Annotated in this window: 58 protein-coding genes and 1 other RNA gene (2 of these 59 running past the window's edge); 15 read left to right on the top strand and 44 right to left on the bottom strand. The window is 66.5% G+C overall.

The annotated features are described in order from the left end of the window. The 17 genes from nuoN to G6N57_RS27100 all read right to left on the bottom strand — a co-directional run. Positions 1-1,109: the 5' portion of an NADH-quinone oxidoreductase subunit NuoN gene (gene nuoN, locus G6N57_RS27180; protein WP_077743638.1), read on the bottom strand. It extends 457 nt beyond the left edge of the window; only the first 1,109 of its 1,566 coding nucleotides appear in the window; it begins with the start codon at positions 1,107-1,109; its stop codon lies off the left edge, out of view. Positions 1,110-1,111: 2 nt separating this feature from the next. After that, the gene (locus G6N57_RS27175) at positions 1,112-2,710 is read right to left on the bottom strand and encodes an NADH-quinone oxidoreductase subunit M (protein WP_077743639.1); all 1,599 of its coding nucleotides are present in this window, start codon (positions 2,708-2,710) and stop codon (positions 1,112-1,114) included. Continuing rightward, complete coding sequence (nuoL, locus tag G6N57_RS27170; protein ID WP_077743640.1) at positions 2,704-4,617, bottom strand: NADH-quinone oxidoreductase subunit L; 1,914 nt, start codon at positions 4,615-4,617, stop codon at positions 2,704-2,706. The genes G6N57_RS27175 and nuoL overlap by 7 nt, the downstream gene beginning before the upstream one ends. 7 nt (positions 4,618-4,624) lie before the next feature. Further along, a complete protein-coding gene (nuoK, locus tag G6N57_RS27165) occupies positions 4,625-4,924 on the bottom strand; it encodes an NADH-quinone oxidoreductase subunit NuoK (protein WP_003881446.1) in 300 nt (99 codons plus the stop codon). Between the two features lie 4 nt (positions 4,925-4,928). Next, a complete protein-coding gene (locus tag G6N57_RS27160; RefSeq protein ID WP_077743641.1) occupies positions 4,929-5,708 on the bottom strand; it encodes an NADH-quinone oxidoreductase subunit J in 780 nt (259 codons plus the stop codon). Continuing rightward, positions 5,705-6,229 (bottom strand): NADH-quinone oxidoreductase subunit NuoI, encoded by a 525-nt coding sequence (gene nuoI / locus G6N57_RS27155; protein WP_077743642.1) that lies wholly within the window; start codon positions 6,227-6,229, stop codon positions 5,705-5,707. Before nuoI ends, G6N57_RS27160 begins: the two co-directional genes overlap by 4 nt. 1 nt (position 6,230) lies before the next feature. Next, a complete protein-coding gene (nuoH, locus tag G6N57_RS27150; RefSeq protein WP_077743643.1) occupies positions 6,231-7,454 on the bottom strand; it encodes an NADH-quinone oxidoreductase subunit NuoH in 1,224 nt (407 codons plus the stop codon). Then, on the bottom strand, positions 7,451-9,838 hold the full coding sequence (locus tag G6N57_RS27145) for an NADH-quinone oxidoreductase subunit G (RefSeq protein ID WP_097925990.1): 2,388 nt from the start codon (positions 9,836-9,838) through the stop codon (positions 7,451-7,453). The genes nuoH and G6N57_RS27145 overlap by 4 nt, the downstream gene beginning before the upstream one ends. A gap of 32 nt (positions 9,839-9,870) precedes the next feature. After that, positions 9,871-11,187, bottom strand: a complete 1,317-nt coding sequence (nuoF, locus tag G6N57_RS27140; protein WP_077743644.1) for an NADH-quinone oxidoreductase subunit NuoF — start codon at positions 11,185-11,187, stop codon at positions 9,871-9,873. Further along, positions 11,184-11,912 carry an NADH-quinone oxidoreductase subunit NuoE gene (gene nuoE / locus G6N57_RS27135; protein WP_077743645.1) on the bottom strand — a complete coding sequence of 243 codons (729 nt, stop codon included), beginning with the start codon at positions 11,910-11,912 and terminating at the stop codon, positions 11,184-11,186. The genes nuoF and nuoE overlap by 4 nt, the downstream gene beginning before the upstream one ends. Beyond that, a complete protein-coding gene (gene nuoD, locus G6N57_RS27130; protein ID WP_077743646.1) occupies positions 11,909-13,213 on the bottom strand; it encodes an NADH dehydrogenase (quinone) subunit D in 1,305 nt (434 codons plus the stop codon). The genes nuoE and nuoD overlap by 4 nt, the downstream gene beginning before the upstream one ends. Beyond that, the gene (locus tag G6N57_RS27125) at positions 13,213-13,908 is read right to left on the bottom strand and encodes an NADH-quinone oxidoreductase subunit C (RefSeq protein ID WP_077743647.1); all 696 of its coding nucleotides are present in this window, start codon (positions 13,906-13,908) and stop codon (positions 13,213-13,215) included. The genes nuoD and G6N57_RS27125 overlap by 1 nt, the downstream gene beginning before the upstream one ends. Then, positions 13,905-14,459, bottom strand: coding sequence for a NuoB/complex I 20 kDa subunit family protein (locus G6N57_RS27120; protein WP_077743648.1), 555 nt, complete (start codon positions 14,457-14,459; stop codon positions 13,905-13,907). Before G6N57_RS27120 ends, G6N57_RS27125 begins: the two co-directional genes overlap by 4 nt. Then, a complete protein-coding gene (locus G6N57_RS27115; protein ID WP_003881436.1) occupies positions 14,450-14,818 on the bottom strand; it encodes an NADH-quinone oxidoreductase subunit A in 369 nt (122 codons plus the stop codon). Before G6N57_RS27115 ends, G6N57_RS27120 begins: the two co-directional genes overlap by 10 nt. 170 nt (positions 14,819-14,988) lie before the next feature. After that, entirely contained in the window at positions 14,989-15,387 is a 399-nt protein-coding gene (locus tag G6N57_RS27110) for an Rv3143 family two-component system response regulator (protein ID WP_077743649.1), read from the bottom strand. Positions 15,388-15,451: 64 nt separating this feature from the next. After that, a complete protein-coding gene (locus G6N57_RS27105; protein ID WP_077743650.1) occupies positions 15,452-15,967 on the bottom strand; it encodes a YceI family protein in 516 nt (171 codons plus the stop codon). 39 nt (positions 15,968-16,006) lie between these two features. Continuing rightward, complete coding sequence (locus G6N57_RS27100; RefSeq protein ID WP_077743887.1) at positions 16,007-16,396, bottom strand: nuclear transport factor 2 family protein; 390 nt, start codon at positions 16,394-16,396, stop codon at positions 16,007-16,009. Positions 16,397-16,453: 57 nt separating this feature from the next. Between G6N57_RS27100 and G6N57_RS27095 the strand changes: the two genes are divergently transcribed. After that, complete coding sequence (locus tag G6N57_RS27095; protein WP_077743651.1) at positions 16,454-17,089, top strand: class I SAM-dependent methyltransferase; 636 nt, start codon at positions 16,454-16,456, stop codon at positions 17,087-17,089. Positions 17,090-17,187: 98 nt separating this feature from the next. Here G6N57_RS27095 and G6N57_RS27090 read toward each other — a convergent pair whose 3' ends face one another. Genes G6N57_RS27090 through G6N57_RS27055 form a run of 8 tightly spaced genes read right to left on the bottom strand, consistent with a single transcriptional unit; the run spans position 17,188 to position 24,832 of the window. Next, positions 17,188-17,535, bottom strand: coding sequence for a DUF6285 domain-containing protein (locus G6N57_RS27090; RefSeq protein ID WP_077743652.1), 348 nt, complete (start codon positions 17,533-17,535; stop codon positions 17,188-17,190). Then, positions 17,532-18,494 carry a phosphotransferase family protein gene (locus G6N57_RS27085; RefSeq protein ID WP_162564031.1) on the bottom strand — a complete coding sequence of 321 codons (963 nt, stop codon included), beginning with the start codon at positions 18,492-18,494 and terminating at the stop codon, positions 17,532-17,534. The genes G6N57_RS27090 and G6N57_RS27085 overlap by 4 nt, the downstream gene beginning before the upstream one ends. Positions 18,495-18,508: 14 nt before the next feature. Continuing rightward, on the bottom strand, positions 18,509-19,753 hold the full coding sequence (locus G6N57_RS27080; RefSeq protein WP_077743654.1) for an acyl-CoA dehydrogenase family protein: 1,245 nt from the start codon (positions 19,751-19,753) through the stop codon (positions 18,509-18,511). 33 nt (positions 19,754-19,786) lie between these two features. After that, the gene (locus G6N57_RS27075) at positions 19,787-20,398 is read right to left on the bottom strand and encodes a TetR/AcrR family transcriptional regulator (RefSeq protein ID WP_077743888.1); all 612 of its coding nucleotides are present in this window, start codon (positions 20,396-20,398) and stop codon (positions 19,787-19,789) included. Between the two features lie 7 nt (positions 20,399-20,405). Further along, a complete protein-coding gene (locus G6N57_RS27070; protein WP_077743655.1) occupies positions 20,406-21,308 on the bottom strand; it encodes a hydroxymethylglutaryl-CoA lyase in 903 nt (300 codons plus the stop codon). A 1-nt stretch (position 21,309) separates the two neighbouring features. Next, positions 21,310-22,515 carry a CaiB/BaiF CoA transferase family protein gene (locus G6N57_RS27065; RefSeq protein WP_077743656.1) on the bottom strand — a complete coding sequence of 402 codons (1,206 nt, stop codon included), beginning with the start codon at positions 22,513-22,515 and terminating at the stop codon, positions 21,310-21,312. After that, positions 22,512-23,738 carry an alpha/beta hydrolase family protein gene (locus G6N57_RS27060; protein ID WP_077743657.1) on the bottom strand — a complete coding sequence of 409 codons (1,227 nt, stop codon included), beginning with the start codon at positions 23,736-23,738 and terminating at the stop codon, positions 22,512-22,514. The genes G6N57_RS27065 and G6N57_RS27060 overlap by 4 nt, the downstream gene beginning before the upstream one ends. Positions 23,739-23,740: 2 nt before the next feature. Continuing rightward, entirely contained in the window at positions 23,741-24,832 is a 1,092-nt protein-coding gene (locus G6N57_RS27055; protein ID WP_077743658.1) for a homogentisate 1,2-dioxygenase, read from the bottom strand. A gap of 176 nt (positions 24,833-25,008) precedes the next feature. Here G6N57_RS27055 and G6N57_RS27050 point away from each other — a divergent pair, with 176 nt between their 5' ends. Further along, a complete protein-coding gene (locus G6N57_RS27050) occupies positions 25,009-25,566 on the top strand; it encodes a type 1 glutamine amidotransferase domain-containing protein (RefSeq protein ID WP_077743659.1) in 558 nt (185 codons plus the stop codon). 16 nt (positions 25,567-25,582) lie between these two features. On the opposite strand, the gene G6N57_RS27045 is transcribed toward G6N57_RS27050, so the two are convergent. From G6N57_RS27045 to G6N57_RS27000, 10 genes are all read right to left on the bottom strand, one after another. Next, positions 25,583-26,602 carry a methyltransferase gene (locus G6N57_RS27045; RefSeq protein WP_077743660.1) on the bottom strand — a complete coding sequence of 340 codons (1,020 nt, stop codon included), beginning with the start codon at positions 26,600-26,602 and terminating at the stop codon, positions 25,583-25,585. Positions 26,603-26,649: 47 nt separating this feature from the next. Then, entirely contained in the window at positions 26,650-27,177 is a 528-nt protein-coding gene (locus tag G6N57_RS27040; protein WP_077743661.1) for a cupin domain-containing protein, read from the bottom strand. 24 nt (positions 27,178-27,201) lie between these two features. Continuing rightward, positions 27,202-28,149 (bottom strand): alpha/beta hydrolase, encoded by a 948-nt coding sequence (locus G6N57_RS27035; protein ID WP_077743662.1) that lies wholly within the window; start codon positions 28,147-28,149, stop codon positions 27,202-27,204. A gap of 4 nt (positions 28,150-28,153) precedes the next feature. Further along, positions 28,154-28,798, bottom strand: a complete 645-nt coding sequence (locus tag G6N57_RS27030) for a sigma-70 family RNA polymerase sigma factor (protein WP_077743663.1) — start codon at positions 28,796-28,798, stop codon at positions 28,154-28,156. Next, the gene (locus G6N57_RS27025; RefSeq protein WP_077743664.1) at positions 28,798-30,255 is read right to left on the bottom strand and encodes a catalase; all 1,458 of its coding nucleotides are present in this window, start codon (positions 30,253-30,255) and stop codon (positions 28,798-28,800) included. The genes G6N57_RS27030 and G6N57_RS27025 overlap by 1 nt, the downstream gene beginning before the upstream one ends. A 42-nt stretch (positions 30,256-30,297) precedes the next feature. Next, positions 30,298-30,951: an HD domain-containing protein gene (locus G6N57_RS27020; protein WP_077743665.1), complete on the bottom strand. Its 654-nt coding sequence runs from the start codon at positions 30,949-30,951 to the stop codon at positions 30,298-30,300. A gap of 125 nt (positions 30,952-31,076) precedes the next feature. Beyond that, positions 31,077-33,809, bottom strand: coding sequence for a helix-turn-helix transcriptional regulator (locus G6N57_RS27015; RefSeq protein WP_077743889.1), 2,733 nt, complete (start codon positions 33,807-33,809; stop codon positions 31,077-31,079). A gap of 128 nt (positions 33,810-33,937) precedes the next feature. Next, a complete protein-coding gene (locus tag G6N57_RS27010) occupies positions 33,938-34,867 on the bottom strand; it encodes an LLM class F420-dependent oxidoreductase (protein WP_077743666.1) in 930 nt (309 codons plus the stop codon). Between the two features lie 54 nt (positions 34,868-34,921). Beyond that, positions 34,922-36,511, bottom strand: coding sequence for a UbiD family decarboxylase (locus tag G6N57_RS27005; protein ID WP_077743667.1), 1,590 nt, complete (start codon positions 36,509-36,511; stop codon positions 34,922-34,924). Further along, the gene (locus G6N57_RS27000; RefSeq protein ID WP_077743668.1) at positions 36,508-37,170 is read right to left on the bottom strand and encodes a UbiX family flavin prenyltransferase; all 663 of its coding nucleotides are present in this window, start codon (positions 37,168-37,170) and stop codon (positions 36,508-36,510) included. Before G6N57_RS27000 ends, G6N57_RS27005 begins: the two co-directional genes overlap by 4 nt. 271 nt (positions 37,171-37,441) lie before the next feature. Here G6N57_RS27000 and G6N57_RS26995 point away from each other — a divergent pair, with 271 nt between their 5' ends. Both G6N57_RS26995 and G6N57_RS26990 read left to right on the top strand, forming a co-directional pair. Beyond that, complete coding sequence (locus G6N57_RS26995) at positions 37,442-38,311, top strand: VOC family protein (protein ID WP_197908761.1); 870 nt, start codon at positions 37,442-37,444, stop codon at positions 38,309-38,311. 58 nt (positions 38,312-38,369) lie between these two features. Further along, positions 38,370-39,026 (top strand): hydrolase, encoded by a 657-nt coding sequence (locus tag G6N57_RS26990; RefSeq protein WP_077743669.1) that lies wholly within the window; start codon positions 38,370-38,372, stop codon positions 39,024-39,026. A 13-nt stretch (positions 39,027-39,039) separates the two neighbouring features. Here the strand turns inward: G6N57_RS26990 and G6N57_RS26985 are convergent, their stop codons facing one another. Together G6N57_RS26985 and G6N57_RS26980 are read right to left on the bottom strand one after the other, a co-directional pair. Then, positions 39,040-39,648 (bottom strand): NAD(P)H-dependent oxidoreductase, encoded by a 609-nt coding sequence (locus G6N57_RS26985; protein ID WP_077743670.1) that lies wholly within the window; start codon positions 39,646-39,648, stop codon positions 39,040-39,042. Positions 39,649-39,661: 13 nt separating this feature from the next. Next, positions 39,662-40,828 carry an acyl-CoA dehydrogenase family protein gene (locus tag G6N57_RS26980; RefSeq protein ID WP_077743671.1) on the bottom strand — a complete coding sequence of 389 codons (1,167 nt, stop codon included), beginning with the start codon at positions 40,826-40,828 and terminating at the stop codon, positions 39,662-39,664. A 466-nt stretch (positions 40,829-41,294) separates the two neighbouring features. Between G6N57_RS26980 and G6N57_RS26975 the strand changes: the two genes are divergently transcribed. Further along, positions 41,295-42,272 carry an esterase family protein gene (locus G6N57_RS26975; RefSeq protein WP_036439827.1) on the top strand — a complete coding sequence of 326 codons (978 nt, stop codon included), beginning with the start codon at positions 41,295-41,297 and terminating at the stop codon, positions 42,270-42,272. An 80-nt stretch (positions 42,273-42,352) separates the two neighbouring features. On the opposite strand, the gene G6N57_RS26970 is transcribed toward G6N57_RS26975, so the two are convergent. The 4 genes from G6N57_RS26970 to G6N57_RS26955 form a co-directional block, all read right to left on the bottom strand. Further along, positions 42,353-43,351, bottom strand: coding sequence for an oxidoreductase (locus tag G6N57_RS26970; protein WP_077743672.1), 999 nt, complete (start codon positions 43,349-43,351; stop codon positions 42,353-42,355). 89 nt (positions 43,352-43,440) lie between these two features. After that, entirely contained in the window at positions 43,441-44,661 is a 1,221-nt protein-coding gene (locus tag G6N57_RS26965; RefSeq protein ID WP_077743673.1) for an acyl-CoA dehydrogenase family protein, read from the bottom strand. 37 nt (positions 44,662-44,698) lie between these two features. Next, complete coding sequence (locus G6N57_RS26960; RefSeq protein ID WP_077743674.1) at positions 44,699-46,096, bottom strand: acyl-CoA dehydrogenase family protein; 1,398 nt, start codon at positions 46,094-46,096, stop codon at positions 44,699-44,701. A gap of 94 nt (positions 46,097-46,190) precedes the next feature. Further along, positions 46,191-46,640 (bottom strand): winged helix-turn-helix transcriptional regulator, encoded by a 450-nt coding sequence (locus tag G6N57_RS26955; protein WP_077743675.1) that lies wholly within the window; start codon positions 46,638-46,640, stop codon positions 46,191-46,193. Between the two features lie 124 nt (positions 46,641-46,764). On the opposite strand from G6N57_RS26955, the gene G6N57_RS26950 reads away from it, so the two are divergent. Next, positions 46,765-47,682, top strand: coding sequence for an NADP-dependent oxidoreductase (locus G6N57_RS26950; RefSeq protein ID WP_077743676.1), 918 nt, complete (start codon positions 46,765-46,767; stop codon positions 47,680-47,682). A 2-nt stretch (positions 47,683-47,684) separates the two neighbouring features. Here the strand turns inward: G6N57_RS26950 and hisN are convergent, their stop codons facing one another. After that, positions 47,685-48,467: a histidinol-phosphatase gene (hisN, locus tag G6N57_RS26945; protein WP_077743677.1), complete on the bottom strand. Its 783-nt coding sequence runs from the start codon at positions 48,465-48,467 to the stop codon at positions 47,685-47,687. A gap of 23 nt (positions 48,468-48,490) precedes the next feature. On the opposite strand from hisN, the gene G6N57_RS26940 reads away from it, so the two are divergent. Then, positions 48,491-48,823, top strand: coding sequence for a hypothetical protein (locus G6N57_RS26940; protein WP_077743678.1), 333 nt, complete (start codon positions 48,491-48,493; stop codon positions 48,821-48,823). On the opposite strand, the gene G6N57_RS26935 is transcribed toward G6N57_RS26940, so the two are convergent. Then, entirely contained in the window at positions 48,824-50,194 is a 1,371-nt protein-coding gene (locus tag G6N57_RS26935; RefSeq protein ID WP_077743679.1) for an FAD-dependent oxidoreductase, read from the bottom strand. A gap of 150 nt (positions 50,195-50,344) precedes the next feature. Here G6N57_RS26935 and prfB point away from each other — a divergent pair, with 150 nt between their 5' ends. The 7 genes from prfB (at position 50,345) to ssrA (ending at position 55,620) form a co-directional block, all read left to right on the top strand. After that, positions 50,345-51,454 (top strand): peptide chain release factor 2, encoded by a 1,110-nt coding sequence (gene prfB, locus G6N57_RS26930; RefSeq protein ID WP_036439811.1) that lies wholly within the window; start codon positions 50,345-50,347, stop codon positions 51,452-51,454. Then, entirely contained in the window at positions 51,441-52,424 is a 984-nt protein-coding gene (locus G6N57_RS26925) for a mechanosensitive ion channel family protein (RefSeq protein ID WP_036439808.1), read from the top strand. The genes prfB and G6N57_RS26925 overlap by 14 nt, the downstream gene beginning before the upstream one ends. Then, positions 52,421-52,948: an Rv3103c family proline-rich protein gene (locus G6N57_RS26920; protein WP_077743680.1), complete on the top strand. Its 528-nt coding sequence runs from the start codon at positions 52,421-52,423 to the stop codon at positions 52,946-52,948. The genes G6N57_RS26925 and G6N57_RS26920 overlap by 4 nt, the downstream gene beginning before the upstream one ends. Positions 52,949-52,993: 45 nt before the next feature. Continuing rightward, positions 52,994-53,683: a cell division ATP-binding protein FtsE gene (gene ftsE, locus G6N57_RS26915; RefSeq protein WP_064896558.1), complete on the top strand. Its 690-nt coding sequence runs from the start codon at positions 52,994-52,996 to the stop codon at positions 53,681-53,683. Then, complete coding sequence (gene ftsX / locus G6N57_RS26910) at positions 53,684-54,580, top strand: permease-like cell division protein FtsX (protein ID WP_036439804.1); 897 nt, start codon at positions 53,684-53,686, stop codon at positions 54,578-54,580. A 10-nt stretch (positions 54,581-54,590) separates the two neighbouring features. Continuing rightward, on the top strand, positions 54,591-55,082 hold the full coding sequence (smpB, locus tag G6N57_RS26905; protein ID WP_036439802.1) for an SsrA-binding protein SmpB: 492 nt from the start codon (positions 54,591-54,593) through the stop codon (positions 55,080-55,082). A 169-nt stretch (positions 55,083-55,251) separates the two neighbouring features. Beyond that, positions 55,252-55,620, top strand: a transfer-messenger RNA (tmRNA) gene (gene ssrA, locus G6N57_RS26900). A 53-nt stretch (positions 55,621-55,673) separates the two neighbouring features. On the opposite strand, the gene G6N57_RS26895 is transcribed toward ssrA, so the two are convergent. Continuing rightward, on the bottom strand, positions 55,674-56,021 hold the full coding sequence (locus tag G6N57_RS26895; protein ID WP_077743681.1) for a hypothetical protein: 348 nt from the start codon (positions 56,019-56,021) through the stop codon (positions 55,674-55,676). A 92-nt stretch (positions 56,022-56,113) separates the two neighbouring features. On the opposite strand from G6N57_RS26895, the gene G6N57_RS26890 reads away from it, so the two are divergent. Continuing rightward, on the top strand, positions 56,114-56,572 hold the start of the coding sequence (locus G6N57_RS26890) for a cutinase family protein (RefSeq protein ID WP_077743682.1). The gene runs 504 nt beyond the window's last position; 459 of the gene's 963 nt are visible here — the first part of the coding sequence; its start codon is at positions 56,114-56,116; its stop codon lies off the right edge, out of view.

Here is a 56,572-nt window from a genome sequence, read left to right as displayed (position 1 = left end):
GCGAACAGGTAGAACAATGTCGAGGACACCCCGGCGGGGTTGGCTGCGATCACACCGGTGAGGATGAACCCCGAATGCGCCACCGCCGAGTAGGCCAGCATGCGTTTGACGTCGGTCTGGGTCACGGCCGTGATGGTGCCGACGACCATGGTCAGGATCGCGATCGCCCACAGGACCGGCCGCCAGTCATCGCGCAACTGCGGCAGCGCGACGTAGAAGATGCGCAGCGTGGCGCCGAACGCGGCGATCTTGGTGCCCGCCGCCATGAACGCGGTGATCGCGGTGGGGGCACCCTGGTACACGTCGGGGATCCACGAATGGAAGGGCACGGCACCGACTTTGAACAACAGCCCGACCAGCAGTAGCCCGATTCCGATCAGTGCCAACGGGGTGTTGGGCTCCTTCGTGACCACAGCGTTGGCGATCCCGTTGAGGTCGAGGGTGCCGGCGTAGCCATACAGCATGGCCGCGCCGTACAGGAAGAACGCCGACGAGAATGCCCCCAGCAGAAAGTATTTCAGCGACGCTTCCTGCGACAGCAAGCGCCGGCGGCGGGCCAGCCCGCACAGCAGGTACAGCGGAAGCGAGAGCACCTCCAGCGCGATGAACATGGTCAGCAGATCATCGGCGGCTCCGAACAGCAGCATGCCACCGATCGCGAACATGGTCAGGGGGAAGACCTCGGTCTGCATCACCCCGGTCTTCGTGGCCAGTTGCTCGGCCACGCTGCCCGGTACCGCCGACGCCTGGGGGGTGAAGCCGTCCAGTCCCCGTGCGCCACCGGAAGTCTCGGCGGCGGACTGGCGTTCGGCGATGAGCAGGATGCCGAGAATCCCGACGAGGGCGATCGTCCCCTGCAGGAACAGTGCCGGGGCGTCGAGGACCACCGAGCCGAGCACCGCGGGTTTCCCTGGGGTGCCCTGCAGGTCCCGGGCCAGCAGCACCACGGCCACCACGGCGGCCACCAACCCACCCAGTGCGAGGGCGAGCTGTACCCCGTACCGCGCCGGCCGGGGCAGGAAGGCCTCGACCAGGACACCGGCCACACCCACGCCGAAAACGATCAGCATGGGGGAGAGCAGGCCGTACTCGATGCTCGGCGTCACCATGATCAGCGGCCCCCCTCGGCGATGGTCGGTGGTGCGCTCGGCACCGGATCGCTCTGTCCGATGGTGGTCAACGTGTGCTGCACTGCCGGATTGATGACGTCCAGGGCGGGTTTGGGATAGATGCCCAACACCAGCAGCAATGCGATCAACGGCGTCACCACGACCAGTTCGCGCGGGACCAAATCAGGTAGACCGCGCACACCGTCGTCGCCCTCGAGCAGCCCGTCGCGGACCGGGCCGGTCATCATCCGCTGGTACATCCACAGGATGTACACCGCGGACAACACCAGCGCGGTGGCGGCGAACACCGCGACCACCGGATAGCGCGTGAATGTGCCGATGAGAACCAGGAATTCACTGATGAAGGGTGCCAGCCCGGGCAGCGACAGTGTCGCCAGGCCGGCCACCAGGAACGTTCCGGCGAGCACCGGGGCGACCTTCTGCACACCTCCGTAGGCATCGATCAACCGGGAACCGCGTCGCGACACCAGGAATCCGGCGATCAGGAACAGCGCGGCCGTGGAGATCCCGTGGTTGATCATGTACAGCGTCGAGCCGGTCTGGCCCTGACTGGTCATCGCGAAGATGCCGAGAATGATGAAACCGAAGTGCGATATCGAGGTGTAGGCGATCAGGCGCATGACGTCGGTCTGCCCGATCGCCAGGACGGCCCCGTAGACGATGCCGATCACCGCGAGGGTGATGACCAGCGGACGGAAATACGTTGAGGCGTCGGGGAACAGCGGCAGGCAATAACGCAACATGCCGAAGGTGCCGACCTTGTCCATGATCGCCATCATCAGCACCGCACTGGCCGGCGTGGCCTGGACTGCGGCGCCAGGTAGCCAGCGGTGGAACGGCCACAGCGGTGCTTTGACGGCGAACGCGAACATGAATCCCAGGAACAGCAGGTTCGCCACCGCGGGGTTGATCACGAACTCGCCCGACGAGACCGCGGCGACGATCGCGCGGAAGTCGAAGGTGCCTGACGTGAATGCATCGCTACCGTTGGTCACCACGTACAGGCCGATCACCGCGGCCAGCATGACCAGGCCGCCGAACAGGTTGTACAGCAGGAACTTCACCGCCGCACGCGACCGATGCTCTCCGCCGAACCCGCCGATCAGGAAGTACATCGGGATCAGCATGGCCTCGAAGAACACGTAGAACAGCAGGATGTCCAGCGCCACCAGGGACATGAACACCATGCCCTCGACGGCCAGCGTCAACGCCAGGTAAGCCTGCACGCCCCGGCCGCCGAGGCCGGTCTGGTGGGTGGCGTCGTTCCACCCCGCGACGATGAGCAGCGGCAGCAGCACCGCGGTGAGAACCACCAGGGCCAGTGCGATCCCGTCCACCCCGAGGATGTAGCCGGTCCCGAATGACGGGATCCACCGGTGTGATTCGACGAACTGGTACTGCTCGCCGCCCGGATCGAAGCCGACGGCGATCACGCCTGCCAGGCCCAGAGCGGCCAGCGAGACCACCAGGGCCAGCCATTTCGCGAGTGCCCGTTGCGCGGCCGGGAGCAGCATCACCACAGCAGCCCCCACCGTCGGGGTCGCCCAGAGCGCCGTCAGCCACGGAAATGTGCTCACCACAGTCGCACCGCCAGGATCGTCGCCACCACCAGAGCCGCCCCGCCGAGCATGGACAGCGCGTAGGACCGGGCGAAGCCGGTCTGCAATCCGCGCAACCCATCCGACGTTCGGCGCACCAGCGCGGCCAGACCGCCGGCGGTGCCGTCGACCACCTTGTCGTCGACGGCGACCAGGGCCGCGGTCAAGGTCTGGCCGCCTCGCATGAACACCGCCTCGTTGAACGCGTCGCCGTACAGATCCCGCCGTGCCGCCACCGTCAGCGCCGACCCGTCGGGTACCTCGGCCGGGACCTGCTGCCGCGCGTACATCCGGTAGGCCACCGCGATGCCGACTGCGACGACCGCGAGCACCACCACCGTGACCACCCATGCCGGGATCGCGTGGTGTGCCTCGTGCGCACCGACCACCGGCTCGAGCCAGTGCGACAGTGTGCCGCCGATGGCCAGCGCACCGCCGGAGACCACCGAGCCGACCGCGAGCAGGATCATCGGCCAGGTCATCACGGCCGGCGCCTCGTGCGGATGCGCGTCAGGTGCCCAACGCTTTTCGCCGAAGAACGTCATCAGCATCACCCGGGTCATGTAGAACGCGGTGATCCCGGCGCCCAGAATGGCTGCGCCACCGAGGATCATGCCGCGGACGCCTCCGGCACCCAGCGCCGCCTCGATGATGCTGTCTTTCGAGAAGAAGCCGGCCAGCGGCGGCACCCCGATGATGGCCAGGTAGCCGAGTCCGAAGGTGGCGAACGTGATCGGCAGGACCTTGCGAAGCCCGCCGTATCGACGCATGTTCACCTCGTCGTTCATGGCGTGCATCACCGACCCGGCGCCGAGGAACAGGCCGGCCTTGAAGAACCCGTGGGTGAGCAGGTGCATGATCGCGAACGCGTACCCGGCCGGACCGAGGCCGGCGGCCAGCACCATGTAGCCGATCTGGCTCATCGTCGACGCGGCAAGGGCTTTCTTGATGTCATCTTTGGCGCAGCCGATGATCGCCCCGAACAGCAGCGTGACGGCGCCGACGATGACCACACCGGTCTGCGCACCCGGGGCGAGATCGAAGATCGGCCCGGACCGCACGATCAGGTAGACGCCCGCGGTGACCATGGTGGCGGCGTGGATCAGTGCCGACACCGGCGTCGGGCCCTCCATCGCGTCCCCGAGCCAGGACTGCAGCGGCACCTGGGCCGATTTGCCACAGGCACCCAACAGCAGCAGCAGCCCGATCGCGGTGAGGGTACCTTCGCCCAAAGCCGGTGCGGCGCTGAACACTCCGGCGAACGAGATCGACCCGATGGTGGCGAACATGATCATCAAGGCGATGGCGAGGCCCATGTCGCCGACCCGGTTGACGACGAATGCCTTCTTGGCGGCCGCGGCGGCAGACGGCTTGTGCGACCAGAACCCGATCAGCAGATACGAGGCCAGGCCCACGCCTTCCCACCCGGCGTACAGGCCGAGGTAATTGTCCGCGAGCACGAGCAGCAGCATCGCCGCGAGAAACAGGTTCAGGTACGCGAAGAAAAGGCGACGACTCGGGCCTGTGTCCTCGGGTCGCTCCGCAAGCTGCGCTCCCGGAGCCATGTAGCCGATCGAGTAGATGTGTATCAACGACCCAACACCGGTGATCAGCAGAACGAAGCACACCGACAGCTGATCGAGCTGCAGCCCGAAGTCCACCTGCAGACCGGCCACCGGTACCCAGGAGAACAGGGATTCCGACACCGTGCGGTGCTCACCGGCGCGGCCCAGCATCTGGGCGAACAGCACCGCCCCGAGCACGAACGCGGCCAGCGCGGTGGCACAGCCGAGCAGATGTCCCCAGCGGTCGGTGCGCCGGCCGCCCAGCAGCAGCACCGCAGCTCCTGCGGCGGGGAGGGCGATCACGAGCCATACAGGAATCGTCATGGTGCCCTTAGTGCTTCAGCAGACTGGCGTCGTCGACCGAGGCCGATCGGCGGGTACGGAAGATGGTCATGATGATCGCGAGGCCGACCACCACCTCGCAGGCGGCGACCACCATGGTGAAGAACGCCACCACCTGGCCGTCTAAGTGGCCGTGCATGCGGGAGAACGCGACGAACGCCAGGTTGGCGGCGTTGAGCATCAGCTCGACACACATGAACATCACGATGGCGTTGCGCCGCAACAGCACTCCCGACGCGCCGATAGTGAACAACAGTGCCGACAGGTACAGATAGTTGTCGGGATTCACCGCATCACCCCTCCCCGTTCGCCGAGTTACTGGCCGAGCCGCTGATCGTGCGCTGCGGCAGGATGGCACTGACCGACAACGTCGCGTCGGATCCGTCGGGCAGGCGGGCCGGGACGTCGACGGCGTTGTGCCGCGCGTAGACACCGGGATTGGGCAGCGGCGTCGGATGCCCGCCGGCCTGGAACCGTTCGACCGCCAGCTCCCGCTGGGTCTTGCGGCGCTCGAAGCGTTCCCGGTGGGCGAGCACCATCGCGCCCAGTGCCGCGGTGATCAGGAGGGTGCTGGTCAGTTCGAACGCCCACAGATAGCGGGTGAAGATCAGCGCGGCGAGCCCTTCGACGTTGCCGCCGCTGTTGGCCTGGGCCAGCCCGGTGAAACCCGCGACCGAGACATTGCCGATCCCGGCGATCAACAGGATGCCGAAGCCCGTGCCGGCCGCCAGAGCCGCAAGGCGTTGTCCGCGCAGTGTTTCGGTGAACGATTCGGACAGGTCGACACCGATCAGCATCAGCACGAACAGGAACAGCATCATCACCGCGCCGGTGTAGACCACCACCTGCACCACGCCGAGGAACAGTGCGTCCTGAGCGATGTAGAGCACTGCCAGCGAGATCATCGTGCAGGCCAGAAACACCGCGGAGTACACCGCCTTGGGTGCGGCCACCACGCCGACGGCGCCGAGGACGGCGACCGTCCCGAGGACCCAGAACAGCACTGCTTCGGTTGTCGAGGTGTGGTGCACGCTTCCGGCGGCCCCAGCCAGCAGCACGACGTCCGGGCTCACGGGATGTCCTGGGAGAGCGGCTTGATCCGGCCGAGGTAGTAGTCGTCGTCGGTGCTGCCCGGCGCCATGTCATGTGGTGGCACCTGCATACCGGGTTGCAGCGGGGCCAGCAGTTTGTCCTTGCCCCAGATCAGATCTGCCCGGTTGTCGTCGGCCATCTCGTACTGGTTGGTCATGGTCAGCGCGCGCGTCGGGCAGGCCTCGATGCACAGTCCGCACCCGATGCAGCGCAGGTAGTTGATCTGATACACCCGGCCGTACCGCTCGCCCGGTGAGAAGCGTTCGTCCTCGGTGTTGTCGGCGCCTTCGACGAAGATCGCGTCGGCCGGGCAAGCCCAGGCACACAGCTCGCAGCCGATGCACTTCTCCAGGCCGTCGGGATAGCGGTTGAGTTGATGGCGGCCGTGATAGCGCGGTGCGACGGGGCCGGGTTTCTCCGGATAGCCTTCGGTGACGGGCTTTTTGAACATCGAGCCGAAGGTGACCGCGAATCCGGCCAGCGCGTCGAGGAACTTGGGCATCTTAGGCATCGGCAACCTCCTTTACGGCATTCGGCAGCGGAGGCACCGGATATGCGCCGGCGCTCTGCTCCGGTATCGGCCGAACAGTTCTGCCCCGCAAGGCTTTCCACAATGCCGCGGCCAGCACCGCCACGATCACGACGGCGGTGGTCACCAGGCCCGTCGCCCAGTTGTGGTAACCGTGCTCGCGCAGGCTGTGGGTGACCGCGACGACCATGATCCAGACCAGCGACACCGGGATGAGCACCTTCCAGCCCAACGCCATGAACTGGTCGTAGCGCAACCGGGGCAGGGTGGCCCGGAGCCAGAAGTACAGGAACATGAACGTCCACACCTTGGCGACGAACCACAGCAGCGGCCACCAACCGCTGTTGGCGCCGTCGATCAGGTTGAACGGGAACGGCGCATGCCAGCCGCCGAGGAACATCGTGGTGGCCAGCGCCGAGACGGTGGTCATGTTGACGTACTCGGCGAGCATGAACATCGCGAACTTCAGCGACGAGTACTCGGTGTGGAATCCGCCGACCAGTTCGCCCTCGGCTTCGGGCAGATCGAAAGGCGCCCGGTTGGTTTCGCCCACCATCGAGGTCACGTACACCACGAACGAGGGCAGCAGCAGGAACACATACCAGGTGCGGTCCTGCGCGGCGACGATGCCGGAGGTGGACATGGTGCCGGCGTAGAGGAACACCGCCGCGAACGACAAGGCCATCGCGATCTCGTAGGAGATCACCTGGGCGCTGGATCGCAGGCCCCCCAGTAGCGGGTAGGTGGATCCCGAGGCCCAGCCGGCCAGGACGATGCCGTACACCCCGATCGAGGTGACGGCCAGGATGTAGAGCACTGCCACCGGCAGATCGGTCAGTTGCAGCGCGGTGCGGTGGCCGAACACCGATACCTCACCGCCCATCGGGATCACCGCGAACGCCATGAACGCCGGAATCACCGAGATGATCGGCGCCAGCAGGTAGATGGGTTTGTCGATGCCGGCCGGGGTGAGGCCTTCCTTGAGGGCCAGTTTGACGCCGTCGGCCAACGACTGCAGCAGGCCCCAGGGGCCGACGCGGTTGGGGCCCGGCCGCATCTGCATGCGGCCCAGCACCTTCCGTTCGATGAGAATCGCCGCGAGCACGGTGAGCAGCAGGAAGACGAACACCCCGAGCGCCTTGGCCAGGATCAGCCACCACGGATCGTGGCCGAACAGTGTGGGATCGGGATACGTCATGAGTCGGCCCGCCCGATCGACACCACTGCCCCGGCGGTCACTCCGAGCTGGCGATGGATCGCCGTTCCCGGGGAATTGGTCGGCAGCCACACCACCCGATCGGGCATCTCGGTCACCGTCAGCGGCAACGTGATGGCGCCTCGGTCCGTGCTGACGGTCACCGGATCATCTGATGTCACACCGAGTTCGGCGGCGGTGGCCGGGGACAGCCGCGCTACGGGGCTGACGGCGGTACCGGCCAGGTACGGTTCCCCGTCCTGTAGCCGTCCGGCGTCGAGCAGCAGGCGCCAGCTGGCCAGCACGGCCTGCCCGGGGCCGGGGGCAGGCGCAGGACCGGGCACTGCCGACGGTGCGGCGGCCCGGGAACCGCTCCAGGTGCCGAGCCGGGCCAGCTCGGTGTCGGCGGCTTCGGGTCCGGTCAATCCGAGATCGACGCCGATCTCGTCGGCCAGGTAGTGCAGGACGCGCAGATCGGGGATGGCGTTGGTCCGCAACGCCGGTTCGAACGGGCGAATCCGGCCCTCCCAGTTGAGGTATGCGCCACCCTTCTCCACTGCCGGAGCCACCGGGAAGACCACGTCGGCCAGCTCGGTGACCTCGCTCTCACGCAGTTCGAAGCTCACCACGAAGGGGGTGGCCCGGAGCGCCGCCACGGCCGCGGCCGGGTCGGGCAGGTCGGTGATCTCGACGCCGCCGACGATGAGCGCAGAGAGCGTTCCGTCGCCGGCCGCCGCCAGGATGGCGCCGGTGTCGCGGCCCGCGGTGGCAGGCAGGTCGGAGGCGTTCCAGGCGGCTGCGGTCTGGGCGCGGGCATCGGCGTCGTCGACGGGCCGTCCACCGGGCAGCAGGTTGGGCAGGGCGCCGGCCTCCAGCGCGCCGCGTTCACCGGCCCGGCGTGGAATCCAGCCGATCCGGGCGCCGGTGGCCGCGGAGAGTCGCAGCGCGGCCGACAGGGCACCGGGTGAGGTGGCCAGGCGTTCACCGACCAGGATCACCGCGCCGGGGCGTTGTAGCCGCTCGTCGGACGCCAGCGCGTCCAGCGCGGCGGATTCGGTCCCGGGGACGGTAGGGATCAGCGTGCCCGCCATCTTGGTCAGTCCACGGCTGGCCAGCGGTGCCACGGCGAGTACCTGCAGGCCGTTCTTGCGGGCTGCCTTGCGCAGCCGCAGGAACACGATCGGGGATTCCTCTTCGGGCTCCAGCCCGACGAGCAGGACGGTCGGCGCCTTTTCCAGTTCGGCGTAGCGCAATGTCATGGGTTGCCCCGCGATGCGCGCCGCGAGGAATTCCGCCTCCTCGCCAGAGTGGGGCCGGGCGCGGAAGTCGATGTCGTTGGTGCCCAGCACCATGCGGGCGAACTTCGAGTACGCGTAGGCGTCCTGCACCGTGCAGCGCCCACCCACCAGCACACCGGTGTTCGCACCTGCGGCCAGCAGGCTCGCTCCGGCGACCGTCAGCGCCTCCGACCACGACGCCGGCCGCAGCGCACCGTCTTCACGGATCAGCGGTGTGGTGATGCGGTCACCGGCCGTCGCATAGGTGAACGCCCAGCGGCCCTTGTCGCAGTTCCACTCCTCGTTGACCTCGGGGTCGTCGCCGGCCAAGCGGCGCAGCACCTTTCCGCGTCGATGGTCGGTGCGCTGGGCGCAGCCCGACGCGCAGTGTTCACAGACGCTGGGACTGGAGACGAGGTCGAACGGCCGGGCCCGGAACCGGTAGGCCGTGCCGGTCAGCGCACCCACCGGGCAGATCTGCACGGTGTTGCCGGAGAAATACGACTGGAACGGTTCACCGGGGGCGATCCCGACCTGTTGCAGCGCACCGCGTTCCAGCAATTCGATGAAGGGGTCACCGGCGATCTGTGCGGAGAACCGGGTGCAGCGTGCGCACAACACGCACCGTTCGCGGTCGAGTAGGACCTGTGCGGAGATGTTGATGGGTTTCGGGTAGGTCCGCTTGACGTCCTCGAACCGGGTCTCGGGGCGCCCGTTGGACATGGCCTGGTTCTGCAGCGGGCATTCGCCGCCCTTGTCGCAGATCGGGCAGTCCAACGGATGGTTGATCAGCAGCAGCTCCATCACGCCGCGCTGTGCCTTGTCGGCCGCTTCGGAGCTGTACTGGGTGTGCACCACCATGTCCGGCATGACTGTGGTGGTGCACGAGGCCATGGGTTTGCGTTGGCCCTCGACCTCGACGAGGCACTGCCGGCACGCCCCGACCGGATCGAGCAGCGGGTGATCGCAGAACCGGGGGATCTGGACACCCATCAGCTCGGCGGCGCGGATCACCAGCGTGCCCTTGGGAACGCTGATCTCGTGCCCATCGATGGTGAGTGACACCATCTCCACCGGCGGGGTGTCCTTCGTCGGCTCGGCCAATGTCACCTACGGCCCCCTCTGCTCGCGGTGAGTAGCATCTACGCACCTGCCCCTTCGGTCGCCATCAATGTCGAGGCGTGCGGATCGAACGGGCAGCCCCCGTCCAGGTGCGCCACGTACTCGTCACGGAAGTACTTGATCGAGGACATGACCGGGCTGGCCGCACCGTCTCCCAACGCACAGAACGACTTTCCGAAGATGCCGTCGGCGATGTCGAGCAGCTTGTCGATGTCGGCCCGGGTTCCGGCACCTTCTTCCAGCCGGGCATAGATCTGGGCCAGCCAATACGTGCCCTCGCGACACGGTGTGCATTTCCCGCAGGACTCATGGGCGTAGAACTGGGTCCAGCGGCGCACGGCCCGCACGACGCAGGTGGTCTCGTCGAAGATCTGCAGCGCCTTGGTGCCGAGCATGGACCCGACCGACGCCATGCCCTCGTAATCCAGGGGTACGTCGATATGTTCGGCGGTGAGCAGCGGTGTCGACGAACCACCCGGGGTCCAGAACTTCAGGGTGTGACCGTCGCGGACACCGCCGGCATAGTCGAGCAGTTCGCGCAGGGTGATCCCCAGCGGCGCCTCGTACTGACCGGGCCGGTTCACGTGACCGGACAACGAATACAACGTGAAACCAGGGGATTTCTCGGAGCCCATCGACCGGAACCAGTCCACCCCGTTGACCATGATCGGCGGCACGCTGGCGATCGACTCGACGTTGTTGACCACGGTCGGGCATGCGTACAGGCCCGCCACCGCGGGAAACGGTGGGCGCAGCCGCGGTTGGCCGCGACGGCCCTCCAGGGAATCGAGCAGCGCGGTCTCCTCACCGCAGATGTAGGCGCCGGCGCCGGCGTGCACGGTCAGCTCCAGGTCGAAACCCGAACCCAGGATGTCGGTGCCCAGGTATCCGGCCGCGTAGGCTTCGGCGACCGCCGCCTGCAGTCGCCGCAAAACCGGGACGACCTCACCGCGGACGTAGATGAAGGCGTGGCGGGCCCGGATCGCGTAGGCCGCGATGATCACCCCCTCGACCAGGAAGTGCGGCGTGGTCAGCAGCAGCGGAATGTCCTTGCACGTACCGGGTTCGGACTCGTCGGCGTTGACGACGAGGTAATGCGGTTTGGCTCCGGCCCCCTCTTCACCCTGCGGGATGAACGACCATTTGGTCCCGGTCGGGAAACCGGCGCCGCCGCGTCCGCGCAGTCCCGAATCCTTCACCAGTGCGATCACGTCGTCCGGCCCCATCGCCAGTGCCCGCTGCAGCCCGCGGTACCCGTCGTGGCGGCGGTAGGTGTCCAGCGTCCACGGTTCCGGTTCGTCCCAGAATCGGCTCAGTACCGGGGTCAGCGCGGTCATGAGGTCGGACCTGTCTCGGGAGCCGACATTCCGCGTTTCCGCGCTTCGTGAAGACCGGCCAGGGTAGCGGCCCCGGGGGAGCCGCCCGCGGCATGCGGGTCGGTCAGCCCGGCCAGTGTGCGAGCTGTTTCCCGGAACGTGCACAGTGGTGCCCCGCGGGTCGGCGCCGGAGGGGTCCCGCCGCGCAGGCCGTCCACCAGATCCCGTGCCGACGACGGAGTCTGGTTGTCGTAGAACTCCCAGTTGACCATCACCACCGGGGCGTAGTCGCACGCCGCATTGCACTCGATGTGCTCCAGGGTGACCCGTCCGTCGTCAGTGGTTTCGCCGGCGTGGATGTCCAGATGATCCTGCAGCGCATCGAGAATCGCGTCGCCGCCCATGATCGCGCACAACGTGTTGGTGCACACGCCGACCAGGTAGTCGCCGGTAGGGGTGCGCCGGTACATCGAATAGAACGTGGCCACCGCGGTGACCTCGGCGTCGGTCAGGCCCAACAGCGCTGCGCAGAAATCGATTCCGGCGGGGGTGAGACAGCCGTCCTCCGCCTGCACCAGGTGCAGCAGCGGAAGCAGCGCCGAGCGGGCGTCGGGATAGCGGGCGGTGACCTGCTCGGCCTCGGCGGTGAGCCGGGCCGTCACCTCCTCCGGATACGCCGCGGGCCCGTTGATCGGCGGGCCCGCTTCATCGGGGCGTTGCCCCAGTTCAAGAAACACTTCCTTCACCTATCCACCCCGCCCATGACCGGATCAATCGACGCCACCGCGGCAATGGCGTCGGCCACCATGCCGCCCTCGCACATCGCCGCCACCGCTTGCAGATTCGTGAACGAGGGGTCGCGGTAATGCACGCGGTAGGGGCGGGTGCCACCGTCGGAGACCATGTGCACCCCGAGCTCGCCGCGCGGGGACTCCACCGCGACGTACACCTGCCCGGCCGGTACCCGGATGCCCTCGGTGACGAGCTTGAAGTGATGGATCAGCCCCTCCATGGAGTGGCCCATGATCTTGGCGATGTGTTCGGGGGAGTTGCCCAGTCCGTCCGGGCCGACCTTGAGATCGGCCGGCCAGGCCAGCTTCTTGTCGGAGATCATCACCGGACCGTCGCCCATCTTCTCGAGTCGGTCCACACACTGCTCGACGATCTTCAACGATTCCCGCATCTCCTTGACCCGAATGATGTACCGGCCGTAGGAGTCGCAGCGGTCGTCGGTGATGACGTCGAATTCGTAGTCCTGGTAACCGCAATACGGTTGTGTGCGACGCAGATCGTGGGGCAGTCCGGTGGAGCGCAGAACCGGACCGGTGATCCCCAGCGCGATGCACCCGGTCAGATCGAGATATCCGACCCCGACGGTGCGGGCCTTCCAGATGTAGTTCTCGTTGAGCAGATCCTCCAAGTCGCCCAAGCGTTTCGGCAGCAGGTCGAGCAGCGCCCGAACCTGGCTCACCGCATCGTCGGGTAGGTCGGCGGCCAGTCCGCCCGGCCGGATGTAGGCATGGTTCATCCGCAGGCCGGTGATCGACTCGAAGACCCGCAGGATCTCCTCGCGTTCCCGGAACCCGTAGAACATGGCGCTCATCGCGCCGAGCTCCATTCCGCCGGTGGCCAGCGCCACCAGGTGCGAGGAGATCCGGTTGAGCTCCATGAGCATCACCCGGATCACGCTGGCCCGCTGCGGGATGTCGTCGGTGATGCCCAGCAGCTTCTCCACACCCAGGCAGTACGCCGTTTCGTTGAAGAACGGCGAGAGATAGTCCATCCGGGTGACGAACGTGACACCCTGCGTCCAGTTGCGGTACTCCAGGTTCTTCTCGATGCCGGTGTGCAGATATCCGATACCGCAACGGGCTTCGGTGATGATCTCGCCCTCGATCTCGAGGATCAGCCGCAGCACGCCGTGGGTCGACGGATGCTGCGGGCCCATGTTGACCACGATGCGTTCGCCGGCATGCTCGCGCGCCGCGGCCACCACGTCGTCCCAGTCCTGTCCGCCGACCACCACGACGGGGGATTCGGTACTCATCAGTTGTAGGACCTCCGCTGATCGGGCGGCGGAATCTGTGCGCCGTGATATTCGACCGGAATGCCGCCCAGCGGATAGTCCTTGCGCTGGGGATGGCCGACCCAGTCGTCGGGCATCTCGATCCGGGTCAACGCCGGATGTCCGTCGAACACGATGCCGAAGAAGTCGTAGGTCTCGCGTTCGTGCCAGTCGGTCGTCGGATACACCGCATACAGCGACGGAATGTGCGGATCTGCGTCGGGCGCTGCGACTTCCAGCCGAATCCGGCGGTTGTGGGTGATCGACATCAGCGGGTACACCGCGTGCAGTTCGCGGTCGGTGTCGTCGGGATAGTGCACCCCACTCACGCCCAGGCAGAGCTCGAACCGCAACTGGGGGTCATCCCGCAGGATGCTGGCCACCGCCGGCAGCTGAACTCGGCTGACCTCCAGGGTCAGCTCGTCGCGATGAACCACCACGCGCTCGATCGACACGGCATAGCGCTCCTCACCGAGGATTTCGGCGAGCCGGTCGACCACCTCATCGAAGTACCCGCCATACGGTCGGGGAGAACTGCCCGGCAGCGCGACCGACCGCACCAGCCGGCCGTAACCGGAGGTGTCGCCCGTTCCCGAGGCGCCGAACATGCCGCGGCGCGTCCCGATCACCTCGGGACCCTGACCGGTGCTCGTGTCGTTTCCGTTGGCCGTGCTCATCGCAGCAGGCCTTTGAGTTCGATGGTGGGCGTGATGGACAGTGCGGCCTGTTCGGCCTCCCGGATGGCCTCCTCGCGGTTCACCCCGAGCGGCATCTGCTGAATCTTGTCGTGCAGCTTCAGAATTGCGTGCAGCAGCATCTCCGGTCGTGGTGGGCACCCAGGCAGGTAGATGTCGACGGGCACCACGTGATCGACGCCCTGGACCACGGCGTAGTTGTTGAACATCCCGCCAGAGGAGGCGCAAACGCCCATGGCCAGCACCCATTTCGGCTCGGCCATCTGGTCGTAGATCTGGCGTAGCACCGGGGCCATCTTCTGGCTCACCCGGCCCGCCACGATCATCAGGTCGGCCTGCCGCGGCGTCGCGGAGAAGCGCTCCATACCGAACCGGGCGATGTCGAAACGTGGCCCGGCGGTCGACATCATCTCGATGGCGCAGCAGGCCAGACCGAAGGTGGCCGGCCACAACGACCCCTTACGCACGTAGCCTGCGACTGCCTCCACCGTCGAGAGCAGGATTCCACCGGGCAGACGTTCCTCTAATCCCAATTCAGGCCCCCTCGCCGCCAGACATAGGCGTATGCCACGAACACCGTGAGCATGAACAACAGCATCTCCACCAGGGCGAACAGACCGAGGCTGTCGAACGCCACCGCCCACGGATAGAGAAAGACGATCTCGATGTCGAACACGATGAACAACATCGCGGTCAGGTAGTAGCGGATCGGCATGCGCTGGCCGGTCACACCGGCGGCCCCGGGCTGCATCGGCTCGATCCCGCATTCGTAGGCCTCTAGCTTGGACCGGTTGTAGCGGCGCGGACCGATGACGAGCGCGATCCCCACGGAAACCACGGCGAACGCGGCCGCGATCGCTCCGAGAACCAGGATGGGCGTGTATAAATTCATGCCACTTATCGCTCCCTCGGGGGCTGTCGATGTGAGCTAACCCACAGCCTAGCGAGGTTTGCGGCCTGTGCCACACATTTTGGTTAGTATCGTTTCATATCGGGGCAGCGTGTCGCTGCGGCCGCAGCCATGCCGCGAAAGTCAACGGCAACAGGGCAATTCGCGGAAAATTACTGAACCGGGGCGCGCAGCAGCGACACCACCGCATCACCCAGCCGGATCGGATCGATCGGGTGGGGCACCGCTGCCTCGGCCTGTGACCAGCTAGCCAGCCAGGCATCGTCGGGTCGTCCGGTCAACACCAGGACGGGCGGGCAATTCGCGACCTCGTCCTTGAGTTGTTTGGCCACTCCCATGCCCCCGGCCGGGGTGGCTTCACCGTCGAGGATGGCCAGGTCGATGCCGCCCGCGTCCATTCGTGCGACCACCATCGGTGCGGTGGCGATCTCGACGTATTCCAGTTCGGGTAGTTCCGGATGCACCCGTTTGCCCAGTGCGAGACGTACCTGTTCGCGGGTGCGCGGGTTGTCGCTGTACACCAGGATGCGCAGCGGCGCGGGGCCGGCCATGACGCCGATGCTACTGCGCAAGGCGTTGCCGGCCGGACAACTCAGCGAATTCTGTTGTGTTGCATCAGACTCGGGTGAACACAAGTTCACCCGAAAGGACGGTTTTCGGGCCGACCATCCCGAGCAGGTCGCCCGACACGCCGAAGTCATCTCGTTGTACCTCGCACCGGCCTGACAGCCGCAGCGTGCCGTCGTCGAGGGTCTGCACGTCGACCGGTAATTCGACCGGCTTGGACACTCCGCGAACCGTGAGGACCGTTGTCAAGCGCAGCCTGTCGTCCGACGGTTCCAAACCGGTCACCTCCACGGTGATCTCGGGATGCGCCGCGACGTCGAAGAAATCGGCCGATCGCAGGTGGTCGTCCCGCTTTCCGATGCCGGTACGCACCGATGTCGCCGCGATCGCCACCCGGCCGCTCACCCCGGCCCCGGCGGAGCCTTCCCCGGTGAACTCCGTGAAGCGTCCGGTGACCGTCGCCAGGCCCCACAGCGTCTTGTTCCGGAATGTCACCGCGGATCGGTCCGGGACCAGCGTCCAGTTTCCGGCGCTCGCGGTCAGGATGTCGCTGGTCGTGGCCATGACTCCTCCATTCTCGTCGGGCCGGTTGACCGGCTCGGGTCAGGTGAGCAGCGGCGCGATGTCCTTCGGATCGAAGTACTCGTCGATGCGGTGGATCAGACCGTCGGTACCCACTTTGATCACGATGCACACTCGCAATGCGATCAATGTGCCATCTCGTGCTCCGGCGTGCAGGACATGCTGCTGGACGAATCCGCCGGCGAAGAACTGCCGATCGAGCACCTCGTATCGGCGCTCGCGGGTCGCGTTGATGAACCAGTCGATGACCTTCAACGCGCGGCTGCGGTCGTTGTCCCTGGCGTCGCCGGCGTGCCATACCGCGACATCGTCGGCCCACAGCTGGGCCACCCCGGCTTTGTCGCCGCGCTCGATCGCGTCGAACAGGCGGTGCGCGACGTCGTCGACGATCTCGACTTCGGTGCGGGACATCATCGGCTCCTCGGTAGGGGTTGACCTCAACGGCTATTCAGGTTTCAGACTCGTGTCATGAACTCCACGCCTGCACATTCGCTGTTCGACGAAGCCTACGAGTCCCGTACCGCGCCATGGGTGATCGGCGAGCCGCAACCGGCCATCGTCGAGTTGGAACGCACCGGCCGCCTGGGCGGCAAGGTGCTCGATGTCGGCTGTGGCGCTGGTGAACACACCATGCTGCTGACCCGCCTCGGGTATGACGTGCTCGGTATCGACTTCTCCGAACAGGCCGTCGCCCAGGCCCGCGACAACGCCGCGCAGCGGGGTATCGATGCGCACTTCGCCGTCGCCGACGCGACCCGGCTCGGTGAGACGGAGGGCCCGCGGTACGACACGATCGTCGACAGTGCGTTGTTCCACGTCTTCGACGACGTCGACCGGCCGCGCTACGTGGCCAGCCTGCACCGGGCCGCCCGTCCGGGTGCGACGGTGCACGTGCTGGCGCTGTCCGACGCGGGCCGTGGGTTCGGACCCCAGGTCAGCGCCGAGGTGATCCGCCAGGCCTTCGCCGACGGGTGGGAACTGGAGGCGCTGGACACCACGACATACCGCGGCGTGGTGGGCCCGGCCCATGCCGAGGCGTTGGGCGAGCAGGTCGGAGCCCGGGTGGACGAGCCGGCGTGGCTGGCCCGGATCCGCAGGCTCTGACTGCTCGGGCGACCTTCCCGACTCACGCCGAGTTCTACGCCGGGGCTGTACTCGCGCGGCGACCACAACCGTGGCGTAGAACTCGGCGCGACAGGGAGTCACTGCTCGTCGTATCCCGGATGCGCGGCGGCGAGCCGTTGACGTACCAGGACCCGCAGGCAGGCGGTGACGTCGTCGGCCCGGTCATCGAGGTCGCCGGCCCGGATCGCTGCCGCGAGCGCTGCCTCGTCGGCGAACCCGACCCCGGCCAAGGCCGCCTCGGCCGCCGAGGCGGCCTGACCGGCCGACAGTTCGCGTTCGACCATGCGCAGGGCGTTGGCCGCCACGCGGGCCTGAAACTTCACCGGAGCCGCGACCGAGTCTCCGTCGCGCACCTCGCTGTCGAGGAACTCCGCGACCGCGGCGACCAACTCGGCCGCCGTCGGCCGTCCGTACAGGTTGCTCACCAGCTGCTCCCGTCCAGCAGACTCAACAGGTCCCACTCGGTCTCGCAGACCCGACGGCCGATGGTCGCCAGCTCCACCGATCGGGTCTGCCCGCTCAGATGACGTTCGGCCTGATAGCGGCAGATGATGCCCCACCGCAGCGTGGCCAGCACCAGCCACCAGCGGATCGCCGACCGGTCGAGGGTGGCGCCACCGGCGGCTTCGTAGGCATCCAGAAAGCTCTCGATGCTGCCCAGGCCACCGGCCCCGAGGTGGGCCGGCGCCCCGAATCGCCAGGCCCGGATACAGAACCAGGCGAGGTCCTCGTACACCTCGCCGAGGTGCACCAGCTCCCAGTCCAGCACCGCGGCCAGTCCCGAGTCGTCGACGATCACGTTGCCCATCCGGAAGTCGCCGTGCACCAACCGCAGTGGCGACGGCGGCGGCCGGTTGGCGTCCAGCCAGCGAAACACCCACTCGAAAGTGGCTGTGGTATCGCCCATCTCGTCGAGTTGCTCCCGCCACTGGGACACCTGGTCCTGCTCGACGAGGCCGGGTAACGCGGGCGGTTCGGCTCGGTGGATGGCGGCCAGCGCCTGCGCACACTGGGTGAGCAGCCGTGCCCGGCCTGCTTCGTCGAGCCTGCGCTGAATGCGCCGAACGATGGTCTCGCCACCGATGAAGTCACAGATCAGGAAGGGATCTCCCAGCGCGGCAACGGAATCGTCGGCGACCAGCACGTGGGGGACCGGAGCGCCGGCCACGGCAGCCGCCCGTTGGGCACCGGCCTCAAGCTCCATCCCGGCGTGGACCTCGTCGGGCGCACCGGTGCGCAGGATCAGCGGGCGGGAAGCCGCGTCTGTCACGGCATCGAAGGACCACGTCGTGCGACTGGCTCCGCCGGTCAGCTCGCGTAGGTTCTCCACGCCCACCCCGTCGCCCAGCACCGGGGTCAGGACGTCGACCAGTCGGGGGACCAGCAGGCCGGCCTCGCTCACTGCTTGGCCTTGCCGAACCCGAACAGCCGCTGTGCGACTCGGCGCATCTGGATCTCCTCGGCGCCCTCGGTGATGCGGTAGCGGCGGTGGTGGCGGTAGATGTGCTCGAACGGTTCGTGACGGCTGTAGCCGATGCCACCGTGGACCTGCATGGCCCGGTCGGCGGCCTCGCACACGAGGCGGTTGGCGCGGTAGTTGGCCATCGATACCTTGTCGGACACCTCCATGTGGTGGTTCTGGTCCAACTGCGTCGCGGCGTACCGGACGAGCAGCCGGACCATCTGCGCCTCGGTCTGCAATTCCACCAACGGCCACTGCACGGCCTGGTTGACCGCCAGCGGCTTGCCGAACACCATGCGCCGGTTCGCGTAGTCCACGGCGCGGTCGATACAGAACTGGGCGGCGCCCAAGCTGCTGGCGGCCTGGCGAATCCGGTTCTCGTGCAGGAAGGTCTGGCCGACCTCCAGGCCGCGGTTGATCTCGCCGAGCACGGCGTCGGCGGGCACCCGCACGTTGTTCAACTCGACCTCGCCGTGATCGGTGGGCATGTTGAACGTCCACCAGTAGAACGGGACGGTGAATCCCGGCGCGTCGGTGGGGACCAGAAATGCGCTGATCCCACGAGCTTGTCCGGGTTCGCCGGAGGTCCGGGCGAAGATCAGATCGTGGGTGGCCCGGTGTACTCCGGTATTCCACCGCTTGCGACCGTTGATGATCCAGCTGTCGCCGTCCCGAACTGCTGTGGTCTCCAGCCAGGTGGCATCCGAACCGTGGTCGGGCTCGGTCAAGCCGAACGCCATGGAGCGCTTGCCGGTGAGCATCGCCTCGACCCATTCGGATTTCTGCGCCTCGGTACCGAACCGGTCCATCATGATGACCTGCGGAAAGTTGCCGACGATCGAGGATTCGTCCTGCAGGTCGTTGTGCAGCCCGAGGCCCTTGTGCGCCAGGTGTTCCCGGATCACCGCCATGTCGAGGTTGCTGCCGTCGCGTCCGCCGAACTTGGCGGGCAACCCGTACCGCAGCCAGCCGGCAGCGTCGGCCCGGCGCCGCATCTCGTCGAGCAGATCCTCCCAGGCGCGATTGGGTATCCCGCCGTTCTCCCAGTCGGTGCGGGCATATTCGCGGCGCTGGTCGAAGTACTGCATGTGGTCGCGCTCGAGCGGCTTGATCTGGGTCTCGATGAACTCGTCCATCTCGGCAAGGACGGTCGAAAGATGGTCGGGTAAAGCGAAATCCACGATGATCTCTCTTTCTCGGGTCGGTAGCGCGGGTCAGAAGCCGTACAGGGTCCGCTTCCAGATGGTGGACAGGGTGGCGATGGCCTCGGCATCGCCGATCTCGATGCCGAGCCCGGACTGGCCGACGAAGACCGTGGTGAAGTTCTCGAACAACAAGGCGATCGCCGCGCCGACGTGTTCTGGCTGCAGTCCCTGCGCATGACCCTGCCCCTGGGCATGGTGTACCGACGCGATGACGATGTCGATGCCGAACCGGCGGAACTTGTTCTGTACGTCGGCGAATCGCTGCTGGGTCGCGGCCAGCTGGGCGACCGCGATCATGATGCCGATGTTCTGTTTGAAGATGTTCCAGTAGCCGGTGACCACCGTGGTGAAGAATTCGGTGTCCTCGGGTGAGTCCGGCAGGTGCAGGTTCAGTCCGGACGGTTCCACCACGTCGTGCAGGAACGATTCGGCCAGGGCCGCCAGCAGGTCTTCCTTGTCGGTGAAATAGCGGTAGAACACCGCCGGGCTCTTGCCGGCAGCCGAGGTGATGTCGGCCAGCGTGGTGCCGTGAAAGCCACGCTCGGCGAACAGCTTTCGCGCGGCGAGCTCGATGGCAGACCGGGTCTGGCGGCCCTTGGTGCCCAGCTCGGCGGCGGTCATCGACGCCTCAGCCCAGGATCCGGTCGCCGGCCCGCAGCAGTGCGCTGGGGAGGTCATGGCCCACGGCGTCCTGGGCGATCCTGGCAGCGTCGATGGCTGCCGACAGCTCGACGTCGACGGCGATGTCGCTGTCGCGCAACATGTAGACCAGATCCTCGGTGGCGATGTTGCCACTGGCGCCCGGCGCGAACGGGCAGCCGCCGAGGCCGCCGACCGAGGCGTCCAGCCGCGTGACGCCGGATTGCACGGCCGCGTATGCGCTGGCCAGTCCCGCTCCGCGGGTGTTGTGGAAGTGCGCGCCCAGCGGCAGGTCCCCGATCAGCGGCTGGACCTTCTCGACCAGTGACGTGACCCGCCGCGGGGTGGTGGTGCCGATGGTGTCCGCGATCGCTATCCGGTTCACTCCGAAACCGACTGCGGCCGAGACGATGTCGAGCACTCGCTGCGGATCTGTCGGACCGTCGAACGGGCAGTCCCACGCGGTGGCGACGATCACCTCCACCGATGTGCCGCTGTCGTGCGCGATGGCCACGATGTCGGCGATCTGCGCGGTCGCCTCGGCCGAGGTGCGGCCGACGTTGGCACGGGAGTGGGCATCCGAGGCGGACACCACGTACTCGACTGAACGCAGGCCGGCGGCGATGGCGCGTTTGGCGCCGTTCGGGCTGGCCACCAGAGCGGAGAACTCCACATCGGGAAACCTGTGGAGTTCCTCGGCGAGTTCGGCCGCGTCGGCCAGTGCCGGCACTTTCGACGGTGAGACGAACGCCGTCGCCTCGACCTCGCGTACCCCGGTCGCCACGATGGCCTCCAGGATCGCGACCTTGGCGGACAACGGGATCGGGGTCTCGATCTGCAATCCGTCCCGCAGGCACACCTCGCGGATGTCGACCTTCGTTGGCAGGTTCATCTCACAGCACCCCCTCCGATCGCAGGGTTTCCAGGTCTTGTGCACTGCGCCCGAGCAGGCCGCCGTACACCTCGTCGTTGTGTTGGCCCGGCCGGGCCGAGCCCGCGTTGCGAATGGTGCCGGGGGACTCGGACAGGACCGGGACGACGCCGGGGCCTTTGACGGCCCGCCCGATCCGCTCATCGAAGTGGTCGGCGATCATGCCACGGGCCTGCAGCTGCGGATCCCGTACGACCTCGGCCACGGTGTTGATCGGTCCGCTGATCACTCCGGCCCGCGACAGGGTTTCGATGATCTCCTCCGGCTGTCGCTTGGCGGCCCAGTCGCCGATGATCTTGTCCAGCTCGTCCTGATTGCGGCCGCGGGCAACGTGGTTGGCGAACCGGTCATCTGTCGCCAGCTCTGGGCTGTCCATCGCCGTGCACAACCGGCGGAACACGGTGTCCTGGTTGGCCGCGATCACCACCCAGCTGCCGTTGGCGCTCTGGTAGATGTTGGACGGCGCGATGCCCTCCAGTCGGGTGCCCGACGGCCCGCGCACCACCCCGCCGATGTCGTAGTCGGGGATGGTGGATTCCTGTATCGCCAGGCAACTTTCGGTCAAGGCGGTGTCGACGACCTGGCCCTCGCCGGTGACGGTGCGTCGGTACAGAGCGGCCAGGGCGCCCTGGGCGGCGAACATGCCGGCCAGGCTGTCGCCCAGGGACAGCGCCAGCCGCGGTGGGGGACCGCCGGGGAATCCGTTCATGTGCCGCAACCCGCTGGAGGCCTCGGCCACCGAGGCGTAGCCGGCCTTGCCCGCGTCCGGCCCGGTCTGCCCGTACCCGGACACCCGGACCAGGATGATGCCCTTGTTGCGTTGGCGCAGAACGTCGTAGCCCAGGTCCCATTTCTCCAGGGTGCCCGGCCGGAAATTCTCCACGATGATGTCGGACTGCTCGACCAGCTCCAGGAACAACTCCCGGCCCTTGGCGGTACGAAGGTCCAGGGTGGCGGCCTTCTTGTTGCGGGCATGCACGGTCCAGAAGAAGTGGTGCCCGTCGAGCTCGGCCTGCCCCCAGGTGCGCAGGGGATCCGGGCTGGCAGGCAGTTCGATCTTGATGACCTCGGCACCCATGTCGCCCAGCAGCCGGCCGGCGAACGGGCCGGAGATCAGGGTGCCGAGCTCGATCACCCTGATGCCGTCCAGAGCTCCGGTCGTGGTCACAGCGACTCCACCGATCCCCGGTCGCTTCGCTCCTGCCCGCCGAATCCGTGCCGGTGCAGCCAATCCGTGCAGATGCTCACGGCCTGACGCAGGGTGTCGCGCTGGTCCGGGCCCGAGTAGTAGTGGTTGGCGCCGGGGATCTCGTGCATCTCCTTGTCGGGGTGACCGATCGCCTCGTACAGCCGGCGGGTGTGGCTGGGCGTGCAGGCGTCGTCGGCCAGATTGCCGATCACCAGAGCGGGCACCGCGATATCCGGCCCGGCCTTGACCGCGTCGCCGTTGGCGTCGTCGTAGCTCCACTGCGACAGCCAGCTGCGCAGGGTGCAGAACCGCGCCAGCCCGACGGGGCTCATGTTGACCACCTGGGGATCGCCCAGATAGCAGGTACCGGGCCGACGATCGTTGGGGTCGACGGTCGGATCCAGCCACCGGGGGTCGGCCATCGTGCCGTGCACGACGAACGCGAACTCGTCATCCGGCCGGCCGGCGGCCTTGAGCTCGGCCAGTTTCTCCTTGACCCACTTGGTGATTCGCCGGTTGCGAGCGATCTGGGCCTGGTGGTAGCGCTCCAGGAACTCCGGCGTATACGGCGGCTGGTTCGGGTTGTCCGGGTTGTAGAGGTCGAGTTCCGGATCCCGCTTGGTCGGGTCGTTCTCGTCCAGGATGGACGCGTCCATCCATTCGGTCATGGTGCCGTGTCGGCTGATGTGTGCGGCCAGCAGCATGATTCCGTCGGCGGGGATCAGCCCGAGCTTGGTCAGGTCGGGACCGTCCCCGGACGGGCTGGCCGTGACCGTCGGATGCTGGGCCTGCTGCTGGTAGAACACCGAGAGCGATCCGCCGCCGCTCCACCCGGCCAGCACCACCTTGTCGTAGCCGAGCCGGTTCTTGGCGTCCTTGATGCACTCGCCGAGATCCTCGACCACCTTCTCCATCAGCAGCGCCGAGTCGGTGCCCCGGAACCGGCTGTTGCAGTAGATGACGTGATGTCCGGCACGGGCGAGCGCGTTGATCATCGGCAGGTAGGCGCCGCCTCCGATCGGATGCATGAACACCAGCACGGTATCGGAGGGCTTCGCTTTGGGCCGCAGCAGGTAGCTCTCCAGCACCACGAGCTCGGCGACCCCGCCGTACACATCGCGCACCGACGAGTTGTTCTGGTAGGCAACCAGATAGGGGATGCGGTCGTACTCGTGCTTCACAGGTGCTTGAACGGTTGTCATCTCTAGTGCTGCCCCAGATCGTTGGCGAGGATTTCGGCGGACGGGATGAGACGGCGACGGGTGTCGATGGCGATCACCGACCAGTCGACCCGGTCGTAGTCGTCGAACTTGCGGCGGGCCCGTTCCCGCGCCTTCTCGGGTGCCCCGTGGTGGACGCCTTGCGGTGCATGTGAGACGAGGCCGGGCGGCATCGGGATGCCGTAGAGGGAACCGGCGTGGAAGAACGCGATCTCGTCGTAGTCGACGTTGCGGTGATACCACGGGGTGCGCTCGGTGCCAGGCACGCTCTCGGCGGGCTTGGGCAGGAAGTTCATCACGTACACACCGGTGGCCTGCATGAAGAGGTGCACGGTCGGTGGCAGGTGCACGCTCTCGGACGTGATGACGGTGTAGTCCTCGATGTTGAAGGTGAACGGGAAGTTGTCGCCGCGCCAGCCTTCCACGTCGAGGGGATTGTGTTGGTAGAACAGCGAAGTCGGACCACCCTCGTGGATCAGGCGGACTTCGTACTCGTCCCGCCCGTCGTCGTCGATCGGTGCCGGCTCGGGGATGGTGACCTGCGCCGGGTCGAAGGGGAAGTGCCGGCCCAGGGTGCCCGCCGGGGGTACCCGGAAATCGTCGGTGGCCTGGATCATCAACCACGTGCTTTCGCTGTCGGGCACCTGGCGGAACGTGCAGGCCTTCGGGATGTAGACCCAGTCGCCCTCGCGGTAGCGCAAGGGGCCGAACTCGGTCTCCAGCAGGCCCGATCCCTTGTGAACGAACAGCAGCAGGTCTCCGTCGACGTATCGGACGAAGAACGGCATCTCCTCGGTACGCCGGCTCAGCAGCACCTGGCAGTCGGTGTTGGAGAACATCAGCAGCGGGCCGCCCTGTGCGTCGGTGGCATCGCTGGGCTTGAGCTCGCTGGACAGCACGTCGGTGGGGCGCAGGGGGCCGACGGTGCGGTAGGCGGTGGGGTCGTTGCGCCGGTACATGTTGGCGGTACGGCCGACGAAACCGCCGCGGCCGAGCTCATCGTCCTTGAGGCCGTCGAGGTCGGCATGCACCCGTTTCGGGGTCTTGCCTTTGCGCAGGTGGACGAAGGATTCCATGCTCGACTCCTGAACGGTTCGGGACGAAAACTGAAAGTGACTTTACTTTTTGTTACAACCGGTGACAAGGGGTGCAGAGCGCCGACTTCGCGCGTTTCGGGCGTGGCCTCCCGGGGTAGCCCACGAGCGGGCGCCCAAGCTCATCGCTGCCCGTCGGTGTCGACGAAAGGACTGTCATGAGAAAGGAATTGGAAGGCCGCAGGGTCGGGATCCTTGCCGCCGACGGTGTGGAGCGCATCGAACTCGAACAACCGCGCGCAGCCGTCGAGAACGAGGGCGGTCACGTCGAACTGCTGTCGCTCAAGGCCGGTGAGATCCAGGCTCGTGACCACGACCTCGAACCCGCGGGCACCTTCCCGGTGGACCGCACGGTCGCCGAGGCGAAGGTCGATCAGTTCGACGCGCTGATCCTTCCCGGGGGGACCGTGAACCCGGACAAGCTGAGGCTCGACAAGACCGCGGTGGCGTTCGTCCGCGATTTCGTCCAGTCCGGCAAGCCCGTCGCCGCGATCTGTCACGGCCCGTGGACCCTCGTGGAGGCGGGCGTGGTGCGCGGCCGCACGCTGACCAGCTATCCGAGTATCCGCACCGACCTGGGCAATGCCGGTGCCAACGTGGTGGACCGGCAGGTCTGCATCGACGGCAATCTGATCACCAGCCGCTCGCCCGGCGATCTGCCCGCGTTCTGCGAGGCGATCACCGAGGCGCTGGCGTGTAGTCCGGCGCAGACCTGAGCGGCGAACGGTACCGCTAGCTTCGATGGACAGTTGCCTCGAGCGCGCAGTACATGCCCGAGCCAGAGGTAATGCGGTCCAGGGTGAAGCCGCCCTCGTTCAGCAGTTGGCGCCACTGCGACTCGGTGCGCTCACGACCCCCGAGCATCGTCATCATGGTGAAGTCAATGATTTTGGCGACATGAGGAGCGTCGTCCTCCGGCACCACCAATTCGAACAGGAGCAGATGAGCACCCCGGCCGCCAGTAGCCCGGATGGTATTGAGGATGCGTAGCGCCGCGGCGTCGTCCCAGTCGTGCAGGACTGCCGACAGCACGTAGACGTCGGCGGTGGGGACAGCGTCGAAGAAGTTTCCGCCGACAGCGGTAGCGCGGTCGGCGAGTCCTGCTGCCTCCAGTCTTGCGGTGGCCGTCGCGACGACGCTGGGCGTGTCGAACACCACGCCGCGTCGCCCCGGAAGACGTTGCAGAACTTCCACCAGCACGGTGCCGTCAGCGCCGCCGATATCGGCGATCGTGTCGCCGCTCGGAAACTGAAGTCGATCCAATAGGTCACCGCGGCCGCCCGTGGTGAATCCGGCCATAGCGGAGTTCTGCAACTCGGCAAGACCTGGGGTGGTGTTCACCCAGTCGAAGAACGGTTGGCCGAGGTGTTCGGAGGCGGCAACGCCGCCGGTACGCACAGTGTGCAACAGCCGGCTGAACGGTGCGTAGTGGGTTCGCACGAGGTATCGGGCAATGTCTCGCATCGAGTCGGTCGGACCATCGGCGAGTGTGTGGCCCAACTCGCCGAGCTCTACGTCGCGGCCTGATGTGTGAAACACCCCCAGCGGCGCGAGAAACCGGATGAGCCGCTCCAGCGCATCGGCGTTGGCGCCGACTCTGACCGCAAGTTCCTCGACAGGGCGCGGCCCCTGCTGTAATGCGGTCGCGATGCCGAGCTCTGCGACGACGTACAGAGCCTGGGACACTTCGAAGCCGGATAGCAGCTGGTGCATCCGCGCGGCAGCAGGCGCTATCTGTGGATCAGCGGTCATACCTCGTTGCAGCCTTTCAGGGGAAGGTAATTGGAGGCACTGCAGGACTACCCGTTGAACGACGGCAGCGCGATACCCACCGCGGCGTTCTCCTCGGGAGTCCCGAGCCGGTAGCCGTACCGGTGGGCGGTCTCGACGAAGTGCGCCACCTCGTCCGGCGTCCGCGGCGGGGCGTCTGCCGGGCGGCCGACTTCCTGGAAAAAGCGACCCATGCGCGGCGTGGTGATGACCAGGTCGACGGCCGGCTTGTCGGAGGTGTTGCGGTGCGCGTGGGGTACCTCACCTGGGACCTGGATGTAGTCACCCGGACGCGCTTCTCGCCATTGCAGGCCGTCGGGTCCGGCCACGAGCACCTCGTGGCCCCCGGAAACGATGTAGAAGTCCTCGAAGTCGTCGTGGCTGTGGAGCGGGACGGTGACACCGGGCGGAATCACCGCGCGCATCACGCAGATCTGATTGGCGCCGTCGTCGGTCAGGGTGAGGAACTCGACGTGCGGTCCGAGGACTTCGAGGGCGTGGGTACCGGTGCCTTCGGTGAGGTTCGTGATGATGCTGGAATCGAGCGAGGGCGTCATGAATCTTCTTTCTGGTGAATGGAATCAGGAGTGCAAGGTGCGTTGCAGGACGCGGATTGCCTGGTCGATCGCCTCGGTTGCGGCCGAGGTTGTACGAAGTGCGTTGAGCATCATGAAGTCGTGGAACGTGCTGCTGTACCGGACGCTGGTGCAGCGCAGTCCGGCGTCGGTGAGATTGCGCGCGTACGCCTCTCCTTCATCCCGGAGCACGTCGTACTCGCCGACGACGATGAATGCCGGTGGAAGACCGGCGAGTTGTTCGGCGGTCGCCCGCAATGGTGAGACGGTGACCTCGTCGCGCAGGGCGGAGTCGGGGACGTACGCATCCCAGAACCAGGCCATCGTCCGCGCGGTCAGGTGAGGTCCATCGGCGAACTCGCGGTAACTGTCGGTGTCGCAGGAGGCGTCGGTCACCGGGTAGTACAGCGACTGGTGCACGAATTGGACCTCGCCGCGGCGTCTTGCCAACAACATCAGGGCGGCCGCCAGGTTGCCCCCCGCGGAATCGCCGGCCACCGCCATGCGGTTGGGATCCAGCGCCCAATCGGCGCCATCGCGCCAAATCCATCGGGCCACGGCATAGGCCTGTTCGAGGGCGCGGGGATAGCGTGCCTCGGGCGCGCGCTCATAGTCGACGAATGCGACCGCGGCGGGGACACCGACCGCGATCTCACGGACCAGACGGTCGTGCGTGCCTGCACTGCCCAGAACCCATCCTCCGCCGTGCAGGTACAACACCACCGGGAGTGGACGGGTCCAGCCCGGCGGCCTCACGATGCGTGTCCGGCAGCTCACCCCGTCGACGACGACCACGATCCACGAGCTGTCGACCTCTGGCTTGTGGATGGGCGCCGCTTGGATCGACTCCAGGACAGTGCGCGCACGTGGCACCGTCATCTGGTAGACGAACGGTGATTGAGCTGCGGTGTAAGCGAATTCGTGAGCCGCGGATTCCAGGACATAGCGGGTCATCCGATCACCCGCACGCGCGATGCCGGCCGTCGGAACCGAGGTCCCGGATGAGCCTGCGCCGGCGCGCCGTCGAGCCGAGGACAGCACGTAGCCGCTGGCGTCCGCGGTGTACCCGCGACATCACCGTGCCCGTCGCGACTCCGGTCACGTCGGCAATCTCCTTGTAGGACAGTCCCTCCACATCGGCGAGATAGATGGTCCAGCGGTATTCGTCTCGCAGTTGCATCAGGGCGTTTCTGATCTCATCGTCCGGAAAGAGCTCCAGCGCTGACGCTTCCGCAGATCGCAGACCACGCCGCAGGTAGGGCAACAGTTCCGTCAGCGTCTGGGCGGCGAAATCTTCGACCAGGACCTCGGATGGTCGCCGCTCCATCTTTCGGTGCCGGGTGATCCTGGCGTTGTGCATGATCCGGAACATCCATGCGTTGAGGTTGGTGCCCTCTTCGAACGTGTGGAATCCCCGGTAGGCGAGCAGCATTGTCTCCTGCAGGAGATCCTCGGCATCCTGCCGATTGCTCGTCAGTCGCTGGGCGCCACGGAAGAGCCGGTCGAGCAGCGGTAAGGCTTCTCGTTCGAAGCGCGCGGCGAGTTCGCTCCGAAGGATCCCGGCCGGCGGGCCGGCCGGGTCGCCCTCGCAAGGCTGCAGCATCAGGATGGTTCCTTGCGAACCGCGTCCTCGATCTGATCGCCGACTTCCTTGTCGATGCTGCGCCAGTACTCGAAGGCACGCTGTAATACCTTCTCTGACACCCCGTTACGGAGATGGCCCGCCACGTTGGACACGAGGCGCTCGCGCTCGTCGGCGTCCATGACCTCGCGTACCAGGATGCCGGCCTGAGCCCAGTCATCGTCATCGGCCCGCAGCGTGTATGCGGTGCGGACCATGTCGCCGTCGGTGTACCAGAGGATCTCGGCGGCGCGGGCCGGGTCCGCCTGCGGACCTCCGTAGGAGTTCGGTGCGTACACGGGGTCGGTGGCGTTCTTGACGCGAAGCGCGCCGTCCTTCGAGTACCCGTTCACCTCGGATCTCGGTGCGTTGACCGGAATCTGCTTGTAATTGACTCCGAGTCGAGCACGATGCGCGTCGTTGTAGGCGAAGGTACGGGCCAGCAACATCTTGTCGGGACTCAGGCCGGTGCCCGGCACCTGATTGGCGGGTGCGAATGCGGCCTGCTCGATCTCGGCGTGATGGTCGCTGAAGTTGCGGTCCAGCACCAGCTTTCCCACCTCGATCAGCGGATAGTCCGCGTGCGGCCAGGCCTTGGTGAGATCGAACGGGTTGATGCGGTAGGTTTTCGCGTCGTCGAAGGGCATCAACTGCACCTTCAGCGTCCAACTCGGGTGATCCCCCCGCCGGATCGCGGTGTGCAGATCGCGCTGGTGGAAGTCGGCGTCGGTGCCTGCGAGTCGGTCGGCCTCGCCCTGCGTCATCGACTCGACGCCCTGGTCGGAGATGAAATGGTATTTCACCCAGGTGATTTCGCCCTCGGCGTTGATCCAGCTGTAGGTATGGCTGCCGTACCCGTTCATGTGGCGCCACGTCCGCGGGATACCCCGGTCTCCGAACAGCCAGGCGACCTGGTGCGCGGTCTCGGGGGACAGCGTGAAGAAGTCCCACTGCATGTCATTGTCTCGCATGCCCGTGTCTGCACGCCGCTTCTGCGACCGGATGAAGTGCTGGAACTTGAGTCCGTCGCGGAGGAAGAAGATGGGGGTGTTGTTGCCGACGATGTCGAGGTTGCCTTCGGCGGTGTAGAACCGCAGTGAGAAGCCTCGTGGATCGCGCCAGGTGTCTGGGCTACCCCGCTCACCGGCCACGGTGCTGAATCGGATCAAGGTATCGGTGCGGGTGTTCGGTTGAAACACGGCGGCTCGGGTGAACGTGCTGACGTCGTGCGTGACCTCGAAGTACCCGAAGGCGCCGGAGCCTTTGGCGTGCGGCTGGCGCTCGGGGATTCGCTCACGGTTGAAGTTGGCCATCTGCTCGATCAGATAGTGGTCGTGCAGCAGGATCGGACCGTCGGGGCCGACGGTGAGGGAATGGTCGTCACTTGCGACGGGGATGCCCGCGTCATTGGTAGTGGGGCGGGGCTGTTGCTGGGTCATGCCGGGCCTTTCTCGGGAAGTGTTGGCAGACAGGCTGAGTGGTTACTCGGGCCAGCCGTTCTCGAGGATGATGTCGACGAAGTTCTCGCGGACGAACGAGCCGTCGAAGTGCGCGATGACGTCGTCGTTGACGGTGCCGAAGGTGGTGCCGGGACGCTTCTGCACGCCTTTGTAGAAGGCCCGCAGGATACGGTTTTTGAAGTCGGGTCGAGGGTGTGCGGCGACGACCGCCGCAAGGGCCTCGGCAGACAGGTCTTCCCGGCCGAGGCCCAACACGTCGGTCTCGACGCCTGCGGTGACGAGCGCGACCTCCGGCGCCAAGAACTCAGGCACTCCGGGTGTGGTGTGCAGGGCGATGCCCAACCACACATTACGGGCGCTGGCCTCGTCGATGCCGCGCTGTAGCAAGAACTCTCGTGCCGCATTGGCGCCGTCCACCTCGAAGCGCACAGTGGAGCTGTCGCGGTAGCCCTCGGTCAGACCGAGGTCGTGAAACATCGCGCCGGTGTAGAGGAGTTCGAGGTCCGGCTGTAAGCCACGCTTCCTGCCCTGCAGCACGCCGAAGAAGAAGACACGTCGCGAGTGATCGAACAGCAGATCGTCGAGGGCTTCGCGAGCGAAGCCGGTGACGTCGCGGACCAGAGGCGTATCGGGGAGGGTGATGTCGTAGACGATGTCGACAGATGGTGCAGCCACGGTGGAGGTCCTATTCGCGGTGGGTCGGCCGGTGCGGCCGACGACTGCGTCCAGATTCCGCCGGGGGTGCCCTGCTTCGCATCGGTCACTGCCTAGCCGACGTGGCCAGGCTCGCGTTCAGGCGTTCAGGGCAGGACGTACTCGAGCTGACCCCGTGACGTGATGCCGAGCTTCGTGAACACCTTGCGTAGGTGGTATTGCACGGTCTTGGTGCTGATGAACAGGCGGGTGCCGATCTCGGGATTGGAGAGCCCGTCGCGGGCCAACCTGGCGATCTGGGCTTCCTGTGCGGTGAGTTCGGCGGTGACGGTCGGCGCCGAGCGCTTGCGAGCGGTTTCACCCGTCGCCAGCAATTCCCTTCGGGCCCGGTCGGCGAATGCCGACATGCCCATCGACTCCAGCATCTGGTGCGCCGTGCGCAGTTGTTCGCGTGCCTCGACCCGGCGCCGTTCCCGTCGCAGCCACTCACCGTAGAGCAGGTGTGCGCGGGCCAGGTCGGTTCGGACGAGGCTCGTCCCCAGCCGGGTGATCGCCTCGCGGTACAGACGCTCGGCGTCGTCGCCCTGCGCCAGCAACGCGCGCGAGCGGGCACCGACCCCTAGGGCCCAGTCGGTACCGCTGGCGGTTGTCATCTCGGTGATCCACTCGGTGGCTTCTGTTGCCGTATCGGTCATCTCGCTACGGGCGGCGGCTTCGATCAGCTCGTGAGCGGCCCAGTTCGCGATCCCGGGGTAGTGGCGATCCGGATATTCCTGATGATGAAGCGCGCGCTGGGCCGCGGCCATCGCTTCCTGGTAGTTGCCCGTGCCGTTGTGCATAAGCGCTTTCGTCCATTCGGCGATGGCGATGCCGATGCCCTCTCCGCGGCTCGGGACCTCGGTAAGGATGCCGTCTGCCAGAGTGGTCGTCTCAGCTTGTCGGCCGCGCATCGCCGCGAGATATGCGGCGGCGTAGGGACCCAGGTTGATGCCGGTCGCCTCGCTGGCAGCGGACTGCTCCTCGATGAGTGCGCTCGCGTCTGCCAGATCGCCGGTGAACACCAGCATCATCGCGCGGGTGCTGAGTGCCAGAGGCAGTTCGATGAGTGCACCGACGTCGCGTGCCAGCTGAAGGTAGCGCGCCGACAAGGTGTTCCAGCGCTGGTCGTCCCACAGGTGCAGGGCCGCTTCGTTGAACAGCCACATCCACCGCAGTTCCTCGGCCGCCGACATCTCGCCGGGGTTGTTCGCCAGCGCGGTGCGGAGGCTGGTCACGGCGGCTGGGTATCCCTCGACGAAGTTCGTCGCCAACCCGTCCAGCAGATGATCGATCGCCCGGGGTGGGAGCGGGGCCGCCGGCGCAGCGGTGGCCGCGCGTGACAGGTCCAGCACGGTACCGCCGGGGCTGGCGAGCCGACCGGCGAATGCGGCGGCCGAGATGCCGTCGAGGTAGGTCTCCCTGGCTCGGACGGCGTCGACGGGTTCGAATCGCTTTGCGGCCCGCAGCAACAGCAGGGACGCCTCCCCGCCGCGACTGGTCGCGAATGCGAGATGGGCGCGCAGCAGGTCGATACGCGCGCGCTGACGCTCGTCCAGCGGACCGGCTTCCGCGGTGGCCAGCAGGGCGATTGCCGCGTCGAACCTTCCCGCCTGCACCTTTACCTCCGCGGCCGCCAGAGCCCGTTCGCCGCGGCGGGCAGGGTCGAGCGTCAGCAGTGCCGCCCGTTCGAGGAACGCCGCCGCGGCCGCCAGCCCGCCGCGTCCGAGGGCCTGCCCCGCGGAGCGCTCCAGGTCGTCGGATAGTTCGGCGTCCGGTCCCGGTGCGGCCTCGGCGAAATGCCAGCTGCGCCGGTCGGGATCCAACGCGGGGTCGGTCGCCTCTCCGAGTGCGCGGTGTACCGACTGGCGGTCCGCCCCCGATGCCGACCAGTACGTCGCAGAGCGCACCAACGGGTGACGGAACCGTACCTGCGTACCGATTTCCGCCAGTCCGGAGTCGGCGGCGGACACCGCGCTGTCGGGTCCGATTCCCAGCAACTCGGCTGCCCGCCACACCAGCGCGGCGTCACCGGTCGGGTCGGCCGCGGCGATCAGCAGCAGCCTGCGGGTGTCGGCCGGAAGGGCGGTGTAGCGGCGCCGGAAGTTCTCCTCCAGCGCACCGGTGAGTGATTCGGCCCGGGGCAGGACAAAGCCCCCGGCCAACTCTGCCGCTGATGCTCCTCGCGGAAGTTCCAGCAGTGCAAGGGGATTGCCGTGGGTTTCGGTGACGATCTGGTCGCGGACGCGTGCATCCAGGGGGCCTCGGAGCACTGAATCGAGGAGAAGGCGTGCATCAGCTTCGGACAGTTCTGCGATGGGGAGGTCAGGGAGGCCGGCGACCTCGATCCTGCGTTCCCGGGTGGCGAATACCATGCCGACGGACTCCTCGCCGAGCCTGCGGGCGACAAATGCCAGCGACTTCGCCGATGCGCAGTCCAACCACTGCTGATCGTCTATCAGACACAACAACGGCCTCTCCTCTGCCAATTGCGAGAGCAGCCCCAGCAAGCCGAGACCGAACACGAACTGGTCGGGGGTAGGACCCGAGCTGATGCCGAAGGCGACCTGCATGGCATCACGCTGTGGCGCGGGAAGGCGATCCAGTCGGTCGAGGAAAGGTGCGCACAACTGATGTAACCCCGCGTAGGCCAGTTCCATCTCCGACTCGACACCCGCCGCGCGCAGGACGCGTACCCCGGTCTCGCGCGTCGCGAGGTAGTCCAGGAGTGCGGTCTTGCCGATGCCGGCCTCCCCGTGGATGACCAACGATCGGCTCTCGCCGGCGCGAAGCGCCGCGACGAGCTGGTCGAGTGCAGCCCGTTCGGCCCGGCGGCCCGTCATCTCCTGCGCATGGCTCTCCAGGGGTGCCGACACGTTACGACGCTATAACGCGACCCCGGTTCGACGCAGCTCGGGGATTCGCTGCCACGGCTCCGGTGTTTGCTGCCGAGGCTCGTCGCCGGCCCGGATCACATGTCGAGCAGCGGCCTCAACAGTTCCCCGACGGCCGCGACGCCACCCGGCTGGTAGCCGGTCAGACCCGTCGCAGGGCTGAGGATCACACCGTCTACGCCTGAGTCGAGCACCTTGGTCTTGACCTGATCGACCACCTGCTCGGGGCTTCCGAATACCACCTGCTGCTTGAGATCGTCGGGGACGACGCTGTCGGTGACGTTCTCGTCGATGATGGCCAGGACCAGTGTGCTGGTCTCCAACGTGGCGGGGTCACGGCCGATCTGCTCGCAGCAATTCCGGATGACCTTCATCTTGTGGGGCAGCTGGTCGAAGCCCGCACTGATGTTGAGGTGGTCGAAGTGTCTGGCCGCCAACGGAATTGTCTTCTTCTCGCCGCTACCACCGATGATCAGCGGAATATGATCGCGGAAGCGCGGTTCGGCCATCGCCTCGTGCGTGCGGTAGTACTTCCCCTCGAAGGTGGGTCGTTCACCGGCGAGCATCGGCAAGATGATTTGCAGCGCCTCCCCGAGCTTGTTGAAGCGGTCGGTGAAGGTGCCGAATTCGAAACCCATTGAGTCGTGCTCGAATTCGAACCATCCGGTACCGAGACCGAGGACAGCGCGACCCTGGCTGACGACGTCGAGCGTGGTGACGGCCTTGGCCAGCAGCGTCGGGTTGCGGTAGGTGTTGCCGGTGACCAATGTGCCGAGCTGCACGCGGTCCGTCGCCGTCGCGAGGGCGCCCAGCGCGGTATAGGCCTCGAGCATCGGCTCGTCCGGTGTGCCGAGCCCGGGCAGTTGATAGAAGTGATCCATCAGAAAGACCGAGTCGAAGCCCGCCGCCTCGGCCTCCTTCGCCTGCGCGATCACGGTGGGGAACAGCTCGGCGACGCCGGTGCCGTACGAGAAGTTCGAAACCTGAAGTCCCAGCCGGATTGTCAATGTGAATCTGCTTTCTCATCGTGTCGAATTGTTGGTCGTTGGCGGCTGCGGGCGTCACACCTCGGGCAGGCGTTTACGCAGTTCCGCCATGGTCAGCAGTTCTCGTCGCACATCGTCGAGGTAGGGGATGCCGATCCCGTACTCCTGCCAGCGGGCCGCGATCTTCGCCTCTAGCTCCGGCTCGACGGTGTCGATCGGCGGATAGTGGCGCCCGCCCCACTCAGGGCGGGGGTCGAACTCCCAGCTTCGGGTGGCGTCGGTGAGCACCCGGGTCCATTCACCGGCCCCGAACCGGGCACTGTCGTTTTTCTCCGGGGGAGTGGACGGGTCCAGCGGCGAACCCATGGTCGGCCCGTAGAAGGCGATGTCACCGAGCCCGGCGTTGACCCGGTAGGTGAGCGCCCAGTCCAGCGCAACCGGGTCGTGGATGTCGACGTCCTCCTCGACAACCATGACGTTCTTGTGGAACCAGACCGATCCACCGGTTCCCCACAACGCGGCGGCCACCTGCTGGGCATGGCCGCGGTAGGTCTTGTGAATCTGCACCACGGTGTTCTGGCCGTTGGTCACCTCGGTCATCCACAGGTCGCTGATACCGCCGATCCCGAGATCCTCCAGCATGTTCCAGGTGATCGCCGAGCGCGCGAAATTGACGATGCTGTCCTCGTTGAAAAATCCGGGCCGGATCCCTTCGAGGGTTCCGCGCAGCACCGGATCGTCACGATGGGTGATGCGGGTGACGCGCAGGACCGGAGCCGGCGCGGCGCTGCCGAGGAACCCGGGGTATTCCGCGAAAGGCCCTTCTTCGACAAACGTCGCGGGGTGAGGGTCCAGATATCCCTCGACGACGATCTCGGCGCTCGCCGGCACATGCAGTGGCACCGTGTCACAGGCCACCAAGTCCACGGGCCGGCCGAGCAAGGCGCCCATCATGTCCCATTCGCAGACGTTTCTCGGGAAGGGACTGCCGGCGCAGAACGGCAAGACGTCGTGCCATCCGTAGACAATCGCGACCGGCATCGGCTCCGGCGTGTACTCCTGCATATGGCCACCCCAGCCCTGACTGGGCACCATGAGCTTGGCGATCTTGTCGCGGGCGACGACCTGTCCTCGGTACAGGCCTATGTTGTCGCGTCCAGTCACCTTGTCCGCGGTGACGACACCGCAGAACGTATCGATGTACCGGCCGCCGTCGGCCGCATGCCATTTGGGCACCGGAAACTGAAACAGATCCACCTCGTCGCCCTGGACGATGTTCTCCTTGACCGGCCCGGTTTCGACGATGCGTGGTGGGACAGGGTTTCGGAACGTCTTCTTGAGATGGCGGACGATCTCCGAATCACGGGTTCCTTCAGGCAGTCCCAGCATCAGCTGAAGCTGGCGCCGATTGCCGATCGCCGACGTGAGGAACTTCGTGCACCGAGTCCTCTGGTGGTCGATGATGTTCTCGAAGAGCAGGGCCGGTCCGTCGAGGGACAGGTTGACACGGGTGATCGCGCCGATCTCTTCGTTCCAGTCAACGGGGGCCGTGACTCGCCGCAACTGGCCGGCCGACTGCAGCGTGGTCAGCCAGCTTCTGAGGTCGGGGCCGGTGGCCGACACCTCCGGCCGATCGTTTTCCAGCGGGCGAGTCGAGGTCGTCATTTTGTTCTCCTCATCGGATCGGGGCTTGTTCGATGGATTGGCGTCACTGCCGAGTTCCCCTCGCCGGCCATCCGACCGTCCTTCCAGCGGTTGATCAGCGAGTGGGGAATGCCGAGTTGATCGACGAGGCGACCGACGACATAGTTCGTGACCTCGTCGACAGATGCGGGTCGGTCGTAGTAGGCGACCATCGGCGGGAAGATCACCGCACCTGCACGTGCCAGATAGTGCATGTTGTCCAGATGGATCTCGCTCAGCGGAGCCTCGCGAGCCACCAGCACCAGCTTGCGGCCTTCTTTGAGCGTGACGTCGGCGGCGCGGGTGATCAGGTTGTCGCTGTACCCGATCCGAATGGCGCTCAAGGTCTTCATGCTGCAGGGGCACACGACCATGCCGTCGGTGAGGAACGATCCACTGGAGATGCCGGCGGCGAGATCGCGGGCGCTGTAGGTGTGCGCCGCCAGGGCCCGGACTTCGTCGACGGTGTGCTCGGTCTCCAGGTTGATCGTCGCCCGGGCCCAGTCGCTGAGCACAAGGTGCGTCTCGACGTTCAGTTCTGCGAGGACCTCGAGCAGCCGGATGCCCAGCGCGGCACCCGTCGCGCCGGTCATGGCCACCACCAATCGCGTCGGCGAATTCGTGTCGTGCTTTGTTGACATGTTCGGCTCCTCACCAGCAGGCGCGTGACCGACTGATCAGCGCCTACAACCTTCAATGCCTGAACATCGCGTTCGATTGCAGGAATCGGAAAATGACCGGCCCACAATGTGGTTTCGCGGCTGTACCGACAGGTGGCTGGCCGGCACGACTAGCCAGCTGCGGATGCGAGCGCACCTCGATTCACGTGATCGTGTGGTGGTGATGCACGTTCACGGCCATGCCGGTATGAAAAGCCTTCGCCGCAAACGCATATTGTCCGTACTCCTCGTCTTGTCAGTTCTGTTCGCCAATGCCTGCTCCACTGCGCCGCCGGAAAAGGCCAAGATCGCGCTCGGCGAGGCGTTTCGGACGTTCCACGTCTACGCCCAGCCGGGCACCGCGGCCGCATTCGTCAATTCCTGGATCGCGACCTTCGGCGGCACGGCACAACCGCCGGCGAATGGGATCGATCTGACGCCGTACCCGAGCAAGGCAACCGCCATCATGTTGTCGTCGCCGGTGGCCGCGCTCTCGGTGTACGACTTCAGTACCGGAATTCCCTATCCCTTCGGTCGAGAGGTCTCCGGGTGGGGTGTGACCGATGTGGATGAGGGAGTCAAACAGGCCTCGGCCGCGGATGCCCAGGTACTGGTGGCTCCGTTCGACGATCCGTTGGGACGGGACGCGGTCATCCAGTTCCCGGCCGGTAATGCCGTGCAGTTGTGGCACCTGTTCGATCTGCCGTCGAATCTCTACCCACCGCTGACCACGAAGCCAGATCTGCGGATCTACGTACCGGAAAGCAGCATGAACCAGTTTCTGGACTCGTATCTGGCCTTCACACAGGGCACGACGGCGTCCGACAGCGCCAAGGCGGACGGCGCGCAGATAGGTCTCGAGGGCAAGACCTACCACCGGGTCGTCACCACGTCGGACTACGGGAACACGGTCGTCATCGGAACCGACGGTCAGCTGCCGTATCCGTTCGGCCGGGAGTCGGCGGGTATCGCCGTTCCGAGCGTCGCCGACACGTTGCACAAGGCCAAGGCGAGCGGCGCCACGGTGTTGTGGGGCCCGTACGCCGCGCCTGACGGGCACAGCGCGATCGTGCAGTTCCCCGGTGCATACGTGGTCGAGATCCACGACGGACAAATGCGCTGAGTTCTGCTGCCCGAGAAGATCATTCCTGACAATCCCGACAACACAGGAGACACACCACATGGCCAGTGCCGACCTCAAGGACAGCGAGATCACGTCTGTCATCGCCAAGGAAGACGTGGTACTTCTGCTGATCGACCATCAGCCGCAGATGCTCTTCGGCGCCCGTAGTGCAACGGATCCGCAGAGCCTGGTGAACAGCGTGACAACGTTGGCGAAGCTGGCCCGGCTGTTCGAGATCCCGACCATCCTGACCTCGATCGCCGCCGAAACCTTTGGCGGGCACCTGATTCCCGAGCTACGCGAGGTGTTTCCAGGGCACGGGATCATCGATCGCACGTTCATCAACGCCTGGCAGGACGGTCGCATCCGGGACGCGGTCGCGGCCACCGGCCGCAAGAAACTGATCATCGCTGGTCTCTGGACCGAGGTGTGCGTGGCGCTGCCTGCGTTGTCGGCCAACGAACAGGGCGTCGACGTCTACGCGGTGGTCGACGCATCGGCCGGTTCGTCTCAGGCGGCTCACGACGCCGCTGTCCAGCGCATGATCCAGGCAGGTGTCACGCCGGTGTCGGTGGCACAACTACTCTCCGAGTTCCAGCGTGACTGGGCCCGCGACGAGACCTATGGCCCGATCAACGAGATCATCAGGCAGCACCTGGGTGCGTGGGGCCAAGGCGTGACCTATGTCAAGGAGATGTTCAAGCAGTCTGAGTGAACCTGCCTCCCGGTCAGCGGCCTGCCGCGCGCGCCCGCTCGATGGCCTCGGCACGCATCTGTTCCCGCTCGGCCGGTGTCCATCTGGTGGTGGGCTCCACCACCAGAGTGTCGACGCGGTAGCCCAGCATCCCGAACACATACTCCAGATACGGCTTCTGGAAATCCTGCAGCTCCGGGTGGCGCCCGTCGTACGCGCTGCTGCGGGTCAGGATGAGCTGCAACGGTTTTCCCTCGCCGAGTGTGCCCACGTGCTCACCGCGCTCATTGAGGGTGAAGCTGGCCACCGGTTGGACGATGATGTCGATCCACGCCTTGAGCGCATGCGGCACATGCCAATTCCACATGGGGGAGGACACCACCAGCCGGTCGAAGCCGCGTACCCGCTCGATCTCTCCGAGTACCTGCCACACCGCCTGCTGATCCTCGGTGATCGATTCGCCGAACAGCTGCGCGAACTTCGCGATCGCCGCATCCCGGCCGAACCGCAGCACGTCGTCGTCCCACACCGAGAACCGTTCCACTTCGCCGACCCCGTCGGCGGCTTCCAGATAGGCCTGCGCCAATTGCGAGGACAGCGCGTCGTCCCCTTTGGGGCTGGCCTCGATCCACAGAGTCTTCATCAGATCGGCTCCGTCAGATCATCGATGTCCGGGGGATCTTCATCCCGAGCGCCAGTGCACCGGCCAACTCGCGGCTGGTGTCGTAGTCGAACACCACGTGACCGGACAGGACGTCGACGTCGCGTTTGAACCGCTGCAGCGGACTGGACAGGAAGTGGATGCTCGCCCCGCCCGCGCCCAGCAGGTCGGCGATCACGGCCTTGGACTCGCTGACGATGTGCGCGGCCGCCAGCCGGGCCTGCGCCCGTACCGGTTTGGCCACCGAGTCGCCGGCCGCCGCGATGGCCTCGATCTCGCCCACGGTGTCGGCCAGCAGGGCGCGCAACCCGCGCACCCGCACCTGGGCGCCGGCCAGATGCGCCTGGGCGATCGGCTTGTCCTTCTGTACGACTCCTTCATAGGGCAGCACCCGCTCGCCGAGGCGCTGCGCGTAGATCTCGGTGACCCTCTCCGCGCTGCCCAGGGCGGGCATCGCCGCCAGCAGCGCCAAGGCGGGCACCATCGGCCACCGATAGGCGGAACTGTCATGCAATCCGGCACCGGGAGCCGTGCCGGAATAGATGTCGATCACCTTCACCAGCCGGTGCTCCGGCACGAACACGTCGGTGGCGATGGCGTCGTTGGAGCCGGTGGCCCGCATGCCGTCGGTGTGCCACACGTCGGCCACGGCCACATCGCCGATGGGTAGCAGCGCCAGTGCCGGGTAGAGCGCATCGTCGGCGCCGCACAACGCGGCGACGATGATCCAGTTCCCGTGCATGACGCCGGTGGCCCACGACCACCTGCCGGTCAGGCGGATGCCGCCGTCGACCGGCAGTCCGCGTCCGGTCGGCGCGAGCGGGGCCGGAGCCAGGAACGGTCTGCGCGCGAACGCCTCCTCCTGGGCCTGCTCGCCGAACAGCGACAGCATCCAGTTGTGCAGGGCCAGGAAGCCGATGGTCCAGGCGCTCGACGTGCAGCCGTGGGCCATCCGGCGCACGGGATCCAGGATCTGCGGGAAATCCGCCTGCCGGCCGCCGTACCGCGCGGGCACCAGGAGTTCGGTGAAACCGGAGTCGACGAGGTCGGTCACCGTCGCGTCGGGAAGCCTGCGCAACTCCTCGGCTTCGGCGGCCCGCTCGGCCAGTCGCGCGACGAATTCGTCGGTGATGCAGCAGTCGGTGGTCAGGGGCGAGGTCATGTCCGGGAAGTTACCATACTTTTTAGTATGGTCTGCGTTTGCGGCCCGCCCGAGGGCGCCGGACAGGCATTTCGAAAACTGGTTGGCGACGATCGGATAACCCTCCGGACACCGGATGTGAACAGATAGGCATCGGTGTTCATGGGGCGCCGCGGGCGCGGTCTGGCCCGTCGAGGCGTTTTCGCAGGTAGATCGCTTGTCGGCGGGCGGGAGATAAAGCCGAATTCACTTTTTTGAATCCGTAGATTTGCAGTTCGGCGACGCGCGGCGGGTTTTCCCCCGTCGTGGGCGCGTGCTTTACTCATGGCGCAACAACTGAATTCTTCGGTCCGCTCATCAGAGGCACCGGCTCAGACGAGCGGGCGTGACAGTGCAGCGACCTCGGTCGCCGCGGTGTCGCTTGGCGATGCTGATCGCTGATCGCGCAAATTGGCGTAATTGACCGGAAGACGGATGGATTCGCAGTATGACCTTCATTGACAAGATTCGTGGCCATTGGGCACGCCGCATGACGGTGGCGGCTGTGGCAGCGCTGATGCTGCCTGGCTTGATCGGCGTTACCGGCGGATCGGCAACCGCTGGGGCGTTCTCCCGGCCGGGCCTGCCGGTGGAGTACCTGATGGTCCCGTCGCCGTCGATGGGCCGCGACATCAAGATTCAGTTCCAGAGCGGTGGGCCGGGTTCGCACGCGGTGTACCTGCTCGACGGCCTGCGCGCTCAGGACGACTTCAACGGCTGGGACATCAACACCAACGCGTTCGAGATGTTCCTCAACAGCGGTCTGTCGGTGGTCATGCCCGTCGGTGGCCAGTCCAGCTTCTACACCGACTGGTACTCGCCGGCGTGCGGTAAGGCCGGTTGCGTCACCTACAAGTGGGAGACCTTCCTGACCAGCGAGCTGCCGGCCTGGCTGGCCGCCAACCGCGACGTCGCAGCCAACGGCAACGCCGCCATCGGTCTGTCGATGGCCGGTTCCGCCTCGCTGATCCTGGCGACCTACCACCCCGACCGGTTCATCTACGCCGGTTCGATGTCGGGCTTCCTCAACCCCTCCGAGGGCTGGTGGCCGTTCCTGATCAACATCTCCATGGGTGACGCCGGTGGCTTCAAGGCCAACGACATGTGGGGTCCGACGGAAGACCCGAACAGCGCCTGGAAGCGCAACGATCCGATGCTGCAGATCCCGACGCTTGTCGCGAACAACACCCGCCTCTGGATCTACTGCGGTAACGGCCAGCCCAACGAGCTCGGCGGCGGCGACCTGCCTGCCACCTTCCTCGAAGGCCTGACCATCAAGACCAACCGCACCTTCCAGGACAACTACATCGCCGCAGGTGGCACCAACGGTGTGTTCAACTTCCCGGACAACGGCACGCACAACTGGGCCTACTGGGCCCGGGAGCTGCAGGCCATGGTTCCGGACCTGCAGCGGGTGCTCGGCTGAGCCGAACCCCACGCGATAACGAAATCGCCCAGAACACCTTGTGTTCTGGGCGATTTCGCTATGTGCGGGTAATCCCCGCGTCAGAAGCCGCCGGCCACCTTCACCACCGCGCGTCCGGAGTACCGCCCTGCCCGGACCTCGTCGAGCACCGCGACGACATCCTTGACGTCGACCTCGTGGGTGAGCTCATCGAGGTGGCGTGGTTTGAGCGCTCCGCCCAGCTGCGCCCACAGCTCGCGTCGCGGCTCGATGGGCAGCTGCACCGAATCGATGCCCAGCAGGGCCACGCCACGCAGGATGAACGGCATCACCGTGGTGTTGAGCGCCGCGCCGCCGGTGAGCCCGCTCGCCGCGACCGCGCCGCCGTATTCGAGGGTGCTCAACACCTCGGCCAGGGTGGCGCCGCCCACGCAGTCCACCGCTGCCGCCCACCGTGTCTTGCCCAGCGGCCGAGGCTTCGCGTCGGGATCGGCAGGGAGCCGGCCGATCACCTCCGATGCGCCCAGGGAACGAAGGTGATCGGCTTGATCGGCCTTTCCGGTCGACGCCACGACGTGGTAGCCGGCGGCGGCCAGCAGGTCCACGCTGACCGAACCCACGCCGCCGGTCGCCCCCGTCACCACGATCGGCCCGTGCGGCGGCCTGATACCCCGGCCGACAAGCGCGAGAACGCTCATCGCCGCGGTGAAGCCCGCGGTGCCGATCGCCGCGCCCTCTCGCGGGCTCAGCGCGCCCAGGGCGACGACCTGGTCGGCGGGCAGCCGCACGTATTCGGCGTAGCCGCCGTGATGGCCGGTGCCGATCTGATAGCCGTGGGCCAGCACGAGATCGCCGGGCACGAAGTCGGCGGACTCTGAGCTGACCACCTCACCGGTCAGGTCGATGCCCGGGACGATCGGATACTCGCGCACCACACCGCCTTTGGGGGTCAGTGCCAGTGCGTCCTTGAAGTTGACGCTGCTGTACAGGACCCGGATGGTGACCTCACCGGGCGGCAGTTCGGATGCCTGCAGTGTCTCGACCGCCGCGACGATGCGGTCCCCGTCCTGCCGGGCGACGAGCGCTTGGAATGTGTCCATGGCGTCACCCTATTGGCCCGGCAGACGCAAAACTGCCCCTTTCCCAGTGGAAAGAGGCAGTTTTGCGTCTTGTCGCCGAACGAACTACTTCACTTCAATTCGGCGGAGGACAGGCCGAGCAGGCGGCGGGCGACCACCAGCTGCTGGATCTGCTGCGTGCCCTCGAAGATGTCGAGGATCTTGGAGTCGCGGGCCCACTTCTCCAGCAGGGTCTGCTCGGAATAGCCGACGGTTCCGGCCATTTCGACGGCCTTGAGGGTGATGTCGCTGGCTACCCGGGCGGCCTTGGCCTTACCCATCGAGGCTTCCTTGGAGTTGGGGATGCTGTTGTCGGCCTGCCAGGCGGAGCGGACGGTCAACAGGTACCCGGCCTCCCAGTCGGCCTCCATCCGCAGGAACTCCGCGGCCGGGGCGCTCTGCGCGTGAGCCGGCTTGTCGTAGGAGATCTCGATGCCGGCCTCGGTGAGGATTGCGCGCAGGTCCTCCAGGGCGGCACGGGCGATGCCGACCGCCATGGCCGCCACGATCGGGCGGGTGTTGTCGAAGGTCTCCATGACCCCGGCAAAACCCTTCTCCACGTGGATCTCTGGATCACCCAGCAGGTTGTCCTTGGGGATGCGGGCGTTCTCGAAGCGGATCACCGCGGTGTCGGACGCCTTGATGCCGAGCTTGTGCTCGAGCCGCTCGACGGTGACGCCGGGATGCTCGCGCGGCACGATGAACGACTTGATCGCCGCCCGGCCCAACGACTTGTCGAGCGTCGCCCACACCACGATGTGGGTGGCCCGCGAACCCGCGGTGACGAAGATCTTCTCGCCGTTGATCACGTACTCGTCGCCGTCGAGCGCCGCGGTGGTGGTGACGGCCGCCGAGTCGGAGCCGAAGCCCGGCTCGGTGATGGCCATCGCGGCCCACACGTCCTTGCCGAGGCGCTCGAGCTGCTCGGGTGTGGCCACCGAGGAGATGGCGGCGTTACCCAGGCCCTGACGCGGCACCGAGAGCAGCAGGGCGACATCGCCCCAGCTGATCTCCAGCGCGTTGAGCAGCGCGGACATGTTGGCACCGTTGACGGTGACCTTCTCGCCCTTGGTGTTGGCGTCGTCACGGAACGCCTCGGCGCCCGCGAACGAGATGGTCTTGGCGCTCGAGATGCCTTCGAACAGGGTGGCCAGGGTGTCCAGCTCGACCGGGTAGGCGTGCTCGGCGAGGTCGTACTTGCGCGAGATCGGGCGAAGCATCTCGGCGGCGCCCTGATGGCCCTTCTCGATGACCGCCTGCAGCTTGCGGGGCATTTCTAGATTGATTGCCATGATTAGTCTTTCAGCTCAGGTAAAGGATGGCGCCGGGCTAGATGACGACAACACCCTCGGCGACGCCGATGGCCCGCAGATCGCGGTACCAGCGCTCGACCGGGTGTTCCTTGGTGTAACCGTGACCGCCCAGCAGCTGCACGCCGTCCAGGCCGATCTGCATGCCCTTGTCGGTGCCGAGCTTGCGTGCCAGTGCCGCCTCGCGGGCGAACGGCAGGCCCTGCTCGGCGCGGGCCGCGCCACGCCAGGTGATCAGGCGCAGGCCGTCGAGCTCGATGGCGATGTTGGCGGCCATGAAGGCGACCGACTGGCGGTGGGCGATCGGCTCGCCGAATGCCTGGCGTTCCTTGATGTAGGGGATGACGTAGTCGAGCACCGCGTGCGAGGTGCCGACGGCGAGGGCGGCCCAGCCCAGCCGGGACAACGCGATCGCCTCGCTGTAATCCTGGTCGGTGGCGCCGTCCTCGCCCAACAGGTTGGCAAGCGGCACGGCCACGTTGTCGAGCTCGACCTGGCCGAGGGCGGCCGCGCGGATGCCCATGCTCGGATCGGCCTTGACCGTGAGCCCCGGTGACGAGGCCTCGACGATGAACAGCGCCGGCTTGCCGTTCAATTGTGCTGCCACGATGAACAATTCGGCATCAGCGGCAGCCGGGACCAATGACTTGACCCCGGACAGCCGGTAGCCGCTGGGGGTGCGCACCGCGGTGGTCTTGAGTGCGGTGGGGTCGAACAGTGCGTGCGGCTCTGCGATGGCCACGCAGGCTTGCGGCACGTTCTCGCCGGCGAATTCCTTGAGGTAGGTGGCCTGCTGGCCGGCGCTGCCCCAGTGGGTGAGCGCCGCGGCGACGCCACCGGGCGCCAGGATCGGCAGGGCCAGGCCCATGTCGCCGTAGGCCAGTGCCTCGGCGACCAGGGCATTGGTCACGGTGCTGCGGTGCTCGGCGATGCCCTCGAAGTCCTCGGGCACGTTCACGGCGGTGATGCCCAGCTCAGCTGCCTTGGCGATCAGATCCGCCGGGTAGGTGGCGGCCTCGTCGGCGTCGTGCGCGGCGGGTCGCAGGATCTCGGCCGCGAATTCCTGGACCGTCTCGACGATCATCTGCTGGTCTTGGTCGGGCGTCAGGTCGAAGTAGTCGGCTCCGCTGGCCTTCAGCCGCGTCGGTGCCTTGCCCAGGCTCTGGATCCGCTGGAACTGCCGGGTGGCCGCGCCCGCGGTCGAAAACACCTGCTTCACACCGTATTTCAGGCCGCGGTTGAGCGGGTCGCGCAGGCCGTAACGGTCCAGGAACTCCTGGCCGACGATGGGCGTGATCAGCGCCAACCCGATGTCGGTCGCTGTCCGCTTGTGCTTGTGCAGCCCGACGGCGCTTTGCTTGCCGGAGCTGGAGGGACGGGAGGGGGTGCCGTTCTTGGACGGCAGGGTGTTGGTCATGTCAGCTGCCTCTGTTGGTCGTGGCGACGCATCTGACCGTATCTTACTCCGGAGTAAGGTACGGCATCTGTTACCAACTTCACATCGACTGGGATCAGCGTTCTACTGCCGAAACCTGGTCGTACCGCTCGCGGTTCAGGCGTACCTCGTCCATGTGCGCCTCGGCCCACGATTTGATCCCGGTCATCAGGTGGTGCAGGGAAAAGCCCAGTTCGGTGAGCTCGTAGGTGACCGTGACCGGCACGCTCGGCGTTACCGTCCGGGTGAGCAACCCGTCGCGTTCGAGGGAGCGCAAGGTCTGGGTCAGCATCTTCTGGCTCACTCCGGCGAGGCGGCGGGAGAGCTCGGAATAGCGCATCGGCCGGGGTTCACCGGTGTCGCAGGCCCCGGGGCGCGGACCGTCGCCACCGAGGGCCGCCAGGATCAGCGCAACCCACTTGTCGCTGATCCGGTCGAGTAGTTGACGGCTGGGGCAGTTCGCCAGAAAGGCGTCGTACTCCAGCTTTGCTCGTGCCCGCTGCTGGGCCGCGGTTGTCGTCGGCACGTCCGCTCCTTTCGCTCCGAGGTGAGTTACGCACTTCGAAGTGCGTACTTCCCATTGGAGAGCTACCCCTCCATCGTGGAGTAGGAAAGCAGTTCGCCACAAGGTTCCAGAGGAGTGAATTTTCATGTCTGTCGCCACGTTTCGCGCCGCGGTCGTCCGTACTCCGGGCGGCCCGGATTCGATCGAGATCGTCGATGTTCCACTTGTCGAACCGGGACCGGGCCAGGTCCGGGTGAAGGTCGCCGCAGCGACGGTCAACCCTGTCGACCTCGGTGTGGCCGCCGGTGTATTCCACGATCTCGGGCTGGTGAACCAGCCGAACTGGACCGGGCTCGGCTGGGAGTTCGCGGGCACGGTCGAGTCGGCGGGTCCTGATGTGGATCTGGCCGTGGGCACGCGGGTCGCCGGGGTGGTCGCCGGTTTCGACCGGGACTACGGCACGTACGCCGAGCGCCTGGTGGTAGCTGTCGCCGACGTTGCCGTGGTACCCGACGGGCTGGACTTGAGCACCGCAGCGACGGTGCCGCTCAACGGATTAACCGCGGCACAGATCCTCGATCTGCTCGGCGACCCACCTGCCGGTGGTGCCCGCCTGCTGGTCACCGGCGCGGCCGGTGCGGTCGGGGGTTACCTCATCGTGCTCGCCCAGGAGCGCGGCTGGAAGGTGACCGGTCTGGCCCGCGAGCATGACGAGGACTTCGTCCGCGGTCTCGGGGCGGAGTTCACCGCCGACGCCGAACCGGGGTGGGACGCGGTCGCCGATGCCGGCGCGATGCAGCAGGCGGCGCTCGCGCTCGTCCGCGACGGTGGGCAGTTCGTCGGCGTGCAGCCGAGTGCTCAGCTGCCCGCTGAACGCGGCATCGCCGTCACGGCCGTGGTGGCCCACCCCGACGGCGCCAGGCTTGCCGGACTCCTCGAGCGTGCGGCGGCGGGCCAGATACCGGCCCGGGTGCATGCGGTGCTGCCGCTCGATCAGGTGGCCGAGGCCCACCGGGCGGTCGCCAAGGGCGGAGTACGGGGCCGGTTTGTCATCCAGCCGTGAGCTCAGTTGCTCGCAAGCCGGTCCAGCACGGCGGCGTGCAGCGGCCCGTTGGTGGCCAGCGCGCTGCCGCCGTGCGGACCGGCGGCCCCGTCGATGCTGGTGAACGTGCCGCCGGCCTCGCGGATGAGGATGTCCAGCGGCGCGATGTCCCAGAGCTTCACCTCGGGCTCGCAGGCGATGTCGACCGCGCCTTCGGCGACCATGCAGTACGACCAGAAATCGCCGTAGGCGCGCACCCGCCACACCGCGTCGGTGAGTTCGACGAAACGGTCGCGACGGTGTTCCCATCCGGTCGTCAGGTCCGAGTACGACAGGCTCGCCGCCGCGAGATCGGTAACCCCCGACACCGACAGCGTGCGGGTGGCCCCGGCGAACGAGCCGAACGCGCCCTGGCCCAGCCCGGCCCACCAGCGCCGCGCGAGCGCCGGTGCACTCACCACGCCGACGGTCGGGACGCCGTCTTCGAGCAGCGCGATCAGCGTGCACCACACCGGCACGCCGCGGACGAAGTTCTTGGTTCCGTCGATCGGATCGATCACCCACTGGCGGCCGGTCAAAGTCGTTGTGCCACCGAATTCTTCGCCGAACACCGTGTCGCCCGGGCGGGCCGCGGCCAGCGAGGCCCGCAGTGCTTCCTCGGCGCCGCGGTCGGCATCGGTGACCGGGGTCAGGTCGGGTTTGGTCTCGATGTGCAGATCCAGGGCGCCGAAGCGATCCATGGTCAGGGTGTCGGCCTGGTCGGCCAGTTGGAGGGCCAGTGCCATGTCATCTGCGATGGTGCTCATGGCTGAAGTCCTACCATGGCCTGGTGTGGGAATTCGGAATACTCCTCCTGCTGGTCGGGGCGCTCGTGCTGCTGCTGGCGCCACGGATCATGCAGCGCCGGGGAATTCGCGGTGAACTGGCGCACGGCACGTTGCTGGTGACCGGGGTGAGCCCGCGCCCGGACGCGACGGGGGAGCAGTACGTCACCATCACCGGCGTCATCACCGGGCCGACGGTCAACGAGCACGTCGTCTACCAGCGCATGGCGGTCGACGTGAACGAGTGGCCGGCCATGGGTGCGCTGTTCCCGGTCGTCTACTCGCCGGGCAACCCGGACAAATGGGCGTTCGCGCCGGACGGTCCGCCGCCGGCCTGATCAGGCGTGCGCGATCCGGAGCAATTCGGCCACGCTCGCCAACTTCACGCGTGGGCGGCCGACGGTTTCCCCGGCGGCGCGCTCGTGCGCGTCGATCAGCTGCCAGTGCTCGCCGGTGACGAGCTTCGGCTGGTGCTGCAGCAGCCATTCGGCGAGCTCGATGTCGTACTCGGCGCCGCGCTCGTCGACTCCGCCGGCCCGCAGATCTTCGAGCAGGGTGTCGACGGTGTCCTGTGAGTCCTTCTTGTTGCTGCCGATCACGCCGGACGGTCCACGCTTGATCCAGCCCACCACGTATTCGTTGCGACTGCCGTCGATACGTCCGTCGGTGTGGGGGATCGTCCCGGAGCGTTCGTCGAACGGCAGTCCCGGTGTCGGCACGCCCCGGTAGCCGACCGCCCGGACCACCAGCTGGGCGGGCAGCTCCTCGCGGTCGCCGGTGTCCTTGGCCACCATGCGCCCGTCGGCGTCGCGGACAAGTTCGTTGCGGCCCAGCACGATCGACTCGACGTGATCCTCGCCGCGCAATTCGACGGGGGAGGTGCAGAAGCGGAACACGATGCGCCGCTTGGCTTCTCGCGGTTGCTCGGCGACATACTTGCGCAGCACCTTGATGTTCTGTTTGACGGTCTTGCTCGCCGCCTCCAGATCCTCGTCGGTGATGCCGTCGAAATCGGCCGGGTCGAGGATGACGTCGACGTCGCCCAACCCCTCCAGATCGCCGAGCTCGCGCAATTCCAGGGTGGTGAACGTCGCCTGCAGTGGCCCGCGGCGTCCGATCACCACCACCTCTTCCACCCCGCGGGTGTCCAGCGAGGCCAGCGCGTGGTCGGCGATGTCGGTGTTGGCCAGGGCTTGCGGGTCGCTGACCAGGATGCGGGCCACGTCCAGTGCGACGTTGCCGTTGCCGACCACCACCGCACGTCCACCCGCCAGATTCGGTGCCATGCCGTCGAAATGGGGGTGGGCGTTGTACCAGCCGACGAAATCGACGGCTGCCACGCTGCCAGGCAGGTCTTCGCCGGGGATGTGCAGCGCCCGGTCCGATTGCGCCCCGATGGCGTAGACCACCGCGTCGTAGCGGTCCGCCAACTCTGCCGGCGTGATGTGCTCGCCGACCTTGATGTTGCCGAAGAACCGGAACCGGGCGTCGGCCGCGGTCTTGTCGAACTGCGCGCTGATCGACTTGATCTTCGGATGGTCGGGCGCCACTCCCGAACGCACCAGCCCCCACGGGGTCGGCAGCATCTCGAGCATGTCGACTCGCACGTCGCGATCGGAGTCGGGCGAATCGGCGAACTTCAGCAGCGATGCGGCAGCAAAGAATCCCGAGGGGCCGGAGCCGACGATCGCTACGTGATATGGGCGCATACCCTGCCTTCTTACGAGCCGGAAAAGTCGTCACAGACCCGTACCGAGGCTGTCGGGCCGGGTACCAACCGACTTTAAACACAGATCGTCGGTGCTGCCGCGAGTCGGAGAGAACTGCCGCCGAAATGCCGCCGGGTACCCTGAACATTCGTGGATCCAGACCGCCAAGCCGCCGTAGCCGCACTCGACACCACCCTGACGACCGTGGAGCGGGTGCTCGACATCGATGGCCTGCGCCAGCGGATCGACATGCTCGAGCAGCAGGCCTCCGATCCGAACCTCTGGGACGACCAGTCACGGGCCCAGAAGGTCACCAGTGAGCTCTCGCACGCGCAGAGTGAACTGCGCCGGGTGCAGGAGCTGCGTCAGCGTGTCGATGACCTGCCGGTGCTGTTCGAACTCGCGGCCGAAGAAGGCGGGGAAGACGAACTCGCCGAGGCCGATGCCGAACTCGTCAAGCTTCGCGAGGAGATCGAGACCCTCGAGGTCCGCACCCTGCTCTCGGGTGAGTACGACGAGCGCGAGGCCGTCGTGACGATCCGCTCCGGCGCCGGTGGCGTCGACGCCGCGGACTGGGCCGAGATGCTGATGCGGATGTACATCCGGTGGGCCGAGAAGCATGACTACCCGGTCGAGGTGTTCGACACGTCCTACGCCGAGGAAGCCGGGATCAAGAGCGCGACGTTCGCGGTGCACGCCCCGTTCGCCTACGGCACCCTCTCGGTCGAGCAGGGCACGCATCGGCTGGTGCGCATCAGCCCCTTCGACAACCAGAGCCGCCGTCAGACGTCGTTCGCCGATGTCGAGGTGCTGCCCGTGGTGGAAACCACCGACCACATCGAGATCCCGGAAGGGGATCTGCGCGTCGACGTGTACCGCTCCAGCGGTCCGGGCGGGCAGTCGGTGAACACCACCGACTCCGCGGTCCGGCTCACCCACATCCCCACCGGGATCGTGGTGACCTGTCAGAACGAGAAGTCGCAGCTGCAGAACAAGGTCGCGGCGATGCGGGTGCTGCAGGCCCGGCTCCTGGAACGCAAGCGTCTGGAGGAGCGCGCCGAGATGGATGCGCTCAAGGGAGACGGAGGCAGCTCGTGGGGCAACCAGATGCGGTCCTACGTGCTGCATCCCTATCAGATGGTCAAGGACCTGCGCACCGAGTACGAGGTCGGCAACCCGGCCACGGTGCTGGACGGGGACATCGACGGATTCCTGGAAGCGGGGATCAGATGGCGCAACAGAAAAGATGACGACGACTAATACGGTGCTCGCCCTTCAACTCGCCGACCGCTGGCACTCGTTCTGGCACGGCGAGATCGGCGTCTGGATCCTGACCACGGGTCTTCGGATCGCCCTGCTGCTCATCGGCGGCCTGCTCGCGGCCCGGTTCATCAACTGGGCTGCACAGCGCGTCGTGCGGCGGATCGACGCCGAGTATCAGGAAAGCGATGCGCTGGTCCGCTCGGAGAGTGCCAAGCACCGGCAGGCCGTCGCCTCGGTGATCTCGTGGGTGTCGGTGGCGGTCCTGTTCATCATCGTGCTCGTCGAGGTCACCGATGCCCTCCAGGTGCCGGTCGCCTCCCTGGTCGCCCCGGCCGCAGTGCTCGGTGCCGCGCTGGGTTTCGGTGCGCAGCGCATCGTGCAGGACCTGCTCGCCGGCTTCTTCATCATCACCGAGAAGCAGTACGGCTTCGGTGACCTGGTGCGGCTGACGATCGCCGCCGCCAACGAGGCCGAGGGCACCGTCGAGGACGTCACGCTGCGGGTCACCAAGCTGCGGTCATCCGAAGGTGAGATGTACACCGTGCCCAACGGGCAGATCGTCAAGGCGCTGAACCTGTCCAAGGACTGGGCGCGGGCCGTCGTCGACATCCCCGTCCCGGTCAGCGCCGACCTCAACGTGGTCAACGACGTGCTCAACGACGTCGCAGAGAAGGCGGCCGAGGACGGCGAGCTGTCCAAGCTGCTGCTCGACAAGCCGCAGCTGATGGGTGTCGAGAGCATCGGACTGGACACCGTGAACCTCCGGATGGTCGCGCGCACGCTGCCGGGCAAACAGTTCGACGTGGGCCGACGGCTGCGTGTGCGGGTGGTGCGGGCGCTGCGCCGGGCCGGCGTGGTGACGTCGTCCGACGCGTCGATCGCCGCGGCAGGCGACGTCATTCACCCCGCTGCGGTCGCAGAGACGGTCGCGGCACCCCCGGCCCCGGCTCAGGAGCCGAAGAAGTGAAACTCGACTTCACCCGGGTGACCGAGACGGTCGAAAGGCTGTGGCACAGCCGTGTCGGTCGGCTTCGCACGTCGACCGTCGTGCTGATCATCGTGTTCATCGCGCTGTCGTGGGTGCAGCAGGAGTACGCGCCCAAACAGGCGACGCCGCAGTCACCCGACAGTCAGGTGGTGCCGCCCGGCTTCGTGCCCGATCCCGAGTACACCTGGGTGCCGCGCACGAAGCTGCAAGCTCCCCGCACGACGACGCCGACGGAGACTCCGGAGACCACCGAAACCACGGTCCCGACGACCACGACGCCGACCGAGACTCCGGAGACCACCGAGACCACCACGCCGGGTGCGCCGACGAGCCCGACGACCACGCCGCCGCCGGGGGCTCCGCGGACGACGGTGATCGATCCGGACGGTCCGGGACTGCTCCCGCCTTTCACGTTGCCGGTGTTCCCGGGGCCGGCCCCGAGCCCCGCCGTCGAGCAGCCGCAACCGGGTCAGGAGTCGGTGGCACCGACATTGCCGCGATAGCCTGACCAGCCGGATGCTGTCGCCCCGCTACACTGGCGTGCCGTGATGATCACCCTCGACCACGTGACGAAGCACTACAAGTCTTCGGCGCGCCCAGCGCTCGACGACGTCTCGTTGAAAATCGACAAGGGTGAGTTCGTCTTCCTGATCGGCCCGTCGGGTTCGGGCAAGTCGACGTTCATGCGGCTGCTGCTGGCGGCCGAGACGCCCACCTCCGGCGACATCCGGGTCTCCAAGTTTCACGTCAACAAGCTGGCCGGCCGGCACGTCCCGAGCCTGCGACAGGTCATCGGCTGCGTGTTCCAGGACTTCCGCCTGCTTCAGCAGAAGACCGTGTTCGAGAACGTGGCATTCGCGCTCGAGGTGATCGGCAAGCGCGGCGAGGTGATCAACCGCGTGGTCCCGGACGTGCTGGAGATGGTCGGCCTGTCCGGCAAGGCCAACCGCTTGCCGAGCGAACTGTCCGGTGGTGAGCAGCAGCGCGTCGCCATCGCGCGGGCCTTCGTCAACCGCCCGCTGGTCCTGATCGCCGACGAGCCCACCGGAAACTTGGATCCGGAGACCAGCAAGGACATCATGGATCTGCTGGAACGGATCAACCGCACCGGCACCACGGTGCTGATGGCCACCCACGACCATCACATCGTCGACTCCATGCGTCAGCGGGTCGTCGAACTCGAACTCGGCCGGCTGATCCGTGATGAGCAGCGCGGCGTCTACGGAATGGATCGCTAAGTGCGCTTCGGCTTTCTTGTCAATGAAGTTCTGACCGGGCTTCGTCGCAACGTCACGATGACGGTGGCGATGATCCTGACCACCGCAATCTCGATCGGGTTGTTCGGTGGCGGTCTGCTGGTGGTGCGACTGGCCGACCAGTCCCGCGACATCTATCTGGACCGCGTCGAGAGCCAGGTGTTCCTCACCGACGACATCTCGGCCAACGACCCCAACTGCGACGAAGAAGCGTGCAAAACGCTGTACCGGATGATCGACGACCGCGACGACGTGCGTTCGCTGAGCTTCCTCAATCGCGAGCAGGCCTACGACGACGCGATCAAGAAGTTCCCGCAGTACAAGGATGTCGCGGGCAAGGACGCGTTCCCGGCGTCGTTCATCGTCAAGCTCAACGACCCCGAGCAGCACGAGGCGTTCGACAAGGCCATGCAGGGCCAGCCCGGCGTGCTCAACGTGCTCAACCAGAAGGACCTGATCGACCGCTTGTTCGCGGTGCTCGACGGGCTCAGCAGCGTCGCGTTCGCGGTGGCGCTGGTGCAGGCGATCGGCGCGGTGTTGCTGATCGCCAACATGGTTCAGGTGGCCGCGTACACGCGGCGCACCGAGATCGGCATCATGCGCCTGGTCGGTGCGACCCGTTGGTACACCCAGTTGCCGTTCCTCGTCGAGGCGATGATCGCGGCGCTGATCGGTGTGGTGATCGCCATCGTCGGGCTGATCGTGGTCCGGGCCGTGTTCCTGGAGAAGGCGCTCGACCAGTTTTATCAGTCGAATTTGATTGCCCGGGTCGACTACGCTGACGTGCTCTACTTCAGCGCACCGTGGATGCTGTTCCTCGGCCTGGCGATGTCCGGCATAACCGCGTATGTGACGCTGCGGCTCTACATACGAAGGTAGTCGTGAACTAGTGGCGACCAAGAAGTCCAGCCCCGCCGGCAATAAGCAGATTGTGGCCAGCAATCGCAAGGCGCGGCACAACTACATGATTCTCGATACCTATGAGGCGGGTATCGCGCTGATGGGCACCGAGGTCAAGAGCCTGCGCGAAGGCCAGGCCTCACTGGCCGACGCGTTCGCCACCGTCGACGACGGTGAGATCTGGCTGCGCAACGTGCACATCGCCGAGTACCACCATGGCACCTGGACCAACCACGCGCCGCGGCGCAACCGCAAGCTGCTGTTGCACCGCAGGGAGATCGACAACCTGATCGGCAAGATCCGCGACGGCAACCTGACGCTGGTGCCGCTGTCGATGTACTTCTCCGACGGCAAGGTGAAGGTCGAACTGGCGCTGGCCCGCGGTAAGCAGGCCCACGACAAGCGCCAGGACCTGGCCAAGCGTGACGCCGATCGCGAGATCACCCGCGAGTTGGGTCGCCGAGCCAAGGGCATGTCCTGAAGCACCGCGAGCGTGCGTGTCTGCTGGCCGACACTCCGTGCCGAGCCAGCATTCCACGCACCCTCGGCGCCTCCGAGCGACACGAAAGTGCCGCGGAATAATGGCTTGGCGCTCGCGGTTGGTGTTCGCGTAACATGGATTGTCCTGCCGAAAGTCGGCAGGGATGCGAGGGGCTGATCGGTTTCGACTTCGCGCATCGAATCAAGGGAAGCGTGCCGGTGCAGGCAAGAGACCACCGTAAGCGTCGTTGCAACCAATTAAGCGCCGATTCCAATCAGCGCGACTACGCACTCGCTGCCTAAGCGACTGCGTGTCTGTCAGACCGGGAGCGCCCTCGGCCCGGACCCTGGCATCAGCTAGAGGGACCCACCCACGGGTTCGGTCGCGGGACCCGTGGGGACATCAAACAGCGACTGGGATCGTCATCTCGGCTTGTTCGCGTGACTGAGAGATCCGAGTAGAGGCACAGCGAACTGCGCACGGAGAAGCCTCGAGGACATGCCGTAGGACCCGGGTTCAATTCCCGGCAGCTCCACGAGTAAAGGCCCAGGTCAGAGTAAATCTCAGACCTGGGCCTTTATCGTTGCGTCCCTAGATCACGCAGTGTGACGGGTCTGCCCCGGGAAGCGGGAAGAAGCCGATGCACTCCGGCGGATTGGGCGGCGGCGGGGTAGGCGGAATGTCCAGCGGCATCGGGTGGAAGATCCCGGTACCCAAGTCGATCCAGCCGTACTGGCCGCCCTGTCCGCTGTACTCGTAGCAGGACGACCAGTCGAAGTCGGGCCACGGCGCCGCAGCCGGCCTGGGATCCCCCGGGCACCAGGTCGGCCGGGCCTGCGCGGTGCCCGCCAGCGCCAAACTCGCCAGGCCTGAGCCGGACATCAAGACGGCCGTCATCAACCCAACGGTTCCTCGTTTCAGGATGTCGGTGCTGTTCATGCTCACATCTTCTGGCGCGCGGCCAGCTGTGTATGGAGTAGCGGACTACCCCATGTTTCGGCGGAAGTCAGGGATAGGGGTTAGGTTGAGGCATGTTCTCCAGCCGCAAACACAGCCCTCGGAGGGGCAGTGCGCGGTCAGGTGGTCGCTGGGTCGGGCTTGGCGCTGCTGCACTTCTCACCTCAGGTTTCCCGCTCGTCGCCCTCGCCGCACCGCCGGTGGCGGCCGCCGACGACTGCGCCGATGCGGAGCTCGTCTTCGCGCGCGGTACCGACGAACCGGCGGGTATGGGCCGGGTCGGCGATGCCCTCGCCGACGCGCTGCGCAAGCAGACCCCCGGCATGAACCTCAAGACCTACGGGGTCAACTACAAGGCCAGCAAGCTGCAGCTGCACGGCGGCGACGGCGCCAAAGACGCGATTTCCCACATCAAGTCCACTCTGTCGTCCTGCCCCGACACCCAGATCGTGCTCGGCGGCTATTCGCAGGGTGCGAGCGTGATCAACATCGTGGTCGGTAACCCGGTGGGTGGTATCAAATGGGGCGATTCG

Source organism: Mycolicibacterium boenickei (assembly GCF_010731295.1).
Classification (GTDB): domain Bacteria; phylum Actinomycetota; class Actinomycetes; order Mycobacteriales; family Mycobacteriaceae; genus Mycobacterium; species Mycobacterium boenickei.
Note: the sequence above shows the minus strand (reverse complement) of the source record. Positions and strands in the feature narration are given on the sequence as shown.

Bases quoted from the DNA above. Each gene is read 5' to 3' on its own strand.
- G6N57_RS27015 (WP_077743889.1), bottom strand. From the start codon at position 33,809: ATGACGGGCCGCCGGGCCGAACGGGCTGCACTCGACCAGCTCGTCGCG.
- nuoL (WP_077743640.1), bottom strand. From the start codon at position 4,617: ATGACGATTCCTGTATGGCTCGTGATCGCCCTCCCCGCCGCAGGAGCT.
- G6N57_RS27040 (WP_077743661.1), bottom strand. From the start codon at position 27,177: ATGACGCCCTCGCTCGATTCCAGCATCATCACGAACCTCACCGAAGGC.
- G6N57_RS27035 (WP_077743662.1), bottom strand. From the start codon at position 28,149: ATGACCCGCTATGTCCTGGAATCCGCGGCTCACGAATTCGCTTACACC.
- G6N57_RS26980 (WP_077743671.1), bottom strand. From the start codon at position 40,828: ATGACCTCGCCCCTGACCACCGACTGCTGCATCACCGACGAATTCGTC.
- G6N57_RS26960 (WP_077743674.1), bottom strand. From the start codon at position 46,096: ATGACCAACACCCTGCCGTCCAAGAACGGCACCCCCTCCCGTCCCTCC.
- G6N57_RS26950 (WP_077743676.1), top strand. From the start codon at position 46,765: ATGTCTGTCGCCACGTTTCGCGCCGCGGTCGTCCGTACTCCGGGCGGC.
- G6N57_RS27070 (WP_077743655.1), bottom strand. From the start codon at position 21,308: ATGAACCTGCCAACGAAGGTCGACATCCGCGAGGTGTGCCTGCGGGAC.
- nuoI (WP_077743642.1), bottom strand. From the start codon at position 6,229: ATGCCCAAGTTCCTCGACGCGCTGGCCGGATTCGCGGTCACCTTCGGC.
- G6N57_RS27110 (WP_077743649.1), bottom strand. From the start codon at position 15,387: ATGGCCGGCCCCGCGCCGCTGCGCATCCTGGTGTACAGCGACAACCCG.
- G6N57_RS26985 (WP_077743670.1), bottom strand. From the start codon at position 39,648: ATGAAGACTCTGTGGATCGAGGCCAGCCCCAAAGGGGACGACGCGCTG.
- G6N57_RS27075 (WP_077743888.1), bottom strand. From the start codon at position 20,398: ATGACCGCCGCCGAGCTGGGCACCAAGGGCCGCCAGACCCGGTCTGCC.
- G6N57_RS26965 (WP_077743673.1), bottom strand. From the start codon at position 44,661: ATGGCAATCAATCTAGAAATGCCCCGCAAGCTGCAGGCGGTCATCGAG.
- G6N57_RS26925 (WP_036439808.1), top strand. From the start codon at position 51,441: ATGACGACGACTAATACGGTGCTCGCCCTTCAACTCGCCGACCGCTGG.
- G6N57_RS27115 (WP_003881436.1), bottom strand. From the start codon at position 14,818: ATGAATTTATACACGCCCATCCTGGTTCTCGGAGCGATCGCGGCCGCG.
- G6N57_RS27105 (WP_077743650.1), bottom strand. From the start codon at position 15,967: ATGGCCACGACCAGCGACATCCTGACCGCGAGCGCCGGAAACTGGACG.
- G6N57_RS27100 (WP_077743887.1), bottom strand. From the start codon at position 16,396: ATGTCCCGCACCGAAGTCGAGATCGTCGACGACGTCGCGCACCGCCTG.
- G6N57_RS27000 (WP_077743668.1), bottom strand. From the start codon at position 37,170: ATGTCAACAAAGCACGACACGAATTCGCCGACGCGATTGGTGGTGGCC.
- nuoF (WP_077743644.1), bottom strand. From the start codon at position 11,187: ATGACCGCGCTGACCCCGGTACTGAGCCGATTCTGGGACGAACCGGAA.
- G6N57_RS26895 (WP_077743681.1), bottom strand. From the start codon at position 56,021: ATGAACAGCACCGACATCCTGAAACGAGGAACCGTTGGGTTGATGACG.
- G6N57_RS27055 (WP_077743658.1), bottom strand. From the start codon at position 24,832: ATGGAATCCTTCGTCCACCTGCGCAAAGGCAAGACCCCGAAACGGGTG.
- G6N57_RS27095 (WP_077743651.1), top strand. From the start codon at position 16,454: ATGAACTCCACGCCTGCACATTCGCTGTTCGACGAAGCCTACGAGTCC.
- G6N57_RS27025 (WP_077743664.1), bottom strand. From the start codon at position 30,255: ATGACCCAGCAACAGCCCCGCCCCACTACCAATGACGCGGGCATCCCC.
- nuoD (WP_077743646.1), bottom strand. From the start codon at position 13,213: ATGAGTACCGAATCCCCCGTCGTGGTGGTCGGCGGACAGGACTGGGAC.
- G6N57_RS26970 (WP_077743672.1), bottom strand. From the start codon at position 43,351: ATGGACACATTCCAAGCGCTCGTCGCCCGGCAGGACGGGGACCGCATC.
- G6N57_RS27045 (WP_077743660.1), bottom strand. From the start codon at position 26,602: ATGACCGCTGATCCACAGATAGCGCCTGCTGCCGCGCGGATGCACCAG.
- hisN (WP_077743677.1), bottom strand. From the start codon at position 48,467: ATGAGCACCATCGCAGATGACATGGCACTGGCCCTCCAACTGGCCGAC.
- G6N57_RS27050 (WP_077743659.1), top strand. From the start codon at position 25,009: ATGAGAAAGGAATTGGAAGGCCGCAGGGTCGGGATCCTTGCCGCCGAC.
- G6N57_RS26935 (WP_077743679.1), bottom strand. From the start codon at position 50,194: ATGCGCCCATATCACGTAGCGATCGTCGGCTCCGGCCCCTCGGGATTC.
- G6N57_RS26975 (WP_036439827.1), top strand. From the start codon at position 41,295: ATGACCTTCATTGACAAGATTCGTGGCCATTGGGCACGCCGCATGACG.
- G6N57_RS27060 (WP_077743657.1), bottom strand. From the start codon at position 23,738: ATGACAACCGTTCAAGCACCTGTGAAGCACGAGTACGACCGCATCCCC.
- G6N57_RS27125 (WP_077743647.1), bottom strand. From the start codon at position 13,908: ATGAGCACGGCCAACGGAAACGACACGAGCACCGGTCAGGGTCCCGAG.
- ftsE (WP_064896558.1), top strand. From the start codon at position 52,994: ATGATCACCCTCGACCACGTGACGAAGCACTACAAGTCTTCGGCGCGC.
- G6N57_RS26990 (WP_077743669.1), top strand. From the start codon at position 38,370: ATGGCCAGTGCCGACCTCAAGGACAGCGAGATCACGTCTGTCATCGCC.
- G6N57_RS27005 (WP_077743667.1), bottom strand. From the start codon at position 36,511: ATGACGACCTCGACTCGCCCGCTGGAAAACGATCGGCCGGAGGTGTCG.
- G6N57_RS27030 (WP_077743663.1), bottom strand. From the start codon at position 28,798: ATGCTGCAGCCTTGCGAGGGCGACCCGGCCGGCCCGCCGGCCGGGATC.
- nuoH (WP_077743643.1), bottom strand. From the start codon at position 7,454: ATGACGTATCCCGATCCCACACTGTTCGGCCACGATCCGTGGTGGCTG.